At 37.0% G+C, this 57,671-nt stretch carries 43 protein-coding genes and 2 tRNA genes (2 of these 45 cut by a window edge); 25 read left to right on the forward strand and 20 right to left on the reverse strand.

The features are described 5' to 3' along the window. Positions 1–722 carry the 5' end (the start) of an MFS transporter gene (locus A6M55_RS08810; RefSeq protein ID WP_064197283.1) on the reverse strand. The gene continues 865 nt to the left of window position 1, outside the view, so the window shows 722 of its 1,587 coding nt (coding positions 1–722); its start codon is at positions 720–722; its stop codon lies beyond the left edge, outside the window. A 456-nt stretch (positions 723–1,178) separates the two neighbouring features. Between A6M55_RS08810 and A6M55_RS08815 the strand changes: the two genes are divergently transcribed. Next, positions 1,179–5,606: a 3-coathanger stack domain-containing protein gene (locus A6M55_RS08815; RefSeq protein WP_064197284.1), complete on the forward strand. Its 4,428-nt coding sequence runs from the start codon at positions 1,179–1,181 to the stop codon at positions 5,604–5,606. Between the two features lie 78 nt (positions 5,607–5,684). On the opposite strand, the gene pyrE is transcribed toward A6M55_RS08815, so the two are convergent. Then, positions 5,685–6,314: an orotate phosphoribosyltransferase gene (gene pyrE, locus A6M55_RS08820; RefSeq protein ID WP_064197285.1), complete on the reverse strand. Its 630-nt coding sequence runs from the start codon at positions 6,312–6,314 to the stop codon at positions 5,685–5,687. Between the two features lie 136 nt (positions 6,315–6,450). After that, positions 6,451–7,734: a hemolysin family protein gene (locus A6M55_RS08825; RefSeq protein WP_064197286.1), complete on the reverse strand. Its 1,284-nt coding sequence runs from the start codon at positions 7,732–7,734 to the stop codon at positions 6,451–6,453. Between the two features lie 171 nt (positions 7,735–7,905). On the opposite strand from A6M55_RS08825, the gene A6M55_RS08830 reads away from it, so the two are divergent. From A6M55_RS08830 to A6M55_RS08850, 5 genes are all read left to right on the forward strand, one after another. Next, positions 7,906–8,598 carry an NUDIX domain-containing protein gene (locus A6M55_RS08830; RefSeq protein WP_064197287.1) on the forward strand — a complete coding sequence of 231 codons (693 nt, stop codon included), beginning with the start codon at positions 7,906–7,908 and terminating at the stop codon, positions 8,596–8,598. Continuing rightward, complete coding sequence (locus A6M55_RS08835) at positions 8,579–10,213, forward strand: T9SS type A sorting domain-containing protein (RefSeq protein WP_064197288.1); 1,635 nt, start codon at positions 8,579–8,581, stop codon at positions 10,211–10,213. The genes A6M55_RS08830 and A6M55_RS08835 overlap by 20 nt, the downstream gene beginning before the upstream one ends. Before the next feature lie 42 nt (positions 10,214–10,255). Beyond that, positions 10,256–10,753 carry an SMI1/KNR4 family protein gene (locus tag A6M55_RS08840; protein WP_064197289.1) on the forward strand — a complete coding sequence of 166 codons (498 nt, stop codon included), beginning with the start codon at positions 10,256–10,258 and terminating at the stop codon, positions 10,751–10,753. 131 nt (positions 10,754–10,884) lie between these two features. After that, positions 10,885–12,918, forward strand: a complete 2,034-nt coding sequence (locus A6M55_RS08845; RefSeq protein WP_064197290.1) for a thioredoxin domain-containing protein — start codon at positions 10,885–10,887, stop codon at positions 12,916–12,918. Positions 12,919–12,974: 56 nt separating this feature from the next. Next, positions 12,975–14,483 carry a M28 family peptidase gene (locus A6M55_RS08850; protein WP_064197291.1) on the forward strand — a complete coding sequence of 503 codons (1,509 nt, stop codon included), beginning with the start codon at positions 12,975–12,977 and terminating at the stop codon, positions 14,481–14,483. A gap of 52 nt (positions 14,484–14,535) precedes the next feature. Here the strand turns inward: A6M55_RS08850 and hemJ are convergent, their stop codons facing one another. Further along, positions 14,536–15,069 carry a protoporphyrinogen oxidase HemJ gene (hemJ, locus tag A6M55_RS08855; RefSeq protein ID WP_064197292.1) on the reverse strand — a complete coding sequence of 178 codons (534 nt, stop codon included), beginning with the start codon at positions 15,067–15,069 and terminating at the stop codon, positions 14,536–14,538. 152 nt (positions 15,070–15,221) lie between these two features. On the opposite strand from hemJ, the gene A6M55_RS08860 reads away from it, so the two are divergent. The 5 genes from A6M55_RS08860 (at position 15,222) to A6M55_RS08880 (ending at position 21,444) form a co-directional block, all read left to right on the forward strand. Further along, entirely contained in the window at positions 15,222–17,102 is a 1,881-nt protein-coding gene (locus tag A6M55_RS08860; protein ID WP_064197293.1) for an OmpA family protein, read from the forward strand. 139 nt (positions 17,103–17,241) lie between these two features. After that, positions 17,242–18,183 (forward strand): thioredoxin-disulfide reductase, encoded by a 942-nt coding sequence (gene trxB, locus A6M55_RS08865; protein WP_064197294.1) that lies wholly within the window; start codon positions 17,242–17,244, stop codon positions 18,181–18,183. A 104-nt stretch (positions 18,184–18,287) separates the two neighbouring features. Further along, a complete protein-coding gene (locus A6M55_RS08870) occupies positions 18,288–19,412 on the forward strand; it encodes a M23 family metallopeptidase (RefSeq protein ID WP_064197295.1) in 1,125 nt (374 codons plus the stop codon). 96 nt (positions 19,413–19,508) lie between these two features. Then, on the forward strand, positions 19,509–20,228 hold the full coding sequence (gene bshB1, locus A6M55_RS08875; protein WP_064197296.1) for a bacillithiol biosynthesis deacetylase BshB1: 720 nt from the start codon (positions 19,509–19,511) through the stop codon (positions 20,226–20,228). A gap of 241 nt (positions 20,229–20,469) precedes the next feature. After that, a complete protein-coding gene (locus A6M55_RS08880; RefSeq protein WP_064197297.1) occupies positions 20,470–21,444 on the forward strand; it encodes an NAD-dependent epimerase/dehydratase family protein in 975 nt (324 codons plus the stop codon). Here A6M55_RS08880 and A6M55_RS08885 read toward each other — a convergent pair. The 8 genes from A6M55_RS08885 to A6M55_RS08920 all read right to left on the reverse strand — a co-directional run bounded on the left by A6M55_RS08885 (position 21,441) and on the right by A6M55_RS08920 (position 28,792). Then, positions 21,441–22,625, reverse strand: coding sequence for a glycosyltransferase (locus A6M55_RS08885; protein ID WP_082892967.1), 1,185 nt, complete (start codon positions 22,623–22,625; stop codon positions 21,441–21,443). The genes A6M55_RS08880 and A6M55_RS08885 overlap by 4 nt on opposite strands. Positions 22,626–22,666: 41 nt before the next feature. Further along, on the reverse strand, positions 22,667–23,776 hold the full coding sequence (locus A6M55_RS08890) for a glycosyltransferase family 1 protein (RefSeq protein ID WP_064197299.1): 1,110 nt from the start codon (positions 23,774–23,776) through the stop codon (positions 22,667–22,669). A 13-nt stretch (positions 23,777–23,789) separates the two neighbouring features. Then, positions 23,790–23,864 (reverse strand) — tRNA-Val (locus A6M55_RS08895). A 152-nt stretch (positions 23,865–24,016) separates the two neighbouring features. After that, complete coding sequence (locus A6M55_RS08900; protein ID WP_064197300.1) at positions 24,017–25,333, reverse strand: MFS transporter; 1,317 nt, start codon at positions 25,331–25,333, stop codon at positions 24,017–24,019. Positions 25,334–25,362: 29 nt separating this feature from the next. Then, positions 25,363–26,154 (reverse strand): sterol desaturase family protein, encoded by a 792-nt coding sequence (locus tag A6M55_RS08905; protein WP_064197301.1) that lies wholly within the window; start codon positions 26,152–26,154, stop codon positions 25,363–25,365. A gap of 3 nt (positions 26,155–26,157) precedes the next feature. Beyond that, a complete protein-coding gene (locus tag A6M55_RS08910; RefSeq protein ID WP_064197302.1) occupies positions 26,158–26,922 on the reverse strand; it encodes a LamB/YcsF family protein in 765 nt (254 codons plus the stop codon). Beyond that, on the reverse strand, positions 26,903–27,739 hold the full coding sequence (locus A6M55_RS08915) for a biotin-dependent carboxyltransferase family protein (protein WP_064197303.1): 837 nt from the start codon (positions 27,737–27,739) through the stop codon (positions 26,903–26,905). The genes A6M55_RS08910 and A6M55_RS08915 overlap by 20 nt, the downstream gene beginning before the upstream one ends. Before the next feature lie 36 nt (positions 27,740–27,775). Beyond that, positions 27,776–28,792 (reverse strand): LacI family DNA-binding transcriptional regulator, encoded by a 1,017-nt coding sequence (locus A6M55_RS08920; RefSeq protein WP_064197304.1) that lies wholly within the window; start codon positions 28,790–28,792, stop codon positions 27,776–27,778. Positions 28,793–29,136: 344 nt separating this feature from the next. Between A6M55_RS08920 and A6M55_RS08925 the strand changes: the two genes are divergently transcribed. The 7 genes from A6M55_RS08925 to A6M55_RS08955 all read left to right on the forward strand — a co-directional run bounded on the left by A6M55_RS08925 (position 29,137) and on the right by A6M55_RS08955 (position 40,706). Next, positions 29,137–30,324: a glycoside hydrolase family 88 protein gene (locus A6M55_RS08925; RefSeq protein WP_064197305.1), complete on the forward strand. Its 1,188-nt coding sequence runs from the start codon at positions 29,137–29,139 to the stop codon at positions 30,322–30,324. A gap of 69 nt (positions 30,325–30,393) precedes the next feature. Continuing rightward, positions 30,394–33,531, forward strand: coding sequence for a TonB-dependent receptor (locus A6M55_RS08930; protein ID WP_064197306.1), 3,138 nt, complete (start codon positions 30,394–30,396; stop codon positions 33,529–33,531). A 58-nt stretch (positions 33,532–33,589) separates the two neighbouring features. After that, positions 33,590–35,209, forward strand: coding sequence for a RagB/SusD family nutrient uptake outer membrane protein (locus tag A6M55_RS08935; RefSeq protein WP_064197307.1), 1,620 nt, complete (start codon positions 33,590–33,592; stop codon positions 35,207–35,209). Positions 35,210–35,337: 128 nt separating this feature from the next. Continuing rightward, positions 35,338–37,212: a heparinase II/III family protein gene (locus A6M55_RS08940; protein WP_064197308.1), complete on the forward strand. Its 1,875-nt coding sequence runs from the start codon at positions 35,338–35,340 to the stop codon at positions 37,210–37,212. Positions 37,213–37,246: 34 nt separating this feature from the next. Further along, positions 37,247–38,074 (forward strand): sugar phosphate isomerase/epimerase, encoded by an 828-nt coding sequence (locus tag A6M55_RS08945; RefSeq protein ID WP_064197309.1) that lies wholly within the window; start codon positions 37,247–37,249, stop codon positions 38,072–38,074. 22 nt (positions 38,075–38,096) lie between these two features. Beyond that, on the forward strand, positions 38,097–40,013 hold the full coding sequence (locus tag A6M55_RS08950; protein WP_064197310.1) for a heparinase II/III family protein: 1,917 nt from the start codon (positions 38,097–38,099) through the stop codon (positions 40,011–40,013). Between the two features lie 21 nt (positions 40,014–40,034). After that, positions 40,035–40,706: a DUF1080 domain-containing protein gene (locus A6M55_RS08955; RefSeq protein ID WP_064197311.1), complete on the forward strand. Its 672-nt coding sequence runs from the start codon at positions 40,035–40,037 to the stop codon at positions 40,704–40,706. Between the two features lie 84 nt (positions 40,707–40,790). On the opposite strand, the gene pxpB is transcribed toward A6M55_RS08955, so the two are convergent. Further along, on the reverse strand, positions 40,791–41,459 hold the full coding sequence (gene pxpB / locus A6M55_RS08960; protein ID WP_197491683.1) for a 5-oxoprolinase subunit PxpB: 669 nt from the start codon (positions 41,457–41,459) through the stop codon (positions 40,791–40,793). A gap of 36 nt (positions 41,460–41,495) precedes the next feature. Then, on the reverse strand, positions 41,496–43,364 hold the full coding sequence (locus A6M55_RS08965) for an LTA synthase family protein (protein ID WP_064197313.1): 1,869 nt from the start codon (positions 43,362–43,364) through the stop codon (positions 41,496–41,498). A 108-nt stretch (positions 43,365–43,472) separates the two neighbouring features. On the opposite strand from A6M55_RS08965, the gene A6M55_RS08970 reads away from it, so the two are divergent. From A6M55_RS08970 to A6M55_RS08985, 4 genes are all read left to right on the forward strand, one after another. After that, positions 43,473–43,760, forward strand: coding sequence for a hypothetical protein (locus A6M55_RS08970; RefSeq protein ID WP_064197314.1), 288 nt, complete (start codon positions 43,473–43,475; stop codon positions 43,758–43,760). Between the two features lie 137 nt (positions 43,761–43,897). Then, positions 43,898–45,781, forward strand: coding sequence for an ABC-F family ATP-binding cassette domain-containing protein (locus A6M55_RS08975; protein ID WP_064197315.1), 1,884 nt, complete (start codon positions 43,898–43,900; stop codon positions 45,779–45,781). 116 nt (positions 45,782–45,897) lie between these two features. Beyond that, the gene (locus A6M55_RS08980) at positions 45,898–46,353 is read left to right on the forward strand and encodes a VOC family protein (protein ID WP_064197316.1); all 456 of its coding nucleotides are present in this window, start codon (positions 45,898–45,900) and stop codon (positions 46,351–46,353) included. 66 nt (positions 46,354–46,419) lie between these two features. Next, on the forward strand, positions 46,420–47,055 hold the full coding sequence (locus tag A6M55_RS08985) for a DedA family protein (RefSeq protein ID WP_064197317.1): 636 nt from the start codon (positions 46,420–46,422) through the stop codon (positions 47,053–47,055). 98 nt (positions 47,056–47,153) lie between these two features. Here the strand turns inward: A6M55_RS08985 and A6M55_RS08990 are convergent, their stop codons facing one another. Further along, on the reverse strand, positions 47,154–47,678 hold the full coding sequence (locus A6M55_RS08990; protein WP_064197318.1) for a gamma carbonic anhydrase family protein: 525 nt from the start codon (positions 47,676–47,678) through the stop codon (positions 47,154–47,156). Between the two features lie 276 nt (positions 47,679–47,954). Here A6M55_RS08990 and A6M55_RS08995 point away from each other — a divergent pair, with 276 nt between their 5' ends. Then, on the forward strand, positions 47,955–48,782 hold the full coding sequence (locus A6M55_RS08995; protein WP_064197319.1) for a universal stress protein: 828 nt from the start codon (positions 47,955–47,957) through the stop codon (positions 48,780–48,782). A 52-nt stretch (positions 48,783–48,834) separates the two neighbouring features. Here the strand turns inward: A6M55_RS08995 and A6M55_RS09000 are convergent, their stop codons facing one another. From A6M55_RS09000 to A6M55_RS09015, 4 genes are all read right to left on the reverse strand, one after another. Next, entirely contained in the window at positions 48,835–51,210 is a 2,376-nt protein-coding gene (locus tag A6M55_RS09000; protein ID WP_156511014.1) for a PA14 domain-containing protein, read from the reverse strand. Between the two features lie 41 nt (positions 51,211–51,251). After that, a complete protein-coding gene (locus A6M55_RS09005; RefSeq protein ID WP_064197321.1) occupies positions 51,252–52,778 on the reverse strand; it encodes a DUF1501 domain-containing protein in 1,527 nt (508 codons plus the stop codon). 3 nt (positions 52,779–52,781) lie between these two features. After that, a complete protein-coding gene (locus A6M55_RS09010; RefSeq protein WP_082892968.1) occupies positions 52,782–54,668 on the reverse strand; it encodes a DUF1800 family protein in 1,887 nt (628 codons plus the stop codon). A 119-nt stretch (positions 54,669–54,787) separates the two neighbouring features. Continuing rightward, a tRNA-Arg gene (locus A6M55_RS09015) sits at positions 54,788–54,861 on the reverse strand. Positions 54,862–55,031: 170 nt separating this feature from the next. Between A6M55_RS09015 and A6M55_RS09020 the strand changes: the two genes are divergently transcribed. Further along, the gene (locus A6M55_RS09020) at positions 55,032–56,441 is read left to right on the forward strand and encodes an MBOAT family protein (RefSeq protein ID WP_064197322.1); all 1,410 of its coding nucleotides are present in this window, start codon (positions 55,032–55,034) and stop codon (positions 56,439–56,441) included. 39 nt (positions 56,442–56,480) lie between these two features. Next, a complete protein-coding gene (locus A6M55_RS09025; RefSeq protein WP_064197323.1) occupies positions 56,481–57,476 on the forward strand; it encodes a hypothetical protein in 996 nt (331 codons plus the stop codon). Positions 57,477–57,523: 47 nt separating this feature from the next. On the opposite strand, the gene pseC is transcribed toward A6M55_RS09025, so the two are convergent. Beyond that, a protein-coding gene (gene pseC / locus A6M55_RS09030) for a UDP-4-amino-4,6-dideoxy-N-acetyl-beta-L-altrosamine transaminase (protein ID WP_064197324.1) crosses the window boundary here: on the reverse strand, positions 57,524–57,671 show its 3' portion. The gene runs 1,001 nt beyond the window's last position; only the last 148 of its 1,149 coding nucleotides appear in the window; its start codon lies off the right edge, out of view — the gene reads right to left on this strand; the stop codon is at positions 57,524–57,526.

Raw genomic sequence — 57,671 nt, forward strand, 5'->3', positions numbered from 1 at the left:
TCGATAGAAAAAGCAACCGCAACCCCCACACACAGCACCAAAAATGCCAATGGAAGGCCAATAACAATATTGCTTACTTGTACATCCTCATCGTTTTTGATGCGTGGAAGTTTAGAAATCCAGAAAAACAATGCCATCAATGCAAACAAAACACCTAAGATAAGGTAAGGTACTTTTACATCTTCGATTGAAGCATTGGCGGCGGCATCTTTTGAAATCGAACCGAAAATGGCATAAGAAACCAAAGCTGGCCCAATTGTTCCACCTAAATTATTGACCGCACCACCGAGATTGATACGTTGAGCACCCGTTTCTGGTGGCCCAAGTGCAATCATAAAAGGCTGAGTAGCAGTTTGTTGGAGCGAAAATCCTAATCCAACAATAAATAACCCGGATAATAATAAATTATACGAAGCAGTCTGGGCAGCAGGATAAAAAAGAAGTGTACCAACGGCCGAAATCAAAAGTCCAATGACTATACCATTTTTATAGCCTATCTTGTTGAGAATATCGCCACCCATGATGCGTGAAAATATCAAATAAAGTACTGAGCCAATGAAGTAAGCTGCATAAAATGCGAAGTCAACGAGCTGGGCTTGAGTTTGAGTAAGTGTAAACTTTTCTTTAAAAAGAGGAATCAAAATACCGTTTGAGGCAGCTACGAAGCTCCAAAAAAACCAAACGGTCATGAGGGTGTAAAGATGGGAACGATTATTTTGCATAAGTAATAAGGTTAAAATGGAAGTGCAAATAAGTAAATATATGCTCTATTTCCAAAGTTTAATAGTGGATTGGAAAAAAACTCAGAAATAAGCAGCTAAAACTGAACCATTTATTCAAATCAAGCAAGAAGTTTGCAGACTGGATTGAATAAGTTTTTCCAGATGGAACTTATATTCAATTTAGTTATAATAAAACTGGAACGAACACTCCAGCTCCGATGGACGAAAAAGGCATTTGTATCGAATGTGACAATAAATATTTAGAAAGTTTTCATGAATTGAGATGTCTTTACTATTTAATTTTGAGCCTATTCTTCCAAAAGGAGTTGGCTTTTTGTTTACCTAATAATATGATTTTTGTTCGTGTAGGTATCTACCATTAATTAAATAACCTGTTTTTTACTAACAAAATTTAAATACTTCTATTAGATTTATATCGACAAACAAAACTTTTATATGATGAATCGAATTCTACTTTTGCTTCTTACCTTGGTATATGTAGATACTTTTGGGCAGAAAGCACCGTCGAATATTATTACAGGAAAACTCGTTAGAGTATCACCAAAGCTAAAAGATATTAAAGCACCAGTAGCATTGGATACAAAGAGAAAACCAGACAGAAATCCTAAATATCAAGCATTACGTGATAAAATTAATAAAAGAGTAAGGTTTGCAGTTGAAAACCCATTGGCTAAGAATACTGATGAGGCTCTTCAAAAAACTACAAAAATAAATTTTAATAATTTGAGTACTAAGGCTCTCAGTACTTCATTCGATGGCGTCGGTACTACCGATAATTCTACTGCTGGTTTTGGATTGTTGTCTCCGCCAGACCCTGTGCTTAGTGTAGGTCCAAATCACGTAGTGCAGATGATAAATTTAGTGCATAGAGTTTATGATAAATCAGGAAACCCACTTACTCCAGCACTGAAATTTAGTCAAATTGCATCGACTTCTACGGATGATGGCGACCCTATAACCCTATATGACCATATGGCAGATCGATGGATTTTGCTTCAATTTAGTAGTTTATTTACTTCTGGCAGAGAATCTCTTATTTTTTGTGTCTCACAGACCAATGACCCAACTGGTGCATATAATATTTATGAATTTCTAACAACAGGTGTTTTTCCTGATTACCCGCACGTCGGGATTTGGAATAATAGTTATATCGTAACAACTCATAATTTCAATCAATCTGGAACAGCCTATCTTGGGCAAGGATATTGGGCTTTTGACAGAAGTAAAATGCTTAATGGTGAAAGTACTGCCAATGGTGTTGGCTTCAATGATGCTACTACGGGTGGTTATTTACCAGCAAGTTTTGAAGGTTTCAAAACTCCAGAGATTAGTTCTCAACCTACATTTGTTACCTTTAATGCTGATGAGTTTGGTGGGTCGGATGAATTACAATTACGTACACTAACCCCTAACTTTTCAAATCCTGCTTTATCAACACTTAGTTCGGTTACGAGTATTCCTGTGGCTGCTTTCGATGGCAATACCCCTTCTTCAAACCCAATCGAGCAGCAAGGCACGGCTGTGCGATTAGATGCCATCGCCGATCGTATGATGAGTCGGATAATATATCGGAGATTTGATGATTACGAATCTTTAGTAATGAACTATGTAGTGAATGTTAGTGGCGAAAGTCCTACATCGGCTGCTACATATCAGGCTGCTACTCGCTGGTATGAACTTACAAGAGCCAGTCCATCAAGTCCTTGGGTAGTGAATCAACAATCCACCTATTCACCTACGGCCATTAGTGGTGCTGCGGGGATTAACCGTTGGATGGGTTGTGTGGGGATTGATCAAAGAGGCAATATTGCATTGGCTTATAGCAGGTCAAGTTCTACAAATTATCCAGATATTTATTATGCTGAAAGAAAGAAAACAGACCCAGTTGGTACGTTGGGAGCAGAACAGCTTTTTCATGCTTCGGGAGGTTCGCAGACGAATTCAAATGGGCGTTGGGGAGATTACTCTGCCATGACCACCGACCCAGCAGATGAAGAGACGCTTTGGTTTACGGCTGAATATTATGCCACAACGGCAAACGTTGATTTTAAGACTCGAATAGGTAGTTTTAAAGTAAATGACCCAGTAACAACTCCGACAGTACACTTTAAATTTGGGGGAACAATTGCACGCCAGAAAGAATCCATAACTCCTTTAAATGCAAATCAGTATTATAAAGATTACCCGATTACAGTTGTTATAGATCAAGTACCATCACAAGATGTAAACATCGAAATAACCAAAACTGGTACTGCTACCGAAGGGGTGGATTATGATTTATTGAATATCTCTCCGATTGTTTTAAATACCTCAAATTTAACCCAATCTTTTACACTAAGAGTTTATGATGATTCTTTCAATGAAGCCGATGAATTTATAGATTTAGCATATACAATCAATGCTAATGGTGGAAATGCTATTGCTGGAACTTTCAACCAAAAGCATAGAATTACAATCATTGGAACCATAAGTTGTCCGACCGCAAATATTTCTGTAACCCGACCAACTACTTTCTGTGAGGGTGATTCCGCTATTTTAGTAGCTAATGCTGGAACAAGTTTAACTTATCAGTGGTATAGAAATAATGTTTTGATTACAGGTGCAACTCAATCTCAATACGATGCCAAAATCTCTGGGAGCTATCAAGTTGCTGTGAGCCGTCTTGGTTGTACTGTTTCTTCTTCGCCTATTGTGATAATTGTAAAAGTAGGTACGCCACCCCCGATAACAGTTAGCCGTACTATTACAGTTGGCACAATAATCACTGCTGGAAATGGATTGCAGGCAAATGCTATTTGTCCGAGTACCACTACTACTACATACACAGGTACAACGATTGGATATGATGGTGGAACAAAAAGTGGAGTTGATCCTCAAGTTTCGGTTTCGGGTGCTGGACCAAGTATTGGTAGTACAAAAATTTCTATTACATGGAGAAAAAGAAGTGGTGGTAGTATCATTGATTGTGGCACTGTTGGCGGAACAGGACGACCTTATTATGATGAAGTTTCATTTAAAATTAAAGCTCCTGATGGCACTATAGTCAATCTTGTAAATACAGATACTTATGCTATTGGGGTAGCTCCGTTAGGTGTTTTGACAACTATATTTGAAGATGGGGGCTCTGCATTGACTGTTGGTTCATTACCTGCAAATGGCACTTTTTCTCCTGCCCAATCTCTTGCAGCATTTAATGGTTTAAACCCAAATGGTACTTGGACTTTAATTGCCGAAGATGCAGCTTCGATTGATCCTCTTTGCGTGGAAGGTTTTTCGGTGACAGTTCTCACTTCTGGATCAGGTGCTGCCAGTACTATTTCTTGGTACAGCAGTGCTACAGGAGGCACAAGCTTAGGGACTGGTTCTGAATATATTCCGACCGATACAGCCCCAGGAGTATATACTTATTATGCTGAAGCAAGTTGTTCGGGTCTCACTGAATGTGCAACAAGTGTAAGAAAACCTGCAATACTAACGATTTCTTCACTCAATTGCTTATCAGCAGGAGGGTCTGTGTCGTCTGATGCGAATGTTTGTGCTGGAAGTAATTCAGGAGTATTAACATTGAATGGTCATACTGGTACAATTATTCGTTGGGAATCTTCAATAGATAATTTTGTAAATACTACATTGATTTCAAATACTAACAATACATTATCCTATAGTAATCTGACTCAAACCACCAAGTATAGAGCAGTAGTAAAAGATGGAGAGTGTCCAGAAGCTAATTCATCTGCTGCTACAATCACTGTCACTACTATTACGCCGATAGCCACAAATAATGGGCCTTATTTAACTGGCCAAACAATTCAGCTAACTGCAACTGGTGGAAGTACATATACTTGGACAGGCCCGAATGCTTTTTCGAGTACGCTAAATCCTGCAAGTATAGCAAATGCAACTTTAGCAATGGCAGGAATTTATACGGTTATCGTTACACAAAATAGTTGCACAGCCACGGCTACAACATCTGTTATTATTACAGAGAATAATCCTTGTTTAGCAATTGTTGAATATGACTACGTGCAGGCTGGTAATCCGTTTATCTTTAAATTCCCTTTGCTCAATAATATGGTTATTGCCGAAGTACCAGAGCAAACTTCGGTTTTGGTGAATCCAATTTGCCCTAATATTTTAATTGAAAGTTTTAGGATGAGAATAACAGGATTACCTTATTTGCACGAGGTAATTGAGAGTATAGCACCTTTTGCTTTATTCAATAATACAGGAAATGATGTTTTAGGTAGAAATTTAGGGCCAGGTAATTACAAACTTACCGTCACAGGCTACAGCCAAGATAATGCAATGGGAAGCATTGTTTATGGCCCAATTGAAACTGATTTTACAATAGTGGCCAATAATGCAAGTATCTCAACTCCGACATTTACACTTAATTCCTTATGTGCAGGAAGTACATTCAATGTGAATTTTACAACAACTGGAGCATTTAACCCTGCCAATCAGTTTGATGTACAACTTTCTGATGCAAACGGCACATTCGATAATCCAGTTATTATAGGGAGTACACCAGCGGCGGGTGTAGCAGTTTGTACAATTCCGATAAATATTGCAGTTGGATCAAATTATAGAATTAGAGTGGTTTCTACAAATCAAATGCTTGTTGGGGGAAGTAATGGTTCAAATCTTAGTTCTGTGACCGCCACTTTGAATCTCGTTAGTCCAAATAATGATATTTCTGGTGGAGTAACAACAAATCAAGCAAGCCAAACAATAACAGCAACAAATAAGGTACTTGCTCCTGCAAATACAATTTATAAAGCAGGGAACTCAATTTTATTAAATGCAGGTTTTCAAGCAAATTCAAGCTCAGTTTTCAAGGCAGAGATTGCAGGGTGTAATTAATAGTCAGGTTTTTGTAGAAATTAAAAAAGGTTTGATGTTCAAGACATCAAACCTTTTTCTTAAATATGACTTCAAAAATCAAACGCCCCATTTTTCTGGGTTACGTCTCCATTTTTTTAATGATTCTAACGAATCGGCTGAGATATAATTTTGGGCAATTGCTTGATCAATGAGTGCATTATAATGACTCAAAGTGACTAATTTTACTCCTTTATCAGCAAAGTTTTTATCAGCAACTTTAAAACCATACGTAAAAATTGCCACCATTCCTACAACTTCTATCCCAGCTTCACGCAAGGCATCAACGGCTTTTAATGAACTTCCACCAGTCGAAATCAAATCTTCGATAACTACAACTTTTTGTCCTTTTTCGATGCGTCCTTCAATTTGGTTTCCCATGCCATGCTCTTTTGGTTTAGGGCGGACATAAGCAAATGGTAAGCCCAATGCATCAGCAACTAAGGCTCCTTGTGGAATTCCTGCTGTAGCTACACCAGCAACCAAAGTTGCATCAGGAAAATGTTTCTTGATAGCCTTTGCCAAAGATTTCTTGATAAAAGTACGGCCTTCCGCAAACGAAAGCGTTACACGGTTATCGCAATAGATTGGCGAGTTCCAACCAGAACTCCACTTGAATGGTTGTTCAGGACTTAATTTTACGGCTTTTGTTTCTAATAATAAAGAAGCGATTTTTTGAGATACGGTCATAAATTAGAATACCCCCCCGCCCCTAAAGGGGAGCTAAAGTAAAAATATTCCTAACAGAGGCAATTTAAAGCGGGACACAATTTTCCTATTCAATGAGTAGAAAATATTTTTGTCCCCCTTTAGGGGTTAGGGGTATTTAGGAGTTTTCTTTTTTCTTTAATAAAATCTTGTCAATACGATTTTTGTCCATATCGACAATTTCAAATTCGTAGTCTTCCCATTCAAACTTATCGCCTGTATCAGGAATTTCCTGTAAAATATGCAGAGCAAAACCGCCAAGGGTATCAAAACCAGTATATTCTTTACGATTATTGATGACTACTTCAAACTGATTCAAGAAATCATCGAATGGGAGTGAGGCATCTACCAAGAAACTGCCATCTTCACGCTCAACTACTTCATATTCAAACTCATCATCCATCGAAATATCTCCTACTAAAGCATCCAAAATATCATTGAGTGTAATAATTCCCATCACACTACCGTATTCGTCTAAGATAATTCCCATGTGAATACGTTCTTCACGGAATTTTTCAAGTGCTTGGTATGCTTGGTTATTTTCAGGAATAAACAATGGTTCTTTGCCGAGGTCTTCAAGGTGTTGTAGTTCAGTACCTAAATCTTTACCAAGTAAATCTTTTATGTAGAGAAGCCCTGTTATGTTATCAATACCATCTTTACAAATCGGATAAACCGAGTGCTTAGTTTCGATGATTTTCGCAATATTCTCTTCTACTGAATCTTCTAAATCAAGGTAAGTTAAATCACTGCGGTTAGTCATCAATGAAGTGATTTTTCTATCGCCCAAATGAAATACATTTTGTACAATTTCTTGTTCGATTTCATCAATTGCTCCACCTGTTGTGCCTTCTTGAATCATTGATTTGATTTCTTCCTCCGTTACCGAGCTGTCGGAAACTTCAATTCCCAAAATCTTGATTATCAGGTCACTACATTGAGTTAGAAGCCAAATGAAAGGAGAAGTTATTTTCGATAAAATATTCATCGGAGCAACCATCGTTTTGGCAATCGCTTCCGGGTTCGACATCCCAATGCGTTTCGGAACCAATTCGCCCAAAACTAATTGGATAAAACCAATGATTAACACTACCAAACCAACTGCGATATTATCGGCGTATTTGAGTTCGAGACCAAGACCTGTAAGAAAATCTTGAATACCAATCGTGAGCGTATCGCCCGAAAAAATACCCGTCAAAATACTGATGAGTGTGATACCGATTTGAACCGTAGAAAGAAAGCGATTAGGAGAGTTTGCGAGTTCGAGTGCGGCAGCGGCTCGGCGATCGCCGTTTTTGCTTGCTATTTCAAGTTTTGTTTTTCGAGAGGATATTAGGGCAATCTCCGACATGGAGAAAATACCATTAAGAATGACTAAAAAAAGGATTATTAAAATTTCCATTTAAAGTTTTAAACCCTCATTTACTGGGGTTTGGATGATTATTAAGATGCAAAATAAAATATTTTAATCAGAAATTACGCAAAAACAATATTATAATTTTTTTATCTCTCTAATTACTTCCAAAAAAATTCCGAACTTTGCCTCTTAATCAATCTTTTTCTGATAAACCTTATGGTTATTTTTATTGACGATAAATTAATTAAAATAGTAAGTTCTAAAAAATTTAAGCATCTTCACGGCAATGATTTTGATACAATGATTGATGCTCGTTTGGAAACTTTGAGTCTGAAAAAACTGCACGGGCATGTCATTATCTTGAATGCTTCTGAAGCAACGATTGAAAAGTTTTTCAAATTAATCCAACAATCAAAAGATGTTGTTTATCAGTCGGTTACATTAATAGTAGAAGATAAAGATGCTATCGGAACTCAGATAAAAAATCTCTATAAGGTTGTAAAAGCGGCGGGTGGAGTTGTTTTTAATGAAGAACAAAAAATTTTGATGATGTATCGACTCGGGAAATGGGATTTGCCCAAAGGAAAGCGAGATGATAACGAAAAAGCCAAGCAGACTGCCGTGCGAGAGGTAGAAGAGGAGTGTGGGATAAAAGTGCAACTGAGTGGAAAACTCTGCACAACGTGGCATACCTATACGATGGGAACTCGCAAAATTTTGAAGCGAACGAAATGGTACAGAATGAATTGTACCGATGAGTCGATGATGCAACCACAAACAGAAGAAGGTATCGAAAAACTGGAGTGGATGACCGAAAAGGAAGTGCAAACAGCTTTACTAAATTCTTACAGTTCAATCCGTTATGTGATTGATCAACTCAAAGAGAAATATGAAACTAAAATACAATAAATACGTTTTCGGGCTGCTTTTTTTGTTTGGTTTAGAATCTGAAACTAATGCCCAAAATTCTTGTCAGCCGAGTTCGTTTTTATTGAAACCAACCGCCCAAAATCGCACAATTGAATGGCAAAAGTTTCCAGAATTTAGCCTGCCCTTCTCAATCGTTTATGGTGGACCTCGCTTTGGCGATTTTCAGAAACAACCACTCAAGCACGGTTTTAGTCACTTAGCTACTTCTGACGGAAATGATGCCGACTTACCAAGAAATCAGCGTGCAGCTGTTTGGTACGGCACTGGTTATCCATCAGCCAATCAGCCTTGGGAAACTATTAAAAGTCCTTGGGGGAATAATGTTGAATTGTACAAAAACAAGTGGAGAAATGATATGTCGGGTTTTGCAAATGCCTTTTCAAGTTCGGCAGGAACGGGCATTGCAGACATTGACTTGTTTGTGCCTGATATTGAACTCCAAATAAAATCGAATGATTCGATTCTGAATCTTAGAAATCACCCAACAACGCCAGTTATATACAGGAGCCTTGATAATCAGTCTTTTATTACGCAATACAAAAAAGATATTCAAACATTATATGGTCAAGCGTTTATCGAAACCAAGAAGTATGCAACCCCAACTACCAAAATAGGAGGCTATTCGGACGCTCCGATTTTGAATACATATATCAATATTGCAGGAAATTCTTGGCAAAAATGGACCTCGGATGTATCGCTGCTAAATTATATCAATTATGATTTTTCTAAGAATACACTCGGAGGAGCTGCATTCGATAATCAAGATTTTTATAGCCCAGCAGCTTATTATTATTATGATTTTCCAAGTCCACTTGCACCTGATTATTTAGCTTATCTTTTATTTCAAATTGAAGTAAACCGAGCTTGGACGAACAAACCAATAATTCCATTTGTTTGGCTTCGATATAGTTATACACCACAGTTTGTGAAAAGATTTATTCGACCATTTATGGCCGAGGCGACTGCGATTTTTCCATTTTTCTCGGGAGCAAAAGGTTTGTGGCTTTGGGACGACCCTGGTACATTTAGCAATAATGAGAATTATGCCACTTATGAACATTTTATCAATGGTTTGTACCGACTTTCGCAGTTTAAAGATATGTTTACGGGTAATTATGAGTTGGTGATTCAGACAACTGCCCGTGATTATGTAGATACTCGAAAACCAATTTGGCGAGCCGTTGCTAAAGGGAATGAGTTGCTGGTTGCTGCACATAATCCGTACGCCAAAGACGAAAACGAAGTTGTGACGATTGAAGTAGCCTACAAAAATTATCGACAAAATATTGCCCTCAAAGGCTATGAAGTTTTTTTATGTAAGTTTGATATGACCTTGCTCGCCAGCGAACCAACCATTACCAATATTGAAGTTTCGCCAAACCCCGCTTCTGACCAAATCCAAATCAAAATATTTAGCAAAAAAGAACAACAAGCTCCAGTTGAGATTTTTGATATAACTGGCAAAAAAGTACTACAAGAAAAAATGAGTTTATTGCAGGGAGAAAATAGTAAGTTGTTGAATATTAGTGGTTTATCGAGTGGTATTTTCTTTTTGCGAGTTTTGGGTGAGAGTAGGAAGATTGTGGTTGATTGAGACTTTTATAGTTGTAAACTTATTTTAGGACGAGACATTATTATGAAAATAAAAACTAAAAACGCCCCCCTTGAAATAAATAAAATAGAAGAGTTTGAAACGAATTATGGTTTTAAAATTCCAACTGAATTTAGAAATTTCCTTTTGGAGAATAATGGTATTTACTTCAAACCAATGTTGTTTGATTTAGAAGTACAAAATGAAATAACCACTTTTTGTACTAATAGTATTTACAGTATTCATAATAACAAAGATTTTGATATAGAATGGATAAGAAGCCTGACCAGAGAAAATATTGAACAAAATGGTTTTTACATAAATGATTCTGATTGTTTCATTTTTATAGCACCAGAATATGACAACGAAATTTATTTAGGGATTAAAGGCAAATATTACGGTAAAGTTTATCTTGTTGACAAAGTCAATGAAGATGGAATTGAAACTAAATTACACCTAATCGCCAATAATTTTAGTGAATTTTTAAATATGCTAAGAGAAAGTGATATTGAACCATACGATGAGAATGAAGTTTTTAATTAATTCCATTCCCTCCGTTAGTTCAAAAATTAAATAAGTTCGGCTGATTTTAAAACCGTAGTGGAGCTATCAGTCGATGTGTTAGCCGTTGTTATAACGGCTTCAGAGAAAAAGAGTTATTAAAAGAATAAATCATGCAAAATAAACTCATCAACGAAACCAGTCCATATTTACTTCAACATGCTCATAACCCCGTTGAGTGGTATCCGTGGGGCGAGGAAGCTCTACAAAAGGCCAAATCCGAAGACAAGCCAATTTTGGTAAGTATTGGTTATTCGGCTTGCCATTGGTGCCACGTTATGGAGCGAGAATCTTTCGAGAACGAACAGATTGCCGAAATAATGAATGAGCATTTGGTCTGCATCAAAGTTGACCGTGAAGAACGCCCCGACGTTGATGCCATTTACATGGATGCCTTGCAAGCAATGGGGCTACGTGGCGGTTGGCCGCTCAATGTTTTTCTGATGCCCGATGCCAAGCCTTTTTATGGTGGTACGTATTTCCCTGCTCCAAATTGGGCAAATCTGATTGAAAGTATCAGTAATGCTTTCAAAAATGACCGAGAAAAACTGCAAAAATCGGCCGAAGGTTTCACGCAAAATATGCACGTAAAAGAGAGTGATAAATACCAGATGGATATTTCGGACGAAGGCCTGAAAATATCAGAGGAAGAACTTACCACGATTTTTAATCGCCTCCACAAAGATTTTGATTTCGAGAAAGGTGGCATGAATCGCAGTCCAAAATTTCCGATGCCGAGTATTTGGAAGTTTTTGCTCAGATACTACACCATTACGCACGACAAACGAGCTTATCAGCACCTCATTCACACACTTGATCGAGTTGCTTTGGGCGGAATTTATGATACCCTCGGCGGTGGTTGGACTCGCTACTCGACTGATGAAGATTGGAAAGTGCCGCACTTCGAGAAGATGCTTTATGATAACGGACAATTGGTTTCGCTCTATGCCGAAGCTTACGCCTTAACGAAATCGGAAGGCCAGCCCGATGAATTTTATAAGGCAAAAGTTACCGAAACCATCGAATGGCTCGAACGAGAAATGATGAGCCAAGAAGGTGGTTTTTACTCAGCCTTAGATGCTGATAGTGAAGGCGAAGAAGGAAAATTCTATATTTGGAAGAAATCGGAAATTGAAGCAATTTTGGGTGAAAATGCCGCTCCATTCTGCGAAACTTTCGAGTTTTCGGAACACGGAAATTGGGAACATGGCAATAATGTGGTGCATCTCGAAGAGCGAGATTTCATGGAAAATGGATTCCCGTTGAACCAAGAAATCAAACAAAAACTCTTTGATTATCGAGCAAAAAGAATTCGCCCAGGGCTTGATGATAAAATTTTGTGTTCGTGGAATGGGCTGATGCTCAAAGGTTTAGTTGATGCGTATCGTTATCTCGACAATCCGAAGTTTTTGGAATTGGCCTTACAGAATGCGAATTTCATTAAAGAAAAAATGAGTATCAAAGTCACAACCGAAGATGGGGCAGAGGGGCGTGGACTTTGGCACAATTATAAAAATGGCAAAGCAAATATCGTAGCATATCTGGAAGATTACGCCAGCGTGATTGATGCCTATACTGCCCTTTATCAAGTGACGTTTGATGAAACTTGGCTAAAAGAAGCTGAATTATTGGCCGATTATACCATTGCTAATTTCTATGATGCCGAAGATGAGTTTTTCTATTTTACTGATAGTCAAGGCGAAGAATTGATTGCTCGTAAAAAAGAAATTTTCGATAATGTGATTCCTGCATCAAACTCCATGATAGCCAATAATTTGTATAATTTGGGTTTAATATTAGGCAGAAATGATTTCATCGAAATCAGTAATTTGATGTTGGCCAAAATGAAACGCATCGTTCTAACCGACCCTCAATGGGTCACGCATTGGGCGTGTTTGGCAACGCAACATACCAAACCAACTGCCGAAGTAGCCATTGTTGGGGGTAATTTGAAAGAAGTCAGAAATGAAATCGATGCCGATTTTATGCTAAATAAAGTGTTTGTTGGAACTGAAACTGACTCAAAACTACCGCTTTTACAAAACCGAACCGCAAAAAATGGCGAAACCACTATTTATGTATGTTTCGATAAAACCTGTCAATTACCAACTACCGAAGTCGCAAAAGCCTTAGAACTAATGCAGTAGAGCAATTTTCTAAATTGCTCAATTTTAATTATTTTTATGAAAACATCAATAACAAAATGAAAACCAAACATCTATTACTACTCCTAACCATTATTGTTTTCGGAGCAAACGCTCAGAAGATAAACAGTGCGACTGTCCGAAAATTACCCGAATACAAATTATCAAAAAAAGAAATTGAAGCACATATTCGTTTCATAGCATCTGATGAAATGTTGGGGCGTAGAACTGGCGAAATTACTAATAATGTAGCTGCCCGATACGTTGCCGAAAATTTCCGTTTGCAAGGTTTAAAAACGCCAAATGGTCAAAAAGATTATTTGCAACCAGTACCTTTTGAAATGGTAAAACCAACAAAAAAAGGAGAAGTTTTGGTTGGAACTGACTCATTAAAATGGACTAAGGATTTTATTATGTTGAGCGGGAAAGCCACTAAACTCGAAAATACTCCTGTGGTTTTTGTCGGTTACGGCTGGGTTGACGAAAAACAAAATGATTATAAAGACATTGATGTAAAAGGCAAAATCGTAGTCGCTCAATTTGGTATTCCGAACAGCGATGACCCGAACGAAAATCTTAGAGGCTCATCGAAAAAAGTTGATTTTGCAGCGAAAAATGGTGCTGCTGCATTCATCCAGTTATATAATTTGAAGTATCCGTGGGCAGCAATCACTAATTATATGGGTGGCGAAAAACTCAATTTAGCTCCTGAAAATGTGTCAAACGCTGATATTCCACATATTTGGGTAAGTAATACTCACTTAAAAAAGTTTGATAGAGAATCTTTGAAGACCTTGAGCTTAAATGTAAGCGAAGTTTCAAAGAAAACCGTGATGTCGTATAATGTTTTGGGCGTTTTGGAAGGCTCCGACCCAGTTTTGAAAAACGAATATTTGGTATTAACTGCACACTTCGACCACGTTGGAACTGGCCGAAAAGGCGGTCGAGTAACTGAAAGTGATACAATTTTTAATGGAGCAAGAGATAATGCTTTCGGAACAACTGCCATTTTATCAGCAGTAAAAGCTTTTACGCAAAAACCAACCAAGCGTTCAATTTTATTCATTGCTTATACAGGTGAAGAAATCGGACTTTTGGGAAGTAAATATTATGCCGAGCATCCACTCGTGCCATTGAAACAATGTGTTTACAGCCTTGATTGCGATGGTGCAGGTTATAATGATACAACAAAAGTAACCGTTATTGGGCTTGACCGTACCGATGCCCAACCACAAATCGAAGCAGGTGCAAAAGCTTTTGGATTAACAGCAATCACCGATCCAGCTCCCGAACAAAATCTTTTCGACCGCTCAGACAATGTGAATTTGGCTGCAAAAGGTATTCCATCACCCGACTTTGCCCCAGGTTTTACGGCTTTTGATGCAGAGATTAATAAATTTTATCACCAAGTTTCAGACAGCCCAGAATCAGTCAATTACAATTATTTGCTGAAATTCTGTCAAGCTTACGTTTACGCAGCCAGATTGATTGCTGACCGCCCAACGGCTCCAAAATGGAAAGCTGGCGATAAATACGAAAAGGCATTTAATGAATTATATGGCAAGTAAGACAACTTTTTAACTTGTCAATCATAGAAAAGTAGGATACTTAAAACCTTTCCTACTTTTCTCTAAATTTTTTATAAGCTCTCGCCGCAAAAAACAAAGTCAGTCCAAAAGCCAAGACTCCTAAGAATAAAAATACAAAATTGAGTAAATCTTTCACAACGGCCAACAATACAATTGCTACCAAAAATAAGGTGGGAAGTTCATTTAATAATCTAAATTGAAACGAAGTATAAGTACTTTTATCAGCCTCTTGTTTTTTTATAATTCCCTTACAATAAAGGTGATATCCAGTCAAAAGTACCAGCAAAACCAATTTTGTTTGTAGCCACCCTTGTTCTAAAAACGCAGGTGTATTGACCAGCATCAAAATTCCGCAAGTCCACGTAATCATCATGGCAGGGTTACAGATAATCTTATATACTCGCCACTGCATAGCAGTATATTGTTTCTTCCAGTCTTCTCGCAATGCTTCGGGTTTATCGGCTGCTTCAGCATGATAGACAAACATTCTGACCAAATAAAACAAGCCTGCAAACCAAGATACAAACCCGATAATATGAAGCGATTTTAGATATAAATGAAGCATTTTTTTAAATTAAGAATGTAGAATGTAGAATTAAGAATGTTTATGTGCGAGCATTTAATACATCCTTAAATCTAAATTTTCAATTAATTGACTGCAAAGATAACAATGAAAAGCTCTCGAACGTTTTAAAATAAATTTCTACAACAAAATTTATGGTAAAACATTTTACAATACTCCTTCTATTCCTATCCATCAATACCTTTGCCCAAAGCCCCAATCCAAAAGCCAAAGAGTTTTACGAAAAAGCCCTAAAGAATATTGCCGAAAGAAAATCAGTTGATGCTATTGAAAATCTACAAAAAGCCATCGACAAAGATTCTACTTTCGCTGACCCATATTTCAAACTTGGCCAAATCAACGAAGCAGCTCGAAATCAAGAAAATGCTATAAAATTCTACAAAAAAGCCATCGAATTACGCCCGAATGATCCATTGCTTACGCAAGGTTATACCTATATAGGCACAAGGCTCGTAAAAGCAGGCGAATATGCAAAAGCCAAAGAATATTTGAGTTTTTCTGTAAAAAATGTACCGCAAAACAGTCCAGTTATGAAACAGCTTACTCGCCAACTGGAGCAATGTAAGTTTGGGGAAGAGGGAAAAAATACCGCTTTACCTTTCAAAGCTGCCGAAATGGGAGCAACCATCAACTTTAAAAATAAACAATATTTTCCTGTTCTGACTGCCGATAACGAAACGCTTATTTTCACGGCTCGCTCAGATGATGGTGACGAAAATCTTTATACTTCACAATTGATAAATGGCAGCTGGTCTGTTCCAAAAAGTATTTCTGATAAAATTAATACAACCGCCAACGAAGGCACTTGCAGTATTTCGGCAGATGGACGAACTTTGGTTTTTACAAGTTGCGATGGCAAAAATAGTCTGGGTAGCTGCGATTTGTATATGTCAAAGAAAATCGGCGAAGAATGGACAACACCTGAGAATTTAGGAAGCAGTGTAAATACTCCTTTTTGGGAAGCACAGCCAAGCTTATCAAACGATGGTCGAATCTTGTATTTTTCCTCTGACCGACAAGGAGGTTATGGGCGTAAAGACTTATGGATGAGCGAATTAAAAGAAAATAATACTTGGACAAAAGCCATAAATCTCGGTGATGTTATTAATACAGCAAGTGATGAAATTTCGCCTTTTGTTCACGCAAACGGTCACACTTTATTTTTCGCATCAGATGGACATTTGGGCATGGGCGGATTAGATTTATTCATGGCCGAATCAAAAATTGGAATATATTCTAAACCAGAAAATTTGGGGTTTCCAATCAATACGCATGAAGACCAAGTGGCATTATTTATTTCGGCCGATGGCTCAAAGGGGTATTATTCTTCCGATGTAAAACCTGAGATTAAATTGTTTCAATTCGATATTCCGAAAAAACTTTCAGATAAATTCAAAAGTGCTAGTTACGTAAAAGGAATTATTCAAGATGCAATCAATAAAAAAAAACTTTCGGCTGACATCGAATTGATTGATTTGAAAACCAATAAAGTCATAGAAAAAACAATCTCTGATGCCATCACGGGGCAATATACAGCAGTTTTGCCTAATGGTAGTCAGTATGGACTTTTCATCAATAAAAAAGAGTATTTTTTCAAAAGCTTAACTTTTAATTTTTCAGAAAAAAATGAAGCCGATGGAAAAGTAATTGATATTTTGCTCGACCCAATCAAAAAAGACGTAAAAACGGTATTGAATAATATCTTTTTCGATTCTGGAAAAGCTGAACTCCGCCCCGAGTCATTTACCGAACTTGATAAACTGCAACTATTATTAACACAAAATCCGTCTTTGCAGGTAGAGATTTCGGGACATACTGATGATGTAGGAAAAGATACTGAAAATCAGCTACTTTCAGAGAAAAGAGCCTTGTCTGTAGCTGATTACCTTGTAAAAAAAGGTGTAAATATACAAAACATTAAAGTGAAAGGCTACGGAAAAACAAAGCCCATCGTCCCGAATACTTCCGAAGAAAACCGCCAAATCAACCGACGAATCGAAATGAGTATTTTGTAAACTTGGCGTTTAGGTCTTTTTTGCCGAACTTTGCGATATAATTAATTTGTTAGACAATAAATAATTTAGGAATTTTTCTTTCAACAGAAATTTTCATCATTCAATTAAACAAGTCCCCCTTTAGGGGCGGAGGGGTTATATGACACAAGAACAAGTAGATGTTTTAATTTTGGGTTCAGGCCCAGCGGGTTATACAGCAGCAATTTATGCAGCACGTGCAGGACTAAAACCAATGATGTATCAAGGTGGACAACCAGGCGGACAATTAACAATCACAACTGATGTTGAAAACTTCCCAGGCTATCCAGAAGGAATTCAAGGTCCTGAAATGATGGAAGATTTTAGAAAACAAGCTGAGCGTTTCGGACTTGATAATCGTTACGGAATGGCAACAAAAGTGGATTTTTCAACACCAAATGCCCATAAAGTAATAATTGATGATACTATCGAGATTACAGCGAAAACTGTCATTATTGCCACAGGAGCTTCGGCAAAATGGCTCGGTTTAGAATCAGAGCAACGTCTCAATGGCTACGGAGTTTCAGCCTGTGCGGTGTGTGATGGATTCTTTTTCCGCAAACAAGATGTAGCAATTGTAGGTGCGGGCGATACTGCTTGCGAAGAAGCTCACTACTTATCGAAACTTTGCAATAAAGTATATATGTTGGTGCGTCGTGATGAATTCCGTGCATCACAAATCATGCAAAACCGTGTAAAAAATACACCAAATATTGAAATATTATTCAATACTGAAACTCTCGAAGTATTGGGAGAGGATGGAGTAACAGGAGCAAGATTGAAAAATACAAAAACCAACGAAGAAAGTACAATTGATGTAACTGGTTTCTTTGTTGCGATTGGCCACCAACCAAATACACAAATTTTTGCAGATTATATCACACTTGATGAAGCTGGTTATATAGAAACGGAAAAAGGAAGTACGAGAACCAACATTGAAGGAGTATTCGCTTGTGGTGATGCACAAGATAAGATCTATCGTCAGGCGGTTACAGCAGCAGGAAGTGGCTGTATGGCAGCCCTTGATGCTGAGCGATATTTAGCCTCTCAAGGTTTGCATTAATCAGATTTATTGCTTAAACTTGTTATTAAATGTGTCCATTCAGTAATTTTTGGCATACTTTTAGTAATAAGTTTGGTGCTGCCTTATAACCAAAACAAACAAATATGAAAAAGGCTATATTACCGATTATCATTGCATTGGCTTTTTCAAGTGCAACTTTTGCCCAACGTGAGCGAGGGTTAAAATTGAATAAACCAAATATTCCTTCAAAACAGAAAGAATCAAATTCTAAAGACAAAAACTTCAATAAGGATAAAAAAGAAGATGATGAATTTAGTTTTGAGGAAGAACCAAAACTTCGATTTGTCAACGAATTTGAAACTCCCAAAGTGGTTGAATCTGCACCAGCAGTAAAAATCGAACCTATCAAAGAGCTAAACACTGCCGTTCATGAAGATACCTCAAGTATTGATGAAGGTGAAGTGCAAATTGTTGAAATCGAAGACGAGGCTCAATTCGTAGGAAGTGACGAAATGGTAAAAATTGCCAGTTATTTCTCAGTTTGGGATACAGATTCTGTTGATCCTTATGGTATTGATGCCAAAGAATTTGATGATGTCGTTCCGATTCAATTATATGATATTTCGCAAGGAAGATACTGGGCAGGACCATTGAGTAAAGGTGTAACCAACTCGCCATTTGGATGGAGATGGAAACGCTGGCATACTGGTCAAGACCTTGATTTAGATACTGGAGAACCAGTTTATGCTGCATTTGATGGAATCATTAGGGTGGCGAGTACCCGTGGGGCTTATGGAAGATGTGTAGTGATTCGCCATTATAATGGACTCGAAACACTTTATGGACACCTATCAAAAATCAATTTTGAGCCAAACACAATCGTAAAAGCAGGTGATGAAATCGGTAAGGGTGGAAGTACTGGACGTAGCTCGGGGCCACACCTTCATTTTGAGACTCGTTACGAAGGAAATCCATTTGACCCAAGAAATATTTTCAACTTTAGTCCGAGTCAAATCAATATAGTTTCGCAAGATTTCTTAATGACGTCTCGTGTGTATGATTATCTGAGAGGTGGTGCAAGTAAAGGTGATTTCGAGTACGATGAACCAGTTGCAATTAATAGAAAAATGTGGTACAGAGTGCGTTCAGGTGAAAATCTTAGTGAAATTGCAAACAAATTCAATACATCGGTTGCTGAAATTTGTAAACTAAATAAAATACGCTCTTCTTCTCGGTTACGTGTTGGCTATCGGCTACGTGTAAAGTAAGAATTAAAAGAAAATACAATGAAAATCAGCGACGTGAAACTTTTTACGTCGCTTTTTTTTTATATCATAATACAGTTCAACAATATCAAGTAACAAATGAAATTAGATTTAGTTGTGTTGGCCGCTCATCCCGATGATGCCGAAATGTCGTGCGGCGGAACAATTGCCTCAGCCATAGCACAAGGAAAAAAAGTAGGCATCATAGATTTTACCAAAGGCGAACTCGGCACCCGTGGTACTCCTGAAATCAGAGCATCTGAAGCAGCAGCAGCATCAAAAATCCTGAATATATCAGCCAGAGAAAACCTTGGTTTTAGAGATGGTTTCTTTAAAAACGATGAAGAGCATCAACTAAAATTAATAGCTGCTATCCGCCGTTATCAACCAGATGTAGTTTTGGCAAATGCTATCGAAGACCGTCACCCAGACCACGGAAAAGGTGCCGCTTTGGCAGTAGATGCTTGTTTTTATTCGGGTTTAAGAATGATTCAAACATTGGATACTGATGGTACACCACAAAAAGAATGGCGACCCAAAGCATTGTATCACTACATTCAAGATAGATTTATCAAACCAGACTTGGTTGTTGATATTTCAGATTATTGGGAGGTGAAAGAAGCATCTATCAGAGCTTATAAAAGCCAGTTTCATGACCCAAATAGCACAGAACCTGAATCGTATCTAACAAGTCCTGAATTCTTAGAATTTTTAAAAGCTCGTTCACAGGAAATGGGGCACATGATTGGTGCAAAATTTGGTGAAGGATATACTAAAACAAAGATAATCGGCGTTAAAACCTTCTTTGACTTGATATAATAATTTTTAGATTCTTTTCTTTTTTTAAAATATAAAACCCCAAGAAACAAGAATATTTTGATGTTAAAAGTTGTAGATAAATTACACATTTAGTGCAAAAAATATATATTAAGTGGTATGATTTATCTAAATGGTAATCATTTTAATAAATCTTTGTGTCTTTTATATAATTTTTAGGTTTCATTTATTAAATTTGTACTTTATTTAGAATTTAAAATATTCATTTCGATAATTAAATTACATGAAAAGAGCATTAGTTTGTGGAGCAGGTGGCTTTATTGGCGGCCATTTGGTTAATCGCTTGAAAAGTGAAGGTTATTGGGTAAGAGGTGTAGATTTAAAATATAATGAGTACGGTAACGGAAATGCAGACGAATTTGTAATTGGAGATTTGACAGACCCCGTTATCTGTCATCAAGTAGTTGAAGGTGGTTTTGATGAGGTATATCAATTGGCTGCTGATATGGGTGGTGCAGGATATATTTTTACTGGCGAAAATGATGCAGCCGTAATGCATAATTCGGCACTTTGTAATCTAAATATGTTGCATGCAGCACAACAAGCTGGAGTAAAGAAAATCTTTTATTCTTCATCGGCTTGTATGTATCCTGAATATAACCAACTTGACCCAGAAAACCCAAAATGCTCAGAAGAATCAGCTTATCCTGCTGCTCCTGATAGCGAATATGGTTGGGAAAAACTTTTCAGTGAACGTTTGTATCTTACTTACCAACGTAATTTAGGTATTAATGTTAAAATAGCTCGTTTCCATAATATTTTTGGACCACAAGGAACTTGGAGAGGAGGTAAAGAGAAAGCTCCAGCCGCAATTTGCCGTAAGGTAATAGAGGCAGGTGATGGCGGAACTATCGAAATATGGGGCGATGGAAAACAAACTCGTTCGTTTTTGTATGTTGACGAATGTGTTGAAGGAATCCGCCGTTTGATGGAGTCTGATTTCTCTGGCCCTGTAAATATTGGTTCTGAAGAAATGATCTCAATCAATGATTTTGCTAAATTAATTGCTGAAATTTCTGGTAAAAACATAACCATCAAGAATATCACAGGCCCGGAGGGCGTTCGTGGAAGAAATTCAGATAATGCTTTGATTCAAGAAAAATTGGGTTGGGCACCATCTAATTCACTAAGAGATGGGATCACCAAAACATATCATTGGATTGCTGAACAAGCAATTAAAGAGGTTGAAATGGCTTAATTAATTTCAAGTAAAGACTTAATAAAATTTTCACTACTGTGATTTTTTACAAAAACACTTGCTCTTTCTGGGTAAGTGTTTTTTGTGTTTTGGAAACTTATAATCGCCTGTTTTATTTCTTCTGGATTAAACCCATCAACGGTTATGCCTAAATTGTATTCACGAGTAAGGTCTCCCACAACACCAAATTTTGTTGCCAAAACTGGTTTATTATGTCTTGCTGCTAAACCAATTACACCACTTGAAGAAAAGAAATTGATATATGCTACCGATACAATATCACTTTGCCCAACGTACGCTTCCATTTCATCATCATCGACAAATCTACTTTCAAGCTCAACTTGTAGTTCTGGTCTTATAGCTTTTGCAGTATCTAACGCTTGCATTAATGCAGCTCGATTTGCTTCATGGATTTTTCCGACTACCAAAAGGCAAGTATTTTCTGCATCATCGGCTGTGAGTTGTTGCATTGCTTTTAGCAAATTCACTACATTTTTTTTCTCATCAATAAATCCAAAGGCTAAAAAAATCTTTTTATGAGCAGCAATCTTGTATTTTTCTCTGATAACTAAGCCTTCACGAGTTGGATAATCATAGACAGGGTCTGGAAGATAGGTGAAAATTTTCGTTCCCAATGTTTCATTCATATTTTTGATAGTTTCTCTATCATTGAATATAAAAACCTTTTTTAGCTGAGCATTGCGGCACATCCACCAAGTAGTAAAAAGTTTTCTTGCCTTCGTAATAGTCGATTTTTGTTTGGCTCTTAAAGTCGAATCTTGCGGAATTACACGTGGGTATGGATTGAACATTATTCCACTGATTTGGCACGGAAAACGACTACTTCCAATCGTATGCTGAAACATATCAAGCATCATCATAATTACTCTATTTGCTTGATAATCAGTTGCATAGCGAGTAATATGTTTCCAAATTATTTGAGTAGACTTGATAATCGTCATGCCTGAATTAAATGGTGCAAATTCTTCTTCAGTAAAGAAAGTTATTTTCACATTCTTGGCAGTTGTTTTTACTGAGGGAATGTTTTGTGCATCGGGATTGAGTAGAAATATATATTCATCGTTTGATGGATGATTTTCTAAAAATCGGAGGATATTCTGTATATGACCTAAATTATGACCAACTAATCTGACATATATATCACAAATAATAATTCGCATATTTTAAGTTTTTTAGGCTTTTGTTTAAGTTATTTGAAGTTTTACAGCACACTTTTATAGACTTCAAGTGTTTTTTTTGCAGTAATTGTTGGTGAAAAATCTTGTAGACGTTTTCTGCCTTTTTGTATTAATTCTGTTCGTAAATCAGCATTTTCAATAACTTTCTCAATCTGAAAAGCGATATTTTCTTTGTCATCAGGATTAAAATATAGAGCAGCGTCTTGTCCAACTTCTGGAAAGCAAGAACGGTCGCTTAAGATAACAGGGCAATCACAGGCAAATGCTTCAATGATAGGAATTCCGAAGCCTTCGTATAAAGAAGGATAGACAAATGCTATTGCATTTTTATACAACTGATAAAGCACATCATCACTATCAATTTCATGATGAAGAATTTGTTTTTCTACTTTTAATCGAATAAATAACTCTTGTTCAGATTGGGTAAATTTGCCATTTCCAGAACAAATTAGATATAAATCATCTTGTTTTTTCAGAATAGGGGCTATTGATTCAATATAAATATCAAAATTTTTGTAATTATATCTACTCCCAACATATAGCAAGTATCTTTTTGGAGTTGAAATCTTAATAGTAGGATTGGGTTGAAAAGTCACAAAATGAGTAGAATGATATATTACCTCTACTTTTTCGGGAGCAACTCCGAAAATATCCAAAATATCCTGCTTTGTATTTTCCGAAACGGCAATGATTTTTGAGGCTTTATCTAAGATTTTTTTCTTCTGATTTATATCAAATCCATCTAAACCTGCATATTGAGTAGAGAATTTTTCAGGAATTACATCGTGATGAGTGATGACAAAAGGCTTTTTTCCAAGAAAAGCTTGAAAATAATCTTTGAAATAAGTTGGATGAAAAACATCATAATTCTGCCGAGCAATTTGTACTGCACTATTCAGTCGATTGATATGCGAAAAAAGCATATTGGTTTTGGCATAACCCAAGAAAAAACTGAAAGGAGTCACGTGCTTTATCTCACCATTTTTTAGGTAATCATTATTCGAGAATAAGAGTGCTAAATCAACCTCAACACCTTGTTCGTATTTTAGATTATACATCAAGTCGTAGAAATATCTTGCTACTCCGCCATATTTTGAACCTGAAAATGATTGGTGGTCATAAAGAACTTTCATAAAGGAGAAAAAGTAGGACGTATCGGGCTCGAACCGATGACCTTCGCCTTGTCGAGGCGACACTCTAAACCAACTGAGCTAACATCCTGTTTTTGAATAAATTAGTAGTACATTTTTCAAACAAATCATTTGATATTCAAAACTAATATCAAATATTCTGATACTATTATAACTGTACTGCAAAAATTGTATCACAAAGATATGATTTTTATGCTTTTCTACCAACCATTCAGATTGATTTTAATGATAAACTTTTTTTGATGGCACTCGCATCAGTAATATAAATCCAACAATAAAAAATACTAAAATTGTTAGAACTGAGTTTCGCATATTGCCAGTTATTTGTCCAACGAATCCAAAAATAAGTGTTCCGAGTGTGATAGCAACTTTTTCTACAATATCATAAAATCCAAAATATGATGCAGTATCAGTTGTATTATCTGGAATTAATTTGGCAAAAGTAGAGCGAGAAAGTGATTGAATTCCGCCCATTACTAAGCCTACTACTGCTGCAATGACATAAAATTCATTTTGAGTAGTGGTGAAATAAGCTGCCAAAGGCATAAATGACCAAATGAATATAAAAACCAAAAGTCCTTTGGTATTTCCGAACTTGCTCGACAACCATGAGGCTAAATATGAGCCAGGAATGGCAATCAGCTGAATAAGCAAAAGTGTAATGATAAGTCCTTGCTTCTCGATGTGTAATTCTTTATCTGCAAAAATTGTAGCTACATAAATAACCGTCATAACACCCATATCATAGAATAAAAACGCCATTAAAAACTTAGTGATGAGTTTATTTTTTCTGACTTCTTTAATAACCTTGATCAATTCTTGAACACCAGTGGTTAGACGGCCTGTTTTAAATGACTTGGGCTCATCTTTCGGCAAATAATAAAACGGAATTTGAGCGAATAAAGCCCACCAAAGGCCAACAGTTAGAAATGAAATTCGGGCCGTGAAACCTGAATCAGAATCAGCCTGAGTTAAACCAAATAATGTTGGCTGCATAATCATTAATAAGTTGACTATCAGTAGTATAACGCTGCCAATATAGCCCATCGTAAAGCCTTTTGCACTTAGATTATCGAAACGGTCTTCGGTAGCAATTACCGGGAGAAATGAGTTATAAAAAACGATACTTCCACCCCAACCGACTATCGAAAGCCCGAACGCAATAACGGCAGGGTTTACATTTCCCCTCGTAAAAAAGTAAAAATAGGCACAACTGGCTGCTCCGAGATAACAGAAGATTTTCATAAAAAACTTACGTCGCCCGCTCGAATCGGCCAATGGTGTAAGAATTGGGTTGAGAATGACGAGTAGGAGTGTAGCAGCCGAAATTGTGTAGGAGTATAAAACCGAATTTTGAATCTGAATTCCAAAGAAATCTACAATATCATTAATGACCTTTCCGTCTGCATCTTTTTCGGAAGTGGTTGCCAGAAAATACATCGGAAAAACAACTGTTGTTATTACGAGGTTATGTACTGAATTCGCCCAATCATACATTGTCCAAGCGTTTAGTACCTTCTTTTGATTTTTTTCAAACATTGTTTTAGTAGTAAGTTAGTTTGACGGTGTTAATGTTGAGATAAAAGGTCAGATTGTGTTCTTTCTTTTAGTGCTATAAATTCATTTTCGTAATTTTTGTCAAGTGTTCCCATTGCTCTATCCCAAAAACTAAAATACAAGCCGTAATTATTTTTGAAATAGTGATGGTGTTGATTATGCATCACCGAGCTATTGAGCCATTTCCAAAACCAATGTTTATGTCCATTTTTCGGAAGCCATTCCCAACCTAAATGTCCGTAAACATTATAGGAAGTCATAAAAACAAGGAACGAAAGCATGATGATTGGGTGCAAAGGTAGCACAAAAGCGAAAACGACAAAAATTCCTGCTTCAACAAAGCCTTCGAGTGGCTGAAATGAAAAGGATGTCCACGGATTTGGGTTAGTAGATTGATGATGAACTTTATGAAAATACTTAAATAGTTTCGGGTGATGCATCAGGCGGTGCATCCAATAGAAATAGGTATCGTGAATGAGTAATGTCAGAAAAAACGATAGTATAAAATATCCCCAACCATAGTCAGAAATTTTGTAGTAAGTCAGTGTATAAGGTGAGATTATTGGATTGAAAAGCAAAACACCAACGATTCCAAAAATGAGAAATGTTATTAGCGAATAAAGTATTTCACGCTGATAATCAGTAGTTTTTGGGAATTTTAATTGAATCTTTTTGTAAGAAATTTTATTTTTTAATCCAACGTAATATATCAGAAATGAGATGCCAGCAATGACTAAATAACGCACAAGGCTTGAAGTAAAAATGAAAGTGAAGAGTTGATATAGGTTTTTAGGAAGGAGCATGGCTTATTTAATGGTTTCGATGGATATATTTTTGTTCAAAAGAGCATTTCTTAATTCTTCTGCAAATTCAACGGCGTGATTTCCGTCTCCATGAATACATATCGTATCAGCTTTGAGAGGAACTTCTATACCTTCTGTTGAAATGATACATTGTTTTTCAATCATCATAATTACTTGATTGACAGCGTCTTGTGTACTTTCAATCATCGCATTGGCTTGCGTTCGAGGTGTTAGATTACCATCGTTTTGATAAGTTCGGTCGGCAAAAACTTCGGATGCAGTTCGTAAACCTATTTTTTCGGCCTCCGTTATTAAATGACTTCCCGATAACCCATACAAAATTAAGTCTGGATGGATGGCTTTAGTTGCTCTGGCAATTGATTTTGCTAAATTGGCATCTTTGGCCGCCATATTATACAAGGCACCGTGTGGTTTTACGTGGTGAAGTTTTCCGCCTAATGCTCTAATTGTGCCGAACATTGCTCCAATCTGATACACACAAATATCATAAACTTCTTGTGGTGAAAGCTGCATACTACGTCGACCGAAACCTTGTAAATCAGGAAATGCTGGATGAGCTCCGATGGCAACTTTTTTTTCGAGAGCCAATTGAGCAGTTTTTCGCATAATAGTGGCATCGCCTGCATGAAAACCACAAGCAATGTTAGCCGACGAAATCAGCTCCATCAAAGCAGTGTCATTTCCCATTGACCAAGCACCGAATGCTTCGCCCATGTCGCAGTTAAGGTCAATTTTTTTGCTTATCATTGAAAAATCTGATGCTTGCTTTTAGTTTCTGAAGTTCGAGTTCTTGTTTTATTAATAAATCTTCGGCTTCTTCAATTGAAACCTTTTTGAATATAATTATGCTATTCAAGTTGCTTTGAGCTAATTTGGGTAAGTCAACCGAAATAACATTTCCAAGTCGGGGGTAGCCTCCACTGGTTTGGTGGTCGGCCATGAGAACAATTATTTGTCCACTTGGTAGAAGTTGAATTGTACCAAAATCTACTGCCGAACTTACCAATTCTTTTTTTGTATCTACTTGTAATGGCTCAGCATTCATTCGGTAGCCCATTCGGTTTGAGTCTTTTGAAATGGTAAAACTTTGATTTTCAAACGATTCTTTGCTTTTTTCGGTCAATAATTCAAATTCGTTACCCTCGGTGAAACGGATTGTTTTTTGGTGAACAAAGTTGGATGTCAGTCCTATATAAGGTAAAAATGTATTTTCAGACTTTTTTGTTGCCAAATACGCTCGGCTGCCAGCAATTAATTTCTTAAATCTAAGAATATTACCAGTTTTAACCAAAATTGTTTTCCAGTTTATGATAGGCTCATTATCAATCGTTGGAGAAAAATCTGCACCACCGATGATAATAACTGCATCCTCTTCAAACAATATTTCGGGGGCAGGAAAGTGCATTTCCAAAATAGGTTGATTTTCATCATTTTGTAGAGCAATATTTAGTAGTTTTACCGAAAACCTGTCCATTGCTCCACTCGGATTGACGCCCAAATGTCGAAGACCATTATTTCCTAAATTTTGATATGTTGAAAGTAACCCTGGCTTAATGAATTTCACTTTTGAATCATTATTTTCCCTAAAATTAATAAATTTTTATTTTAATGACGATTCTCTAATAACTAATTGTGTATCAAGTATTATGGTTTCGGGTTCTATCTTATCAGCTTCGAGTTGTTTGAGCAATAATCTGACAGCCTGAGTTCCCATTTCTCGAATAGGTTGACTGATACTGGTTATCGAAGGTGTAAGGTACATGCAAGTAGGCTCATTATTAAAACTGACCATAGCCACATCTTCGGGAATTCTAAGACCTCGTTGTTTGAGTGCATACATCGTTGAAAATGCAATGTTATCACTCATAGTAAGGATACCATCAGGCGGATTACTAAGGCTCATCATATTACTGGCCTGGATGATTGTATTTTCTTGTGTAAAATCACTGTGACTTACGTATTGTTCTTCATACTGCAACCCACTGCTTATAATTGCTTCTCTAAAACCATCTAAACGTTGATTACTGATTTCAAGATGCGGCGGCCCAGCCAAGCAAGCTAATCTACGACAACCTTTTTCTATCAAGTGCATAGTAGCCTTAAAAGCTGCTTGTTTATTATCTACAATTACTTTAGAACTTTCAATTTTATCAGTATATCTATCAAATAGTACAAGAGGTATTTGTTTTCGGATTAGCCGGTTGATGTGGTCATAGTCGAGCGAATCACGAGCCAAGGAAATAATAAAACCCTCAACCTGAGAATTGAGCATATTTTGAATTTGTGCTACCTCTCTTATATATGACTCGTTGGTCTGACAAACCATTACACTGTACCCAGCTTGCATGGCAGCTTCTTCTATACTATTGAGCATGGAGGCGAAGAAATAGTAACTCAATGCAGGCACAATCACCCCAATTGTTTTTGTGCGATTTCCCACTAAATTTTTGGCCAGTTGATTAGGTTGGTAGTCCATTTCTTCGGCCAGTTTCAAAATTGCACCTTTAGTATCTGGGTGAATTTCTGGCATTCCACGCAGAGCCCTTGAAACTGTAGAAACAGAAATGTTAAGTGTTTGTGCAATATCTTTAATTGTCACAGGGGTTCTTCGCTGCATAATAGATAAAATATAACTTTTACAATATATTCTAAGGGTCTAATAGGCTTTCAAATGTAAATAAAAAATTTAGCAAACGAAGGTAATATAAATTTATTGAGAGATAGTATAAAAATTAATATAAATGCAAACGTTTGCGGTTACGTTTGCGGTTACGTTTGCATGAATTAATAAAAATAAATGTAATTTTTCTACTATTTTTTCTTTGATAATTAATAATTGAGCCTTATATTTATAAATATTAATTAAATTCATTAATAAATAGATAATTAAATTGACTTTTATCTATATATAAAAAAATATTTATTTATTGTATTTTTCCAATACTCTTAATTCGTAAACTAATGAGACAAATTTACCTCAAAAAGTATTCTCTTTCTCTATTATTGGTAGTATCAATTGCATCATTTGGACAGTCTAAACTCGATGTAAAAAAAGAATTTGAGTTCGCCGCCAAACAATATGAGGGTATGCTCGCTGCACATCAAGATTTGACAAAATTTCCACAGTCAACACAGCCAGATGGTACCCCTCGAGATATGAAGTCTGACTGGTGGTGCAGTGGTTTTTTTGGTGGTTCGCTCTGGTATATTTACCAATATAACAATGACCCAAAATGGAAAGATGCTGCCCATAAATGGACGATGGCAGTTGAGAAAGAAAAGTTTAATACCCGCACCCATGATTTGGGCTTTATGCTCTATTGTCCTTTTGGGAATGGCTATCGTCTAACAAAAAATCCTGCTTATAAAGAAATTATGCTTACAGGAGCGAAGTCTTTAGCAACGAGATTTAATCCTAAAATCGGTTTGATTAAATCTTGGGAAAGCTTTAAAGGTGGCTATAAGTACCCTGTTATCATTGATAATATGATGAATTTGGAATTTTTGTTTTGGGCAGCAAAAGAATCAGGTGATAAAAACCTTTACGATTTAAGTGTAACTCATGCGGATAATACGATGAAAAATCATTATCGCCCCGATTTCAGTAGCTATCATGTATTATTATATGGTGAAAATGGTGAAGTTTTGGCAAAGAAAACGCACCAAGGAGCAGCCGACGAGTCGGCTTGGGCAAGAGGCCAAGCATGGGGGCTTTATGGATATACGGTTATGTATCGTGAAACAAAAGATAAGAAATACCTTGATTTTGCACGAAATATTGCCAATTTCTATCTTAGAAATCCTACACTTCCAGCTGATATGATTCCGTATTGGGATTTTAGTAAACAAGGCGAAGAACGTGACGCTTCGGCTGGAGCAATTTGTGCCTCAGCATTATTAGAACTGAGTACTTATGGTGGTAAAGATGCTAAAACTTACTACAATTCGGCAGTGAAAATGCTTGAAACACTATCTACAACTGCATTCAAAGCTGAACTCGGAAAAAATAATCATTTTATATTGATGCATAGTACAGGGCATAAACCTGGAAACTCAGAGATTGATGTGCCACTTGTTTATGCCGATTATTATTATTTGGAAGGTCTTTTGAGATATGAAGCCTTGCGAACTAAGAAGAAATTGTTCTAAAATTCACTAAATCTACACTACTTTAAATAAAAATGTAAACGTTCATTCTAACATTCTATCCAAAATTCTATGAAACATTATTTACTTTTATTTCGATCTGTAAACGAAACAATCAAGCATAGGTTTGTTTACACGCTTTTTACGCTGCTTTTTGCAGTTTGTAGCTACGCTGCTGACATCACAATCACAGGAAAAGTAAGTGATGCTGAAAAAGGGGAAACATTGCCAGGTGTAAGTATTACCATAAAAGGTACTTCTCGTGGAGCTACTACTGATGCCAAAGGAGATTTTTCTATAAAAGTCCCTAATAAAAACTCAGTGTTGGTATTTAGTTTTTTAGGCTATGAAACACAAGAAATTGAAGTAGGAAATCAGACAAACATCATTGTAAGTATGGCCACCGACTCAAAATCTCTTGAAGAGGTTGTTGTGGTAGGTTATGGTACTCAGAAAAAAGTCAATTTGACGGGTGCAGTTTCAACTATTGACTCAAAGGCCATCGAAAATCGTCCGTCGAGTAATTTGGCTAATGCTTTGCAAGGTACAAGCCCTGGGCTTATCGTTACTCGTTCAAATGGTCAGCCAGGGAGCGAAGGTATTGGTATTCAGATTCGTGGTGCATCATCAGCTAATGGAAATATCGACCCTTTGGTTGTGCTTGATGGAGTAACTGTTCCAGGTAACACACTTCAAACAATGAATCCTAATGATGTTGAAAGCATCAGTGTGCTAAAAGATGCTGCCGCTGCTTCGATTTACGGAGCACAAGCAGCAGGTGGTGTAATTTTGATTACTACAAAAAAAGCGAAGTCGGGTAAAGTGAAATTTAATTATTTGGCTCAACAAGGTACTGATTGGTCGATCAATATTCCGAGTCGAATGACACTTTTGGAAGAAGCCGAATTCTCTAATTTAGCCAAGAAAAATTCAGGAGCTGGCCCTGAATATACTGAATTAGACCTTCAAAGAATCAGAGATGGTGTGCCTTATGTGGTAAACCCAGCCGATACGACTACTTATTTATTTTATAATCAAGAACCACTGACCGACCAAATCTTGAAAAAATACTCTTCAATGACCACTCAAAATTTGAGTATGTCAGGCGGAAATGAGAAACTAAATTTCTTGTTATCAGGGGGGTATTATGGAAAAGACGGAATCTTCAAAGTTGGTCCCGATGATTACAAACGATATAATGTTCGCCTCAATATGGGAGCTCAATTGAGCAAAATCTTCTCAATTGATACCCGTTTGTCATATACGAAAGACCAGCAAGATGCAGTTTCGGGTGGTTTGAATGGTCAGGGAGTTATTTATGAGCTTTATCGTTTGCGTACTCGTACACCGTTTTTTACCCCTGATGGACAGTATAATGGAGCTGGCTCAGCCGCAACGGCTTATGCTCGCCTTGAATCGGGTGGATATAATATATTGAAAAGAGACTTTTTTGATGGAACTGCAACTTTGCGAGCAAATAATATCGTAAAAGGTCTAAGGCTTACTGCCGTTGCAGGTACACAGTACCGTCTTTCGGATAGGAAAAACTTTGCTCGAACAGTTCCACTTTGGGGACGAGGAAAAATATTGAGCTACGTAAATCAGGTTAATAGCTATAATATTTTTGAAGAATTAATAAACAATACCAACTTACAGTTATTAGCTAATTATGATATTGCTATTGCCCAAAAGCATAATTTAGGTGTATTAGTAGGTTATAACTACGAAAACTTTAGACAGGAAAGTGTAAGTGCAGGAGCAACCAACTTGGTAAGTAATGATTTACCGACGCTTAATTTGGGTGACGATAAAACAAAAACTAATAGCCAATTTATCGGAACAAATGCTTCGCAATCGGTTTTTAGTAGATTCAATTATAATTATGATGGCAAATATCTCCTTGAAGCAACTATCCGACGTGATGACAACTCAAAACTTGCCCCTGGCTTGCGAGTAAAATATTTCCCTTCGGCTTCGGCGGGTTGGAATGTTCACCGTGAGGGCTTTATGAAAGATGTAAACTTCCTTTCTGAATTTAAACTTCGTGCTTCTTGGGGACGCTTGGGCGGTGCTTTGGGCGGAAGTATTCTCGGTAACTATGATTATCTGAGTCAGTTGAGTCGTGGTTCTGCCTTAGTTTTGGGCGATTCTCGTGCTTCGTATCTTTTTCAAGGCTCTATTCCATCGCAGTCACTTTCTTGGGAAACTATCGAAACAACCAATGTTGGTTTTGATATTGGCGTGCTAAAAAACAGGTTACAAATCAATGGTGATTATTACGTAAAATACAACCGTAATATGCTTACACCACAAAACCTACCTGCGGTGATTGGTATTGGCACACCTCGAAAAAACAACGGTGAACTAAAATCATGGGGTTGGGAATTGGAAGCACGTTATAGAGGACAAATCGGCAAAGATTTTTCATATACTGTTGCCGCCAACCTTTCGGATAACCAGAATGAGTTGATTAATTTTTCGGCAAGAAACATCGTTGGAGCGGGAACTAACGGCATCGTAGAGGGTTATCCACTGAATAGTATATTTGGTTATAAAACCGACGGTTATTTTTCAACGGCCGATGAAGTAAAAGCGTGGGCATTTCAAGATAATCGAACTGGTGCGGGTGATGTAAAATATTTAGACCTCAATGGCGATGGTAGAATTAATGTTGGAAAAGGAAATACGAGTGACTTCGGCGACCTTGTGTATCTTGGCACAACTCAACCTCGCTATGTGTTTGGTACAACGTTGGGTTTTAACTTTAAAGGTTTTGACTTTACCGCATTTATTCAGGGAGTTGGTAAGCGTTCGTTCAGACCAGAAACTCAAACAATTGCTCCGCTTATCGTAACTTGGAAGCAAGCACTGGGCATTCACCGAGATTATTGGACTCCTGAAAATCCTGATGCTTTATATCCACGTCCGTTTCAAGGCGGAGACCACAACTATCGTGTGTCTGACAAATGGCTTTTGAATGGCCGCTACGCACGTCTGAAAAACCTACAAGTGGGTTATACAATTCCTGAAAAAATATCGAGTAGATTGAAAATATCGAGAGCCAGAATCTTCTTCTCGGCACAAGATATTCTTACTTTCTCGAAGTTAGGGCAATTTAAAGGGTATTTCGACCCAGAACAAAGAGACAATATCGAAAACGATTATCCATTTTTTGCTACTGCTTCGGCGGGTATCAACTTGAATTTTTAAGTTAGAAAAGATGTAAAAATCTGATAATCAACGATTAACCAATTAAAATATTTTTCTTATGAAATCTAAATTCAAATATATTCTTTCGACTTGTCTGCTATTTTTGGGCATGACAGCTTGTGAAGTTGACCGCCTTCCCGAAACATCAATCAGTGATGCCACCTTTTGGCGTTCGGAAACAGATTTGATTGCGGCAACAAATTATCTATATACATTTATTCCTGCATTTAATAATGAAGATGTCTGGTCTGACGATGCAATCGGATTGACTGCTAATAGCATTAGCGATGGTTCACGCCTTGCACCTGCCACGGATGGAAATTATAGTAATCCTTATATATTGATTCGAGCGGCCAACAATATCATCGAAAAGGCCCCTCGTGCTTCGGAAAATACCAGTGCGGTGGTTATTGATAGATACGTGGCAGAAGCCCGTTTTTTTAGAGCTTGGGGCTATTATACTTTGGTTCAGAGATATGGTAATGTGCCATTGATTCTCAAAATTTTGGACGATAATTCGCCAGAATTAACTGCCCCAGCCAGTCCGAGAGAAGAAATTATTTCACAAATTTACCAAGACCTTGATTTTGCTGCATCGAAATTGCCAACGATGGCGGCACTCGGAACTGCTAATTTCGGACGTATTTCAAACACAGGTGCATTGGCATTTAAGGCTCGTGTGGCACTTTTTGAAGGTACTCGCTCAAAATTTCATAATTATGGCGACTCAAAAACGCACCTTACATTGGCTGTAGCAGCAGCCAAAGCGGTGATTGATAGCAAACAACATAGCCTTTTTGCAAATTATTTTAATCTTTTTCAGTATGAAGGCGAAGGATTACAGAACAAAGAGAATATCATCGTCAAACAATACGGTGTTAGCCTAACTGACCGAGTTTTGGTGCATACTTATTATAGAGGAACGATTGAAAATGGTAATAAGAGTCCAACCAAAAGTTTGGTAGATTCATATTTGATGAGCGATGGCTTACCGACTTCAAAATCACCACTTTATAAAACACCCGTGAAAAGCACGGATGTGTTTGTCAACCGTGATGACAGATTAAGTCAGACTGTGATGAAAGCTGGAGATCCTTATATTTTTACTAAAAAAGTGTTTGATATAGCCAATATAGTTTTCCAAAAGACAGGTTTCTGTTTTAGAAAATTCTCAAATATTGATGATTGGAATACGCAAGCATCTTCAATCGACCGCCCAGTGCTTCGATACGCCGAAGTATTATTAACGTATGCTGAAGCAAAATATGAGCTAAATGAAACAATCAGCGATGCTGACTTAGATTTATCTATTAATTTGCTGCGTACAAGAGGTAAAATTGCTAAATTGACTAATGCTTTTGTAACGACAAATGGCTTAAATATGCGTGAAGAAATTCGTCGTGAACGACGCATAGAATTGGCTCAAGAAGGACATCGTTACTGGGATTTGATGCGTTGGAAAACAGCTGAAATCGAATTGCCAAAGCCAGTTTTAGGTAATTTCTTCTTTAAAACTGAATTTGGAGCTTCAACACCAGCTGTTGTAACCCCCGATGGTTTTATTTTAGTTACAGCTGCAAATTTCCGCAAATTCGACCCAGCAAAAGATTATTTGTGGCCTTTGCCATTGAATGAGATTTCGTTGAATCCGAATCTCAAGCAAAATCCAAATTGGTAATTTTATAAGCTAAATTGCCCTTTCTGAAGTATTTCAGGAAGGGCTTTTCATTGCTTTTAAAGTTTAAGTAAATAAAGCAGTATTTTTCTGTAATTGATTCGCTATCAACCCTTTGCCAGTTCTAATCAATGAAAACTAAATTTATATTCTTTTTTTTTGCGTTGGGTTTCTTAACTAACGAAACTTGTGCACAGTTGAAGTATCTCAACGAAGCAACCCAAGTACCCGCTCACCCACGCATTTTGTTGTTGAAGGATGAAGAAAATGCTATTGCAAAAAATATCTCAGCCGACCCAACTTGGGCAAGTCTCAATCAATTAATCATTGATGAAAGCAATAAAATTGTTCCTTTACCAACGCTCGAACGTATTCAAATTGGTCGTCGATTGCTCGATAAATCGAGGGAGTGTCTGCGACGAGTTTTTTTCTTGTCATATTCATACCGCATCACAAAAGATAAAAAATATTTAGAAAGAGCCGAAGTTGAACTCGTAAAAGTATCGCAATTCAGCGATTGGAATCCAAGCCATTTTTTAGATGTAGCCGAAATGACAATGGGCGTTTCGATTGGCTACGATTGGCTTTATGATGATTTATCTGTCACTTCAAAAGGCATCATTAAAGAAGCGATTCTAAAAAAAGGTATTGAGCCATCGCTTGACAAAAAGTATAATAGCTGGCTAAAGGCATCGCACAACTGGAATCAGGTTTGTAATGCAGGAATGACCTACGGAGCTTTGGCGATTTATGAAGAAAACCCAGCACTTGCCCAACAAATAATCGACCGAGCCATTGAGTCAATCAAGTTGCCGATGGAAGATTATAAACCCGAAGGAGCGTACCCCGAAGGTTACAGTTATTGGGGCTACGGCACAAGTTTCAATGTGATGTTTTTAGATGCAATCCAACGAGTTTTGAAAACTGATTTTGGTTTATCAGAAACGGCTGGCTTCCTGAAAACGGCGGGATATTTGCAAAATATGGTAGGTTCTTCGGGCAAAAACTTCAATTATTCTGATGCAGGAAATGGTAGTGGACTAAGCCCCGCCATGTTTTGGTTTGCCGATAAAACCAAAAATTCAAACCTTTTATTTACTGAAAAACAGTATTTACAAGGTAAAGATAAGTCAATGAACCGTGATAGACTTTTGCCAGCTACCATGATTTGGGGCAAAAATATAAGTTTAGAAAAAGTAACCGAACCAAAAGAAATGATTTGGGTTGGTCAAGGGAAAAATCCTGTGGCCATGATGCGTACTTCGTGGTCGAAACCTGATGCGATTTATGTGGGTTTAAAGGCAGGTTCGCCCTCGGTCAATCACGGGCACATGGATGTTGGTTCGTTTGTGATGGATGCAAATGGTGAACGCTGGTCGATGGATTTTGGTATGCAAGAATACGAATCGCTCGAATCGAAAGGCGTAAAACTTTGGGGAATGGCACAAGATTCGGAGCGTTGGCAGGTGTTTCGTTACAATAATTTAACTCATAGTACTCTCGCTTTTGATAGTGAATTTCAGAAAGTTGAAGGTTATGCAACCATCAATAGTGCTTCCAAAAATCCAAATTTCTTGAGTGCAAGAACCGATATTAGTGCTGTTTATAAAGGTAAAGCTACATCGGTCAATCGAGGAGTGGCCATTATCGACAAAAAATATGTTTTGGTAAAGGATGAAATAAAAGCTGCTGAAAATGAGACAACTGTTCGCTGGGCAATGCTCACGCCCGCTGAGGTAAAAATCAATAATGATGGAACTGCGGAACTCACGCAAAAAGGCAAAAAATTGCAATTAAAAGTGAGTAGCCCGAGTAATGTCACCTTGAAAACATGGTCAACTCAAGGTTCGCATGATTACGATGCCCCAAATACGGGTACAACTTTGGTAGGTTTTGAAATTAAAACTCCAGCCAATAGCAGTATTTCTCTCGATGTTTTATTGATTCCCGAAGAAAATCAAGTAAATTCAAAGATCAAAATTCTTCCATTGAAAGACTGGAAGTAGTCAAAGATTTATTCACCCTAACCTTTTTTTAACGATGACTTATTCAAGAAAAACTTTTTTGAAATACTTAGGAATAACAGCTTTGAGTGTTCCTGCATTAGCATTTCAACAAAAAGCAGCCTCTCCTAAACTTACAATCGGTTTGGCTTCTTATACGCTACGAAAATATTCGGTGAGTCAACTCATAGATATTTGTAAACGACTCAATATCAAAGACATAGCACTGAAAAGTTTTCACCTGCCGCTTGATGCGAGTGATAGCGATATTCAAGCAACTATCTCAAAATTCAAAGAAGCAGGATTGAATATCTACGGTGGCGGAGTGATTTACATGAAAAATGAAGCCGAAGTAAAAAATGCTTTTCGCTATGCCAAAGCGGCTGGTATGAAAATGATAATTGGAGTACCTAATCACGATTTACTACCATTGGTTGAAAAATATGTGAAAGAAAATGACATCAAACTGGCGATTCATAATCATGGCCCAGGAGATGAAGTTTATCCTACGCCCGCCACGGTCTATGATAAAATTGTGAATCTTGACAAACGCATCGGTCTTTGTATTGACGTTGGTCACGTGGTTAGGCTTGGTATGAATCCGATTGAGGCCATAAAAAAATATGGACATCGAATGTATGATATGCACTTAAAAGATGTCGATGGAACGGTAGCTAAAAGCGAATCTATCCAGATTGGGCGTGGTGTAATTGATATCCCTAAACTCATGAAAGCTCTCAAAGATGTTAATTATCAGGGTGTTATGAGTATCGAATACGAAAAAGACGCCGATAATGCCGAAGGTGGTTTGGCCGAATCGGTTGGCTATGTGCGTGGTATTTTGGATATGATAGACCGTTATTAAGAACTTTTTCTCCGACAAAAAAATGAAAAAAATAACATTCTTTTTCGTACTGTTTTTTAGCACAACGCTTTTTGCCCAAGTAACTCCGCGAAATATTTTTGCAAAGAAATATTCGCTCGATGATGTGAAAAAATCCTTGATTCCGCTCAAAGAATATCACCCATACCCCAAAACTCCCGAAGAGTGGCAAGCAGCCGTGCCTGATAGTGTTTTGAAAGACATCGTAAAAAATGGCGAAAAACTACTCGAATTTAAGTTTGAGGCAATTTCGGCAACCATTTCTTTGGACTACGTACGTTCGGGCGACCGTGAGCGTCATGGAAAACTTTCTTATGGCAAACGAAACGCACTTACTGATTTGATTTTGGCTGAAAGTGTCGAAAATAAAGGTCGTTTCGTGGAGGCAATTATGAATGGAGTTTGGTCGATTTGTGAAGAAAGCTATTGGGGAGTTCCTGCTCATATTAGAGGTTTACCAGATGTCGAAAATCCCGTTGTAGATTTGTTTTCAGCAGAAACTGCTTCTGTTTTGGGCATGGCTGACTATTTTGTTGGTGAAAAATTGGATAAAATTAGTAAACTTCTCCGCAAAAGAATGTATTACGAAACCAATAAACGCATTTTCGAGCCAATGCTCACAAAATCAGATAATTACGGTTGGATGAGTAAAACAAAGGCTGTCAATAATTGGAATCCATGGATTATGTCGAATTGGATTTCGGCCACTTTAATGCTCGAAAAAGATGAAAAACGTCGTGCTGAAATGATTTACGGAACAATGCTCGGAACTGACCTTTACCTCAACGGACTTGGAGAAGACGGTGGTTGTGATGAAGGTCCAAGCTATTGGTTTGCGGCAGGTGCAAGTGTGTTCGATTGTCTCGAATTGTTGGGCAATGCTACCAAAAATCAAATCAATATTTATGATGAACCACTCATCAAAAAAATGGCTTCCTATGTTTACAAAACCCATATTGGTGGGCATTATTTCGTAAATTTTGCCGATGCCGACCCAAAACTTCGCCCTGATGGATTGATGCTCTATCGTTTCGGAAATGCTTTGAAAGATGAAAAAATGATTCAAATGGGACAATGGGCGTTCAAAAACTTTACTTCTGCTTCGATGGGAGGAAGCTATCATCGTCCACGCAGAATCGAAAACTACCTTTCTATCAAGCAAGTACAAAAGGAATCTGCTCCTTATGTGCCAGTCAATGATGCGTGGTTTGGTGATATTCAAGTGCTTACGGCACGAGCCAGTAATGGATTTTTCATGGCAACCCACGGTGGACATAACGCCGAAAGTCACAACCACAACGACGTAGGTGATTTTATGCTCTATGCCAATGGTGAACCAGTAATTATTGATGCGGGTCGTGGAAATTATACTGCTCGTACCTTTTCGGCTCAACGCTATGAATTATGGTTTACGCAGTCACAGTATCATAATTTGCCTATAATTAATGGTTTAGGTCAGAAAGCAGGTCGAGAGTTTGAAGCAAGCAATGTAAAAAGTACCATTTCAGAAAAAGAAGCAACTCTCAACCTTGATATTGCCAATGCGTATGATAAAAATGCAGGAATCGTATCTTGGAACAGAACAGTGAAATTGAATCGGACAAAAAACACTCTTGAACTCACCGATGAGTATGCATTGAACCAAAAACCAACTTCGCTGCAACAAGTTTTTATGACAATCTGCACGATTGATAATTCAGTGGCTGGAAAAATTACACTGAAGACACCAAAAGGTCAAGTAATAAATCTACAGTATGACCCAAAAGTTTGGGAGGTTTCGACCGATTTACCTTCAACCGAAGGTATGGAATATGTAAGTTTCAAAACCAAGTGGGATAATTTGCCTGTTCAACGAATTATTTTGAATAGTAAAAATTTGGTACAAAAATCAAAAAATTCATTTACTTTGGGGATTAATTAAACCCGAAATTATTATTCTGAAATGAGATATTTTATTGCATTTGCTTTAAGCGTTTTTACCTTAGAAAAAACCTTTGCCCAAACGATACATTTATACAATGGCAAAGACCTGAATAATTGGTATAGTGATGTACCAGCTACCGATAAAGACCCAAATCTCAGAAAATCGTTTATTATCAGAGACGGAAATTTGGTAAGTATGGGAACCCCCGAAGGCCATTTATTGACCAAAGAGAAGTACGAAAACTATCGCCTCGAATTAGAATATCGTTTTGCAGGAAAACCTGGTAATTGCGGTGTTTTAGTGCATGCTTCAACGCCACGTGCATTATACGGTATGTTTCCAAAGTCTATTGAGGTACAAATGATGCATTCAAATGCAGGTGATTTTTGGTGTATAGTTGAAGATATTAAGGTAGAAAACATGGAAGCACGACGTGGACCAAAAGAAAATTGGGGTATCACAGAAGGTAAAGAACGGAGAGTTAAAAACTTGACTGACAATTCAGAAAAACCACTTGGAGAATGGAATAAAATGACAATCGAATGCCGAGGCGATAAAATTAAAGTTTGGGTAAACGGCGATTTGGTCAATGATGGTTTTGGAGCAACCGCCCAAAAGGGACAAATCGCTCTCCAAGCTGAAGGTGCAGAAGTAGAATTCAGAAAAGTAGATTTAACTCCATTGAAATAGTGATTGGTTATTGGGGAATTGGAGAAAAGTATGTGCCAATTCCCCAGTAACCAATTTCTCAGTTCACCAATAACCATTTCCCAATCACAAGGCAATAAATTTCACTAAATCACCCGTTTTTAGGAGTGTGATTTCAGTTGCATTGGGAGTATAGAGTTGTAATTCCGTTCGGCCAATTAATTGCCAACCCCCAGGACTTTCTGAAGGATAAATCCCTGTTTGATTTCCTGCAATACCTACACTTCCTGCTGGCACTTTTGTGCGTGGAGTTGCTCTACGAGGAGTAGCAATGCGAGCATCTAAACCACCCATGTACGCAAAACCTGGTAAAAATCCCATCATATATACTCTGTATGTTGGGTTTGTATGTAATTCAACTACCTGTGCTTCGCTAATCTGATGATAATCAGCAACATAGGCTAAGTCTTCGCCATCATAAAATACAGGAATTTCAATGATTCTTTTTAAATACCTTTCTGCTTCGCCGATATTTTCATAACTTTTAATCAAAAAATCTTCTACAAAAGCATAAGCCGATTTATACAGAATATTGTTTTTCTTGACACTAAAAACATCGTAAAAAATCGTCAATGAAGCATAAGCAGGCATTACTTCTTTCAGGCCAACAAAAGCGTTTTGGGTGCAAGATTGATACAATTGCATAACAATGTCATTGATTTTTTCGTCAATAATATTGCCAAAATCAATCGTTATGGCTGAATCGCTCAGTGGGAAAATTTTGTAATTTACCATGATAATAATGTTTGTAGCACAATTTTCTAAATTGTGCTACTTCATCCACGAATTTTCAATTAGTCCATTTCTGTAATATTGAATATAGGCTTTTAATTGCTTTGTGTCAGAATCTTTGATTTGTTTATCAGTTGTTAAATCAAAACCTTTTGCCTTGCCATCAAGGCTCATTTCGATGTATTTTTCCTTAGAAATTAACCTAAAAACTCCTGAATTTAATTGAAAAGCTAAACCTTGATTTCGAGCAAAAATAGATTCGCCGAAAGGTAAAACTTCTTGTTGATTGATATTCAAAAAATCTAAAACACTTGGTAAAATATCAGTATGTTGGCAGATTTTTGTTGAATCAGTAAGGCTTTTTAGTTGTGTAAGTATTTGATTATTAGGATGATATAAAATCAATGGTACACTATATGCACCAGTAGGCGTAGCATATTTTTTTTCGGTATTAAATTGCGTGTGGTCGGCCGTAATAATAAAAAGTGTATTTTTAAACCACGTTTGTTTAGCCGCAGTTTCAAAGAAATGCTTTAAAGCTAAATCCGTATATCCCAAACTTTCATGAATTTCGGCCTTTCCTTTTGGGAATTTTCCTTTGTATTGTGTTGGAATCGGATATGGGTGATGCGAACTCAGCGTAAAAATGCAGCCTACAAAAGGTTTAGTTTCTTTTGAAAGTTCAGTGGCAAAATATTGCAAATATGGTTCATCAAAAATTCCCCAGTTCTTATCAAAATCAGTTTCCATTTTTGCTTTTGGGTACTGATTTAGTCCGTAATATTTATCAAATCCTGCGAGTTGAGAAAAGCCCTCAAAACCCATTGAACCATTTCTTGCACCATGAAAAAATGATGAAATGTAGCCATATTTTTTTACGATATTTCCCAATCCTGCAAACTTATTTGATTGATAACTCGACGTAATAAACGGTTCTTCAATCAATTGCGGAATGGAAGCCGTAATAGCAGGCATGGCAATGATTGATTCTCGGCCATTGGCAAAACAATTCTCCATAAAAAGACTATTTTTGGCCAAAGAATCCAAGAATGGCGTATAACCTTTATAGGGATTTTTATAGCCCATGTATTCTTTGCCAAAACTTTCAAGAATAATAATTACAACGTTTTGTGGAGTAGCACTTGTTGAAAAATGTGAACTTCTATCTCGTTTGACTAAGCTTTCAACTGTCTGATTATCAGCAAAATAGTTGACTTTTTCTGTGCCTTTGGCATCAATTGTCGTCAAAAAAGTAAATGTTGTATTGAGCGTAAGATTTCCTAAATGATTATCATGCTGCTCGAATGCCTGATTGATTCTGAGCGGTTTTTCTTGGAATCCGCCTCGGAAAAATAAAATTGTAAAACCAATTCCAAGCAACCAAATGATGGATTTTAAGATTGTTTGACGATAATTATTTCGCAAAGAAATTTTAGCAAGGTTGAGACTATTGGGCGTAAATTTAACAAAAAGAAAACTTACAAAAATCCATAGAAAGATCAAATACCAATAAGAACCAATTAGGCTAAATGATTGAGCAAAAACATCGCCTATGATGCCAAAAACTTCAAAAATCGTTCGTCGGCCGATGAATTTATAATATTCAAAATCGGCAATATTTGTCCAAAAGAAGACGATGTTCGGAATCCAATAAAGATATTTCAGAAAGCTTTGATACCTTTGTTTTTCAGTAAATCTAAACGGCAATAAAGAGGCGATTGTAAAGAGGATATTACTGATAAAAATAGCCGATAAATCGAATTTTACACCATACAAAAAAGCATAACTAATTTGTTGAGCATCAGCAAATTGAAAAGACTTGATATTGAAAACAAGAAACAAAAATCTGAGTAGAAAATAAAAGATAAGCAACCACGCAATACGCTTCAACCACACAAGTAAATACATAAGAAAAGCCCCAGTTTGGGTTAATTTTTTGTTAAATTTGGTGCAAAATTAATAAAAATAAGGTCTGACAGCACTTATGACCCAACAATCTTTCACTGTAGTAAAAAGATGGATTTAATAACTTTCAAAAATACTCTCAAAGAAAATCAAGTTCCGAAAAACCTGCCAATTTTAGTGCAAGCACTTTGGCATGATGCCAAAGGCGATTGGGAGGCGGCTCATAATATCGCCCAAACAAAAGAGGGAACGCTGGCCTATGACCAACTTCATGCTTATTTGCATCGCAAAGAAGGTGATAAGTTTAATGCCAATTATTGGTATCGTAGAATCGGCGAATCAATGCCCGTAATCTCGCTCGAAGAAGAATGGGAAGTGTTGGTTGAACGATTTCTTTGAAGAAAAAGATCTGATGGCACGTCTGACCCCAATCATTGAGTAAAATAAAATGTCGTTACAAAATTAAAGTAGTAAATTGCAGAAAATTAAAAAAGGTAATCATTTGTAGATTATCAAGTGATGTTTAGCAGAAATATATGAATTACTTATCGGCCGAAAATATCGGGAAAAATTTAGGAGAGCGTTGGTTGTTTAAGAATCTTACATTTGGGATTTTACAAGGCGAAAAAGTGGCATTGATTGGCTCGAATGGTTCGGGAAAATCGTCGATGCTCAATATGATTATCGGAAAATCGGATGTTGATGGTGGCGAAATTAGCATCAGAAAAGACATCAGAGTTGGATATTTAGATCAAGAACCAGATTTTCAGGCAGGTAAAACTGTGATGGAAACGATTTTTGCTATTGAAAATTCTAATACAAAAGCGGTAAAAGAATATGAAGATGCCTTGCTTTCGGGTGATGACAACCGAATTGCGAGAGCCATTGAGCAGGTTGATAATCTAAAGGCCTGGGATTACGAAACGAAAGTAAAACAGATTCTTGGCAAACTGGGAATTGAATATTTTGATAAATTGGTAGGAAACCTTTCAGGTGGACAAAAAAAACGTGTAGCTCTTGCTCGTGTGTTAATCGAAGAACCCGATTTCTTGATTCTTGATGAGCCTACCAACCACCTTGACCTCGACACCATCGAGTGGCTCGAAGGCTATCTTTCTTCCTCAAATATTACCTTACTTTTGGTTACGCACGACCGTTATTTTTTGGATAAAGTATGTAATAGAATTTTGGAACTATCTAATAGTAAGGTTTTTAAGTACGCAGGAAGTTACGCTTATTATTTAGAGAAAAAAGAAGAACAAGAAGCTGTAGATGCAGCAACGCAGAAAAATTACCGAAATTTATTGCGTAAAGAGTTGGAATGGATGCGAAAACAACCGAAGGCTCGTGGAACAAAATCGCAGAGTAGAATTGATGCATTTTATGAATTGAAAGAAAAAACTGTCAGAAAAGGCCCCGAAGAAAAGCTTGAATTGAGCATGAAAATGGAGCGTATGGGCAGTAAAATCATGGAGATTCAGCACATCAGTAAGTCGTTTGACAATAAAAAATTAATATCTGAATTTAGCTATACTTTTAAGCGTGGCGACCGAATTGGGATTGTGGGTAAAAACGGCATGGGTAAAAGTACAATGCTCGAAATTCTGACCGAACAACTTAAACCAGACATGGGCCGTGTCGTAAAAGGTGATACTATCAAACTTGGCTATTATTCGCAAACAGGCTTAAATTTTGATGAAGGTCAGCGAGTAATTGAAGTAGTGCGTGAAATTGCCGAGTACGTAAAAATGGCTGACGGTACAGAACTTTCAATTTCTAATTTTTTGACGCTATTTTTGTTTCCACCAGCAATGCAATATAGCTTCGTAAGTAAATTAAGTGGTGGCGAAAAACGTCGTTTGCAATTATTGAAAATTTTGGTTCAGAATCCAAACTTCTTGATTCTTGATGAGCCAACCAACGATTTAGATATTGCAACCCTCAATGTTTTAGAAGATTTCTTGTTGAATTTCGGCGGTTGTTTGTTAGTTGTATCGCACGATCGTTATTTTATGGATAAATTGGTTGATCACCTTTTTGTATTTGAAGGCGATGGCTATATCAGAGATTATCCGGGCAACTATACTGATTACCGTTCATGGAAAGAAGATAAAGAAGAACAAGAGTTAGCCGAAAAAGAGAAACAAGCTCATTTAAAATCTGCCAATTCAACGCCTGTAATGGCTGTTCAACCGAGTGAGCCAAAACGTAAGATGAGCTTTAAAGAGCAGAAAGAATATGAAAGTTTAGGTACAGAAATTGAAAGCTTAGAGAAGAAAAAACAAGTTTTGGTAGAAAAAATGAATGCGGGTGAAGGCTCTCATGAAGAATTGGCTGCTTGGGCCAAAGATTTTGAAGAGATTTCAAACCTAATCGAAGAAAAAGAATTCCGCTGGTTAGAACTGGCTGAATTGGCATAATGCTGGTGCATTTGTTATTGGTGTATTTGTTGACTAATTTTCCAATGAACTAATAAACCAATAACCGCATGGGCGGCCCCGCAGTTTCCCAATAACTATTAACCAAAACAAAGCCAATGAATTATTTTAGACTTACAACTGTTTTTTTATTGCTTACTATCTCTGTAAGTTTTGCACAAAGCCAATCAGCCATTGAGATTCAGGGCTATAATCATGTTGGTCTTTACGTAAAAGACCTCAGAGAAAGTGCAAAGTTTTATCGTGAAATTATAGGCCTGAAGCCAGTAGATGTGCCAGATAATTTAGTGGCTATCAGACGTTGGTTTCAGATTGCACCCAATCAGCAATTACATTTATTGCTTGGTCGAAACGAGCCAGTGACTAATAATGATAAAAATGGCGGGCATTTTTCGCTAACAATTCCGAAAAACTCTGCTGATAAAATCGAGACATTTTTGAAAGAAAAGGGTTTGGCTTATGTTCGCCAAAAACGCTTCGATGGGGCTTTTCAAATTTATGTTACAGACCCCGATGGTTATGTAATTGAGTTGAATGAGCCGAAAGTTGAGTAATTGAAAATTTTACTTCCAACAACAAAACCGATTGTTTGAGAGACAATCTTTATAACAGAATATTCAATGGAACAGATTAGCGAATGGTTTAAATATTTGATGGACTCCAAAGAGTTGATTCAGACTGGTGGATTGATAACAATCACATTGATTATATTTATTGAAAATGGTATAATCTTCGGGTTCTTTCTCCCAGGCGACTATCTTCTTTTTCTTTCGGGAGTTTTTTGCGGTACAAAAACGCTTGATGTTCCTATTTCGTTACTGATGGTATGTATTTTTTCAGCTGCTGTGTTGGGCTCGCTTGTAGGATATATTACTGGTCGATTCTTTGGGAATAATATTCAAACCCGACCCGATTCGCTTCTTTTTAAGAAAGAATATATTTCGAATACGCACAAATATTTTGAGAAATACGGTAGCCAAACCTTGATTATTGCCCGTTTTTTGCCAGTTGTTCGTACTTTTTCGCCAGTTTTAGCAGGAATTGTAAAAATGAATTTTTATAAATTCATGCTCTATAATGTTTTGGGTGGATTGATTTGGACGCTTGTTTTAGTCGGTGGTGGTTTTTATTTCGGCGAAAAGTTTCCGTGGATTGTTGATTACGTGCAGTATATCATTTTCTTTTTCTTAGGAATCACTACTTTCACGGTTATCAAAGGCTATTTAAACGCAAAAAAAGAATTGAAAGATATGTAAAAATAGTTCTGAGTGCTGAATTCTGATTTATTATAGTTTTCTCTAAATTAACTTTTTAAACCCAGTACTCAGCACTCTAAACCGCATGGGCGGCCCCGTCAACACTCTGAATTATCTTTAAACCAGCCTGCATACATCACATAATTGTTGGCAGTTCGCATAAAAACTTCTCCGAGTTCGGGCGTTACTGCTTTTAAAAACTTCGCTGGATTTCCCGCATAAATACTTCCTGCTGGCACAACTGTATTTTGAGTCACAATTGCACCAGCGGCAATGATGGAATTTTTGCCGATCACTGCTCCATCCATTATAATTGCTCCCATTCCGACCAGAACTTCATCTTCAATCGTGCAACCATGTACTACTGCATTGTGTGCGATACTCACATTATTACCAATAATAGTTTTTGATTTTTGGTAAGTACAATGAATCACTGCACCGTCTTGAATATTTACACGGTCGCCCATGATGATTGAATTTACATCGCCACGTATAACTGCATTAAACCAAACTGTGCAATCTTTTCCCATCGTTACATCTCCAACGATAGTAGCATTCGGAGCAAACCAACAATTTTCGCCATTAAGCGGCATTTTTCCTAAAACTGGTAAAATAAGAGCCATATTAAATTATTTTCTGTTGCTTGTAAAATTGAATGAGATAGTATTTTAATTCTATGAATGTAAAGGTAAAAAATGATTTTTAATACTGATACTTTGATTGATTTCAATAAGCATAATTTTTACCAAAAACATGGGTTTTGTCAAGGTAAAAGCTGACTTTAAGCATTATTTAGTCAATAAAGAATCAGTTACAAGATTAGTTTCCATCATAGAAACTGTCGAGTTTGAAAAGGAATTTTACTGAAAAATAAAACCTCACCAAATCTCGAAATTCAAATGAAAAAGATACTTGTTCCTACCGATTTTAGTCCGATTGCCAATAAAGCTCTTGATGTAGCAGTAAACATTGCTCGTTATAATGGAGCAACTATTGAGCTACTCAATGTCACGGTTTATCCTGTGCAAGATATCAATACGTATTATTCGCTATATGGAGCATCGGGTGTGTCGATTGATGATGCTTGGAAGAGCGTTTTAACCGAAGCCAAAACAGAGCTTGATGAGCTTATTACCAAATATGAAGATATAAGAATAAATGCTTTAGTTGATGAAAGCAGTGATAGATTTATAGATTCTGTATTGAATCATAAAGCCGATTTGATTGTCATGGGTTCTAATGGGGCAGACGGCTTCAAAGAGTTTTTTGGTGGCTCGAACAGTGAAGAAATCGTAAGAATGGCTTCTTGCCCAGTTTTGGTTGTGAAAGGGGATAAAGAGATATTCGAGCCTAAGAAAGTCGTCTTTACTGTTGATTTTACGCATGAACAATTTCTTAGAAAAGCGATGTATCACTTGCCATTTAAAGATGCCGAACTCCATTTCTTGTACGTTGATACAGCTCTAAAAGTAGTAAACTATGCCGAAATTAAAGAAAAAATGCAAGAAATGACTACTAAACTAAAATTATCTAACTGTAAGTTTGTGATTCGAGAAGCTACAACTGTTGATGCAGGAATTTTAGATTATGTAGAAGAAATTGATGCCGATTTGGTGGTTATGTACACACACGGTCGCACAGGTATTAGCCATTTCTTCAAAGGCAGTATCGCCGAAGATGTTGTAAATCACGCCAGTGTACCAGTATTTACCTTTGTTGAAAACTAAGATAAAAAAGGAAGACTTCACTTTAAGTGAAGTCTTCCTTTAAAATATTTCATCATTTATCCACCACAAATTCTTGTCGCAGTTTTTTCTCTCCCAATTCAAGTTCTACAAAATAAATACCTTTTTCCAATTTATTGGTTGGCAAATACTTGGTTTGTGTCCCCAAACTTTCAGAATAATGATCGATTAATGTTACAATCAGTTGGTCTTTTGAGTCTTTCAATAATAATTTTACATAACTCGGCTGATTGATTCTAAAGAGAATTTCTTTTAGTTTAGAAGTTTCTGTGTCTTTAGTCGAAAACTCGGAACTATCAGTTGGAGCGGTTGCCCTTTGATTCGCCACAAATGCTGCTTGGATACAGTTTGCAATGTCTGCTTTGAATACTGCACTCCTATTTACCTCAAAACCTGGCAATAGTACAATACTATTTCCTGCTGTGAACGAAATATCCTTGGTTATTGGTACTAAACTTTGGGCTTCAATGCGTTTTTTTGCTTTAAATGCACCATCGGCAAGTGTCTCTTTAATAAGTCTCAGTGTATCACTTCCACAGTTGATATTTACACCTTTACAGTTACAATTATTATCAAATTTATCATAAGAAGTCAGTGGATCGTTATCATTGCAAGGAGTACCACTTGGATTACATAAAATAGCATCAAAAGTTATTTTACTAAGCCCAGAACAACCAGCTCCCCAGTTATTAATAGCTGAAATAAGAATATATCGAGCCTTTATATTATTAAAATTTGGCCCTAAAAAACCTGAATAATCAGGTAAACCTTGTGCTTGTGGCCAAGAATAGGTATTCCCTAAGGCTTGCCAAGTAGTTCCATCAACTGAATAATCAATGGCTACTGTCTTAAATCCTTTATCGGTTTCGTTTGCCACATTATAATTCCAAACCCTCGAACTCGAAAATTTATATCGGTCTGTAAAATCATACATTATCCAGTGTGCATTGCTTGCCCTTGCAGGATTTGGATTCGGATTTTGAGTATTCGTACATGAAACCCACGAACCTTCTTTTAGTGTAGTCAAATTATCTGTAGGTTTACAATCATCATAATTTTGGTATCGGGCAGCCGAATCATCGCAATCCGGGCCAGAGCATGGTGTGCCTACACAATTACATTGGGCATCAATTTTATCATTATTCGTAAACGGGTTATCATCGTTGCAAGGTGTATTTTGAGCTATGCACGAAATCTCACATTTATAATCGAATATATAGAAATTTGGCACACGTTTCCATTGACGGATTTCGTGGAAAGGTGTTTTCCAATAAAGATTAAAATGATCTCGCCAGCTGCTTTCTTTATGTCGGAATTCAAAATAATAGTATTTTCCTTTTTCCATAAAAAGTGGCCCAATATTCTGAAAGACCGAGTTTTTATGGTCAGTTTCATCAATTCCATATATAACCAATGCTTGGTGCGATTGCTTATTTTCGATTTTATCATCTGAACTCAGAAAGAAAAAAGTCTGATTATCGCCAGTGATGTTAAACTCATAATTACCTGAAACAGGTACAGTTAAGAAGCCTTGAATGAGTGTACCATAGTTATCTTTTGTATAAGGAACTAACGGTCCATAAGCACCTTTAAGTTTTTCTCTTCGGTCGGGGGTTAGCGGGAATTTAGGGGCATTAATAAGGTCATTTTCTACATAATTGCCAGTAATATTATCGTAATAGTAGGCTTCAACCAGTCCTTTTTCACCTACACAAGTATTCGGTGCAGGTGAAGTACCTACACAATTACAGAAGCCATCTTGTTGGTCGTTGGTTGTGGTTGCATTGCCATCATCACAGGCCGTTCCTCTTGTTGGGCAGGTTTGCCCGCAAGTATATTCATAAATATAATTAAAGTCGATAATTGACCAAACTACTGTTGTTTCTGAGGCTTTTCTCCATTGTAAACTCACAAAATCTTCACCATTTCCTTCAAAGTTATATAATTCAAAATAATAATATTGACCGCCTACAAGCTGAATATTCTGAGAGGTTTGCCCTGATTCTTTATTATACTGTGTTACGTCTGAAAAAGTCGTGATTTCTGCTCTCTTTAATTTATTTGCTGGTGAATCGTTGGTACTCAAGAAAAAAATTGATTTATCATCACCAGTAATATTGAATATATAAGTATCAGTTGCTGGAACTTTGATAAACCCTCTTACTATTGATGCAAAGTAATCGGTATAATTAATAGGTGTTTGGGTGAAGCGTAACATTTGAGAGCCATCTGGGAGACTTGGAAAATTTTCTAAGGCAAATAAGTCACTGCTATCTGGCAATGCTGTAAACCCCGTCCAGTAGCTCCACTTTACTTGTCCAGCTGCACCTACGCAATTTTGAGCAAAAGAGCTTTTATTGATGATGAAAAATACCACCAAACAGTATATATAGAGAGAAAATCTTTTCACGGTTGAAAAATGTTTTTGTGAAAACTATACTAAAGTGGAAATCAATAAGATAGACATCCTTCGGGTTTATCTTCGTTTGAGAGAGTTGTACCATTGAAATTCATAAAGCCCACAGGATAATTGTTTGGACTGTACGAATAAAAATTTCTCAAATTAGGTAGTGCATAGCATAAGTCATATGGACTTACACCGTACCATAGTGCCAATTCGGCATACATTTCATCGGTAGAAATCGAAGGAATGAAATTTCCTCTGAACGAAATGTTCTGTGTGTTAGTTGAGCTTACATCCATTCTTGGAAATCTACCGAAGATTCTTCCTCCATTTACTGCTCCACCCATAACCATTGTATTTCCACCCCAAGCGTGGTCAGAGCCAAGACCATTAGAAGTAATTGTTCGGGCAAAATCTGAAATCGTGAAAGTTGTTACGTTTTCAGCTATACCAAGCTCAGCGGTAGCATCATAAAATGATTTCAGGGCATTACTGATATTGGGAAGTCTTTGGGTTAAACCATTCACGAGATTGTCGTGCATATCCCAACCACCATAATTTACAAAGAAAATCTGCCTTTTTGCTCCTAAATCATTTCTTACACTCATTACTTTCGCCACTGCTTGAAGATCTTTTTCTATGCTACTCGTTCCGAAAGTTGTGGTCATACTCGGTACTCTTTTCAGAGCATTTTTAAAAACTTCAAATGATTCAATTGAGCTTTTGGCTGTTGAACTATATGTTTTATGCAGCAGATTCGCATAAGTTTTTGAAACCAAACTGTCAATAGCATTATTACGGAGGTCGGTCATGATTCCTGAGTTACTCCACCATGAAGGAAGTGCCGTTATACCAACATTATTAGCGTCGATATTATTACTGATAGAATACTCTGCTACGGTTTTTCCTCGTTGAAAATTATTTTTTCCACCTAAAGAAATATTCATCGAAATATCTTCCATGCTGTTTGAAGCATGAAGTAAATCGGCAAGGCGGCCACCAAAACCAAGTGCATCCCGACTTTGTGGAACGGATGTTTGCCATTGCATGATTTGGTCTGAGTGCGAATAAATACCCAGTGGAAGTTTCTTTAACCCACTTTGATATTCGGCTTTGGTCATAACTGGCTCTATCAAAGTGCCAATATTTGCCATGAAAGAGAGTTTTCCGTTATTGAAAAGATTCTGAACACCAGTCATGCTTGGATGTACACCATATGAACCATAATTGCATGGTTGTCCTCTGAATCCACTACATCGTGGGTTATTGAGTGGCAGTAAAGAAGTATTTGTCTGAATAGCAATATCAGACCGCACATTTTTATAATCATTGAACCCATTATCACCGCCAACGTTTGTTCCTGATGGAATTAACATATTAAAGGAATCTATTCCGCCCGAATATAGCACACAAACAAGTGCTTTATAGTCATCGGCAGCAGAAGATGTACGTAACTTAGAAGCACTACCACTCATTGCACCATTTACCGCTCCGAGGCTCGTTAAGGTACTCAAAAGGGTGGTCGAACCCATCGCACCACAGCCTACTTGTCTGATAAAATCTCTTCTATTCATGGCTTATTTATTGATTAGGTAGTCGGGTGATGTCATGATTAAATAAATAGCGAGTCTTACTCTACGAAAGGCTTCGGTCGTATTCGGTACACCGTTTGCATCTTCTGAATAAGGCATACCTTTGATAGCTTGACTAATGGTATTTAAGGTTTCAGTCGAAAGGCGACCATTCGCCAAAACAAGATTATATTTATCTAAAAGTTGGGGGAGTTTATCGTTTCTTGCCAATACATAATCTGAAACTGTATTAAACTTGGGCTCTTGGTTGGGTTTGTAAGTTTCGCCAGAAAACAATACACTATAATCAATCGGGTCGTCATTGATTAACCAAGAGTTGAGTGCATTGAAATACCCAGTGAGTGTCTGTGAGCTTAGTAATTGAAACTCTGGCCCAACTTTTCCTGCATCTTTCAAAGGACCATTCGGAATATAATCAGGAGTATAAAAATTAAAAACTGAAGGTGATGAGAGCGGGCGTTGCGAAGTTTGGTCATAAACTCGTGTCATGGAGTTTCTGTAAATTCCACCACTTGCGGTCAGATTCAATCCTTTTATCAAATTCATGTATCTTAGGAAAGGTTCACGGAGTTTTCCAAAAGTTCCTGCATCATCGCCACAGCAATTTCGAGCTTCAGGGTCAAGTAAAATGGCTCTAATTACTGCTTTTAAATCTCCTCTTACACCGCTACCATTATTATTGAATACAGTTGCTACTCGCTGAATAAAAGCAGGACTTGGATTTGAAGTAACTAATCGTTGAATCAATCGGCGAGAAATAAAAGGGCCAACATTTGGGTGGTTAAAAATAATATTGAGAGCATCTTGAATGTCGGCCTCACCTTGCATGGCAGTTCGGCTGGCGGTTGGGTCAACGGTCGAGCCAAGAAAAGTTTTTGCTCCTCGCTCGTGTCCATCAACAATGCGTGGGTTTGTTTTCCAAGTATTTTTCTTGGCATCACTTGAATCCAAACCAAAAAACTTCATTCTGAGTGTATAACTCCAAGTGTTTTTTGGGCTTGCTCCTAAGTAAGTAACATCTCCCCAAGAAAGTCCTGTAAATACTTTTGCCAAATTTTCAATATCATCATTATCGTAGGTAGGAATTAAATGCCCATTTGCATCCTTTTTTTCGCTTCCATCTAAATTTAGTTCGTATAGCCCAATGGTAAATAATTGCATGATTTCTCGGGCATAATTTTCATCAGGGTAGGTTTGTTTTGCTAAATCAGTGGCATGGTTATTTAAAAAAGTAAGATAAGAACCCATTGCCGGATGATATGTAATTTTATCAAGTAATGTACGGTAATTGCCGAAGGCATTATCCATTAGCACATCATAATAACTCGCCAATGCGTAAGGATTTCCATCAAAAGCTGAGATTCGAGAAGTAACCAAAATTTCACTCAAAGCAAAAGCTACTCGCCAACGTAGTTGGTCGGGGGCAGTCATACAACCTTGAAACCAAGCAGCATCGAAATGCCAATTGCTTACACCAACGTTATTAAGCGTATAAGTATTTACGCCATTTTTGATATTGAGCGAATCGACCATTGATTGGTGGAGATTCTGAACATAAGTTTGGGTTCGGAAACTATTTGGCATTGCCAATTGGGTGTCGAGCCATCTTTCGATACCTTGATTGGCTACGTTTTGAATTTCATTAAAAGTACTACCAAAAGTAGCTTGTGAAAGGAATCTTGACGCAGCACTATAATTTGGGAGGAATCCTATACTTGTAAGAGTGCGTTGCCCATTAATTGAGGTTGAACTGGACGTTACACTTACTTTTTGAAGATTTCCCTTTCCAATAGTGGTTGTTTGTTGTGCAAATGCGATATGAATTTCAAGACAAAGGAAGAGTAGAACAAATATATGAATTTTTAATTTCATTGATTGATTCTTTAGGATGTACACGGTTAGAATAGCAATAGGTTAGGTAGTAAGGTTTTGCTAACATAAAAAAAACCTCCCAAGAATAAAATTTTGAGAGGTTTTTCAGCAAGATCTTGTGATTCCAATAGGATTCGAACCTATGACCCACAGATTAGAAATCTGTTGCTCTATCCAGCTGAGCTATGGAACCGTAATCATGGTGCAAAGATAGTGTTTTAGATTTTAAAAGTCAAATATCATCTGGAAAAAACATCAAGAAAAAATGAAAAATGCTGATTAGAAGCTAAAATGCTTTGAAACTTTAATATTTAAGCTGAACTTTGGATATAAAATCAGCAATCAGACACTTATCAGCATTCAATGTTATTCAATTCGCTACAATTTGTTTTTTTCTTCATAGTTGTTACTTTGGCTTATTTTAGTCTGCCACATCGTGTACGAATCTGGCTTTTACTTTTGGCGAGTTGTTATTTTTATGCGGTTTTTCAACCAATTTACATTCTTATTCTATTCGTCACGATTGTAGTTGATTATTATGCAGGAATTTGGATTGAAAATGCCGAAGGCAGCCGACGAAAATGGCTTTTGGTGCTGAGTTTAATTTCAAATATCGGTTTTTTGGCTTATTTTAAATATTATAATTTCTTCGTCGAAAATCTCAACAATGTTTTCTTTCATTTAGGGGCATCAACCCAACTTGAATTATTGAAGATATTATTGCCAATCGGGCTATCGTTTCATACATTTCAAGCCATGAGTTATACGATTGAGGTCTATCGTGGCAATGAAAAAGCTGAAAAAGATTTTGCGATTTATGCCCTTTATGTCATGTTTTACCCGCAATTAGTTGCAGGCCCAATCGAACGGCCACAAAATGTACTTTGGCAATTTCATAAGAAATTTGAGTATGATTTTGAAAACTTGAAGGCTGGTTTGATGCGAATGGCTTGGGGAATGTTCAAAAAAGTTGTCATTGCTGACCGACTTGCGATGGTTGTTGATTATTCTTACGATAACCCCTATGACCACAATGGACTTACGCTTTTGGTGGCCACAGTCTTCTTTACATTTCAGATCTATTGCGATTTTTCAGGATATTCAGATATTGCCATTGGTGCGGCTCGGGTGATGGGCTTTAAGCTAATGGAAAACTTTGAAGCTCCGTATTTTGCCAAATCCATTAATGAATTTTGGCGTCGTTGGCATATTTCGCTGTCGGGTTGGTTCAGAGATTATTTGTATATTCCACTCGGTGGAAATCGGGTAGGAGAGTTTCGCAAATACTTTAATCTTTTCTTTGTATTTATGATGAGTGGTTTGTGGCATGGTGCTGCTTGGACATACATTGTTTGGGGAGCATTACACGGAATTTATTTAGTTTTGGCACAAATTCGCAAGAAATACGCTCCTTTCAACGCTGAAAACTATTTCTCGAAAAACATTATCAATACCTTCAATTTAGCTTTTACTTTTTTATTGGTGATGCTGACTTGGGTATTTTTCCGTGCAAAAGGTATGAGTAATTCAAAGATAATTTTATCAAAGATTCTACATATCAATACTTACAGCTCAGTTGCAACGCCGTTTAGTGTCAACGAAATGGCATTTTGTTGGTTTTTGATTGCGGTTTTGCTCTTAAAGGATAAATTTATGATGCAAGTACGCACTCAAAACACTCCTCAGTTTTACTTGAAATTTACAATTTTATTAGTGCTTTGCTACTTTTTGGGCGTATTTACCTCAAATCAGTTTATTTATTTTCAGTTTTAATCTGTGGCAAGAATCGCAGTTTTCAATTCGATTTTTATAATGAAAAAGATATTTCGTTTAGTAGCATTAATCGTATTTTCGCTACTTTGGTATTTAGGATTTTCTGGTTCTGTTGCGAAGTGGTTGCATGAAAAAGGAATCACGCAAGATGATTACCGCTACGGTGATTTATACCGTATGTCGAATTTAGCACAATTTAAAGCTCCGTTGGAGCAATGCCCTGCTCCACAAAACCAGCAATCTGGAAATACTTCGTTGATAATTATGGGTGATAGTTTCACTGAAAAAGAACGCATCGAAAAGAATCATTTTAAAGGCTTAGAAAGCTACAATAGATATTTTATTACTGATACAGTTAATGTAAAATTGGATACCTCAAAACGAAATATTCTAATTATTGAAACTGTTGAACGCCATTTCCGAGAACGATTTGCAAAACCTTTTACTAATTTACAAGTATCTCTAAATCAACCTATTTTGAAAAAAAATAAAGAAGAAACTCTGAAAGAAAAGGTTTTAAATTATGAAGTGCCATATAATACCGAACGCCACGAATCAGTACTTTTTTCATCAGATTTTTTCTTAACCTTTAAAGAATGGAAGGCTTGGCTAAATTGGAAATTATTTAACCGAATTGATGAAAAAGTAATGCTTTCAAAAGACGAAAAATACCTTTTATATCAAGTAGATGCCCAGCCTACGGGGATCAATTCGTGTTTTGACAAGATTTCTGAGGAAGAAATAAATCTGATGGTTCAGAACTTGAATGAAACTCATCTATTTTATAAAAAAGCGGGTTTTGATGAAGTTTATCTATCAATCATTCCAAATAAAACTTCGATTCTTGGGACGGATTTAGGACAGTATAATCACTTAATTGAAAGAATACATCAACATTCAGATTTAAAAATACCTTTTCTTGATATTTATACACCCTACCATAAATCAAAGAAGGTACTCTACGAAAAAGGTGATTCGCACTGGAATTGTGAAGGAAAACAAATGTGGTTGGATTTGGTCAATGCCAAATTATAGGAATTTTGTAGAGACGTAACATATTACGTCTCTACGGAGAATATTTTTTATTTCACAAAATCCAATATTTCCGAAATAACAAACGCTTGTTCTTCAGTAGTCAATGTTGGGTACATTGGAATACTCAAACAATGCTCATAATACTTCTCAGCATTCGGAAAATCTCCCGTTTTACTTCCCAAACCTTTATAATAA

This window comes from Emticicia sp. MM, from assembly GCF_001649495.1.

What these genes read in the sequence shown, in the direction of transcription:
- A6M55_RS08900 (WP_064197300.1), bottom strand. Translation starts at nt 25,333, where the DNA reads ATGTTTGAAAAAAATCAAAAGAAGGTACTAAACGCTTGGACAATGTAT.
- A6M55_RS08940 (WP_064197308.1), top strand. Translation starts at nt 35,338, where the DNA reads ATGAAAACTAAATTTATATTCTTTTTTTTTGCGTTGGGTTTCTTAACT.
- bshB1 (WP_064197296.1), top strand. Translation starts at nt 19,509, where the DNA reads ATGAAATTAGATTTAGTTGTGTTGGCCGCTCATCCCGATGATGCCGAA.
- A6M55_RS08990 (WP_064197318.1), bottom strand. Translation starts at nt 47,678, where the DNA reads ATGGCTCTTATTTTACCAGTTTTAGGAAAAATGCCGCTTAATGGCGAA.
- A6M55_RS08985 (WP_064197317.1), top strand. Translation starts at nt 46,420, where the DNA reads ATGGAACAGATTAGCGAATGGTTTAAATATTTGATGGACTCCAAAGAG.
- trxB (WP_064197294.1), top strand. Translation starts at nt 17,242, where the DNA reads ATGACACAAGAACAAGTAGATGTTTTAATTTTGGGTTCAGGCCCAGCG.
- A6M55_RS08955 (WP_064197311.1), top strand. Translation starts at nt 40,035, where the DNA reads ATGAGATATTTTATTGCATTTGCTTTAAGCGTTTTTACCTTAGAAAAA.
- A6M55_RS08930 (WP_064197306.1), top strand. Translation starts at nt 30,394, where the DNA reads ATGAAACATTATTTACTTTTATTTCGATCTGTAAACGAAACAATCAAG.
- A6M55_RS08885 (WP_082892967.1), bottom strand. Translation starts at nt 22,625, where the DNA reads ATGCGAATTATTATTTGTGATATATATGTCAGATTAGTTGGTCATAAT.
- A6M55_RS08975 (WP_064197315.1), top strand. Translation starts at nt 43,898, where the DNA reads ATGAATTACTTATCGGCCGAAAATATCGGGAAAAATTTAGGAGAGCGT.
- A6M55_RS08830 (WP_064197287.1), top strand. Translation starts at nt 7,906, where the DNA reads ATGGTTATTTTTATTGACGATAAATTAATTAAAATAGTAAGTTCTAAA.
- pxpB (WP_197491683.1), bottom strand. Translation starts at nt 41,459, where the DNA reads ATGGTAAATTACAAAATTTTCCCACTGAGCGATTCAGCCATAACGATT.
- A6M55_RS08845 (WP_064197290.1), top strand. Translation starts at nt 10,885, where the DNA reads ATGCAAAATAAACTCATCAACGAAACCAGTCCATATTTACTTCAACAT.
- A6M55_RS09025 (WP_064197323.1), top strand. Translation starts at nt 56,481, where the DNA reads ATGAAAAAGATATTTCGTTTAGTAGCATTAATCGTATTTTCGCTACTT.
- A6M55_RS08890 (WP_064197299.1), bottom strand. Translation starts at nt 23,776, where the DNA reads ATGAAAGTTCTTTATGACCACCAATCATTTTCAGGTTCAAAATATGGC.
- A6M55_RS08870 (WP_064197295.1), top strand. Translation starts at nt 18,288, where the DNA reads ATGAAAAAGGCTATATTACCGATTATCATTGCATTGGCTTTTTCAAGT.
- A6M55_RS09020 (WP_064197322.1), top strand. Translation starts at nt 55,032, where the DNA reads ATGTTATTCAATTCGCTACAATTTGTTTTTTTCTTCATAGTTGTTACT.
- A6M55_RS09010 (WP_082892968.1), bottom strand. Translation starts at nt 54,668, where the DNA reads ATGAAATTAAAAATTCATATATTTGTTCTACTCTTCCTTTGTCTTGAA.
- A6M55_RS08815 (WP_064197284.1), top strand. Translation starts at nt 1,179, where the DNA reads ATGATGAATCGAATTCTACTTTTGCTTCTTACCTTGGTATATGTAGAT.
- A6M55_RS08970 (WP_064197314.1), top strand. Translation starts at nt 43,473, where the DNA reads ATGGATTTAATAACTTTCAAAAATACTCTCAAAGAAAATCAAGTTCCG.
- hemJ (WP_064197292.1), bottom strand. Translation starts at nt 15,069, where the DNA reads ATGCTTCATTTATATCTAAAATCGCTTCATATTATCGGGTTTGTATCT.
- A6M55_RS08945 (WP_064197309.1), top strand. Translation starts at nt 37,247, where the DNA reads ATGACTTATTCAAGAAAAACTTTTTTGAAATACTTAGGAATAACAGCT.
- A6M55_RS08835 (WP_064197288.1), top strand. Translation starts at nt 8,579, where the DNA reads ATGAAACTAAAATACAATAAATACGTTTTCGGGCTGCTTTTTTTGTTT.
- A6M55_RS09005 (WP_064197321.1), bottom strand. Translation starts at nt 52,778, where the DNA reads ATGAATAGAAGAGATTTTATCAGACAAGTAGGCTGTGGTGCGATGGGT.
- pyrE (WP_064197285.1), bottom strand. Translation starts at nt 6,314, where the DNA reads ATGACCGTATCTCAAAAAATCGCTTCTTTATTATTAGAAACAAAAGCC.
- A6M55_RS08925 (WP_064197305.1), top strand. Translation starts at nt 29,137, where the DNA reads ATGAGACAAATTTACCTCAAAAAGTATTCTCTTTCTCTATTATTGGTA.
- A6M55_RS08850 (WP_064197291.1), top strand. Translation starts at nt 12,975, where the DNA reads ATGAAAACCAAACATCTATTACTACTCCTAACCATTATTGTTTTCGGA.
- A6M55_RS08860 (WP_064197293.1), top strand. Translation starts at nt 15,222, where the DNA reads ATGGTAAAACATTTTACAATACTCCTTCTATTCCTATCCATCAATACC.
- A6M55_RS08920 (WP_064197304.1), bottom strand. Translation starts at nt 28,792, where the DNA reads ATGCAGCGAAGAACCCCTGTGACAATTAAAGATATTGCACAAACACTT.
- A6M55_RS08980 (WP_064197316.1), top strand. Translation starts at nt 45,898, where the DNA reads ATGAATTATTTTAGACTTACAACTGTTTTTTTATTGCTTACTATCTCT.
- A6M55_RS08910 (WP_064197302.1), bottom strand. Translation starts at nt 26,922, where the DNA reads ATGATAAGCAAAAAAATTGACCTTAACTGCGACATGGGCGAAGCATTC.
- A6M55_RS08905 (WP_064197301.1), bottom strand. Translation starts at nt 26,154, where the DNA reads ATGCTCCTTCCTAAAAACCTATATCAACTCTTCACTTTCATTTTTACT.
- A6M55_RS08965 (WP_064197313.1), bottom strand. Translation starts at nt 43,364, where the DNA reads ATGTATTTACTTGTGTGGTTGAAGCGTATTGCGTGGTTGCTTATCTTT.
- A6M55_RS08840 (WP_064197289.1), top strand. Translation starts at nt 10,256, where the DNA reads ATGAAAATAAAAACTAAAAACGCCCCCCTTGAAATAAATAAAATAGAA.
- A6M55_RS08950 (WP_064197310.1), top strand. Translation starts at nt 38,097, where the DNA reads ATGAAAAAAATAACATTCTTTTTCGTACTGTTTTTTAGCACAACGCTT.
- A6M55_RS08995 (WP_064197319.1), top strand. Translation starts at nt 47,955, where the DNA reads ATGAAAAAGATACTTGTTCCTACCGATTTTAGTCCGATTGCCAATAAA.
- A6M55_RS08880 (WP_064197297.1), top strand. Translation starts at nt 20,470, where the DNA reads ATGAAAAGAGCATTAGTTTGTGGAGCAGGTGGCTTTATTGGCGGCCAT.
- A6M55_RS08825 (WP_064197286.1), bottom strand. Translation starts at nt 7,734, where the DNA reads ATGGAAATTTTAATAATCCTTTTTTTAGTCATTCTTAATGGTATTTTC.
- A6M55_RS08935 (WP_064197307.1), top strand. Translation starts at nt 33,590, where the DNA reads ATGAAATCTAAATTCAAATATATTCTTTCGACTTGTCTGCTATTTTTG.